General features: G+C 68.2%; 63 protein-coding genes, 3 tRNA genes and 1 pseudogene (1 of these 67 cut by a window edge). 35 read left to right on the forward strand and 32 right to left on the reverse strand.

The genetic code is table 11. The annotated features are described in order from the left end of the window. On the reverse strand, positions 1-660 hold the start of the coding sequence (ptsP, locus tag CDO87_RS16140) for a phosphoenolpyruvate--protein phosphotransferase (RefSeq protein ID WP_100929725.1). Its footprint begins 1,581 nt before the window's first position; the window shows 660 of its 2,241 coding nt (coding positions 1-660); its start codon is at positions 658-660; its stop codon lies off the left edge, out of view. Between the two features lie 534 nt (positions 661-1,194). On the opposite strand from ptsP, the gene CDO87_RS16145 reads away from it, so the two are divergent. From CDO87_RS16145 to CDO87_RS16155, 3 genes are all read left to right on the forward strand, one after another. Beyond that, positions 1,195-2,373, forward strand: coding sequence for a 3-deoxy-D-manno-octulosonic acid transferase (locus CDO87_RS16145; protein WP_100929726.1), 1,179 nt, complete (start codon positions 1,195-1,197; stop codon positions 2,371-2,373). A 51-nt stretch (positions 2,374-2,424) separates the two neighbouring features. Beyond that, the gene (locus tag CDO87_RS16150) at positions 2,425-2,850 is read left to right on the forward strand and encodes a DUF1178 family protein (RefSeq protein ID WP_100929727.1); all 426 of its coding nucleotides are present in this window, start codon (positions 2,425-2,427) and stop codon (positions 2,848-2,850) included. Positions 2,851-2,950: 100 nt separating this feature from the next. Beyond that, positions 2,951-4,189, forward strand: coding sequence for an aspartate kinase (locus tag CDO87_RS16155; RefSeq protein ID WP_100929728.1), 1,239 nt, complete (start codon positions 2,951-2,953; stop codon positions 4,187-4,189). Between the two features lie 73 nt (positions 4,190-4,262). On the opposite strand, the gene CDO87_RS16160 is transcribed toward CDO87_RS16155, so the two are convergent. Both CDO87_RS16160 and CDO87_RS16165 read right to left on the reverse strand, forming a co-directional pair. Beyond that, a complete protein-coding gene (locus tag CDO87_RS16160; RefSeq protein WP_157815018.1) occupies positions 4,263-6,986 on the reverse strand; it encodes a M10 family metallopeptidase in 2,724 nt (907 codons plus the stop codon). A 528-nt stretch (positions 6,987-7,514) separates the two neighbouring features. Beyond that, positions 7,515-7,589 (reverse strand) — tRNA-Thr (locus CDO87_RS16165). A 117-nt stretch (positions 7,590-7,706) separates the two neighbouring features. On the opposite strand from CDO87_RS16165, the gene CDO87_RS26820 reads away from it, so the two are divergent. The 17 genes from CDO87_RS26820 (at position 7,707) to CDO87_RS16245 (ending at position 20,357) form a co-directional block, all read left to right on the forward strand. Further along, entirely contained in the window at positions 7,707-7,874 is a 168-nt protein-coding gene (locus tag CDO87_RS26820) for a hypothetical protein (protein ID WP_157815019.1), read from the forward strand. A gap of 13 nt (positions 7,875-7,887) precedes the next feature. After that, positions 7,888-9,159: a UDP-N-acetylglucosamine 1-carboxyvinyltransferase gene (murA, locus tag CDO87_RS16170; protein WP_100929730.1), complete on the forward strand. Its 1,272-nt coding sequence runs from the start codon at positions 7,888-7,890 to the stop codon at positions 9,157-9,159. Further along, positions 9,156-9,614, forward strand: a complete 459-nt coding sequence (locus CDO87_RS16175; RefSeq protein ID WP_100929731.1) for a DUF2948 family protein — start codon at positions 9,156-9,158, stop codon at positions 9,612-9,614. The genes murA and CDO87_RS16175 overlap by 4 nt, the downstream gene beginning before the upstream one ends. An 87-nt stretch (positions 9,615-9,701) precedes the next feature. Next, on the forward strand, positions 9,702-11,003 hold the full coding sequence (gene hisD, locus CDO87_RS16180; protein ID WP_100929732.1) for a histidinol dehydrogenase: 1,302 nt from the start codon (positions 9,702-9,704) through the stop codon (positions 11,001-11,003). A gap of 120 nt (positions 11,004-11,123) precedes the next feature. Then, positions 11,124-11,603 (forward strand): UPF0262 family protein, encoded by a 480-nt coding sequence (locus CDO87_RS16185; protein WP_100929733.1) that lies wholly within the window; start codon positions 11,124-11,126, stop codon positions 11,601-11,603. A gap of 1 nt (position 11,604) precedes the next feature. After that, positions 11,605-12,048 carry a low molecular weight phosphatase family protein gene (locus CDO87_RS16190; RefSeq protein WP_005856653.1) on the forward strand — a complete coding sequence of 148 codons (444 nt, stop codon included), beginning with the start codon at positions 11,605-11,607 and terminating at the stop codon, positions 12,046-12,048. Positions 12,049-12,127: 79 nt separating this feature from the next. Next, a complete protein-coding gene (locus CDO87_RS16195) occupies positions 12,128-12,523 on the forward strand; it encodes a ketosteroid isomerase-related protein (RefSeq protein ID WP_100929734.1) in 396 nt (131 codons plus the stop codon). After that, complete coding sequence (locus CDO87_RS16200; RefSeq protein WP_100929735.1) at positions 12,520-13,095, forward strand: GNAT family N-acetyltransferase; 576 nt, start codon at positions 12,520-12,522, stop codon at positions 13,093-13,095. The genes CDO87_RS16195 and CDO87_RS16200 overlap by 4 nt, the downstream gene beginning before the upstream one ends. Before the next feature lie 69 nt (positions 13,096-13,164). After that, a complete protein-coding gene (locus CDO87_RS16205; protein WP_100929736.1) occupies positions 13,165-14,043 on the forward strand; it encodes a carbon-nitrogen hydrolase family protein in 879 nt (292 codons plus the stop codon). A 98-nt stretch (positions 14,044-14,141) separates the two neighbouring features. Beyond that, positions 14,142-14,360 carry a translation initiation factor IF-1 gene (infA, locus tag CDO87_RS16210; RefSeq protein ID WP_005620785.1) on the forward strand — a complete coding sequence of 73 codons (219 nt, stop codon included), beginning with the start codon at positions 14,142-14,144 and terminating at the stop codon, positions 14,358-14,360. Positions 14,361-14,513: 153 nt separating this feature from the next. Then, entirely contained in the window at positions 14,514-15,101 is a 588-nt protein-coding gene (locus tag CDO87_RS16215) for a nucleoside triphosphate pyrophosphatase (RefSeq protein WP_100929737.1), read from the forward strand. Next, the gene (locus CDO87_RS16220) at positions 15,098-16,129 is read left to right on the forward strand and encodes a ribonuclease E/G (protein ID WP_100929738.1); all 1,032 of its coding nucleotides are present in this window, start codon (positions 15,098-15,100) and stop codon (positions 16,127-16,129) included. Before CDO87_RS16215 ends, CDO87_RS16220 begins: the two co-directional genes overlap by 4 nt. Continuing rightward, the gene (locus CDO87_RS16225) at positions 16,126-16,308 is read left to right on the forward strand and encodes a DNA gyrase inhibitor YacG (RefSeq protein WP_100929739.1); all 183 of its coding nucleotides are present in this window, start codon (positions 16,126-16,128) and stop codon (positions 16,306-16,308) included. Before CDO87_RS16220 ends, CDO87_RS16225 begins: the two co-directional genes overlap by 4 nt. A gap of 189 nt (positions 16,309-16,497) precedes the next feature. Next, on the forward strand, positions 16,498-17,742 hold the full coding sequence (locus tag CDO87_RS16230; protein ID WP_100929740.1) for an aminotransferase class V-fold PLP-dependent enzyme: 1,245 nt from the start codon (positions 16,498-16,500) through the stop codon (positions 17,740-17,742). A gap of 100 nt (positions 17,743-17,842) precedes the next feature. Continuing rightward, positions 17,843-18,580 carry an allophanate hydrolase subunit 1 gene (locus CDO87_RS16235; RefSeq protein WP_100929741.1) on the forward strand — a complete coding sequence of 246 codons (738 nt, stop codon included), beginning with the start codon at positions 17,843-17,845 and terminating at the stop codon, positions 18,578-18,580. Next, positions 18,577-19,584, forward strand: coding sequence for a biotin-dependent carboxyltransferase family protein (locus tag CDO87_RS16240; RefSeq protein ID WP_100929742.1), 1,008 nt, complete (start codon positions 18,577-18,579; stop codon positions 19,582-19,584). Before CDO87_RS16235 ends, CDO87_RS16240 begins: the two co-directional genes overlap by 4 nt. After that, entirely contained in the window at positions 19,581-20,357 is a 777-nt protein-coding gene (locus CDO87_RS16245) for a LamB/YcsF family protein (RefSeq protein WP_100929743.1), read from the forward strand. The genes CDO87_RS16240 and CDO87_RS16245 overlap by 4 nt, the downstream gene beginning before the upstream one ends. Before the next feature lie 157 nt (positions 20,358-20,514). On the opposite strand, the gene CDO87_RS16250 is transcribed toward CDO87_RS16245, so the two are convergent. Then, positions 20,515-21,531, reverse strand: coding sequence for a zinc ABC transporter substrate-binding protein (locus CDO87_RS16250; protein ID WP_100929744.1), 1,017 nt, complete (start codon positions 21,529-21,531; stop codon positions 20,515-20,517). Positions 21,532-21,632: 101 nt separating this feature from the next. On the opposite strand from CDO87_RS16250, the gene CDO87_RS16255 reads away from it, so the two are divergent. From CDO87_RS16255 to CDO87_RS16265, 3 genes are read left to right on the forward strand one after another with little or no spacing between them, the layout of a single operon-like run. Beyond that, complete coding sequence (locus CDO87_RS16255; RefSeq protein WP_100929745.1) at positions 21,633-22,139, forward strand: Fur family transcriptional regulator; 507 nt, start codon at positions 21,633-21,635, stop codon at positions 22,137-22,139. After that, positions 22,136-22,912: a metal ABC transporter ATP-binding protein gene (locus CDO87_RS16260; RefSeq protein ID WP_100929746.1), complete on the forward strand. Its 777-nt coding sequence runs from the start codon at positions 22,136-22,138 to the stop codon at positions 22,910-22,912. The genes CDO87_RS16255 and CDO87_RS16260 overlap by 4 nt, the downstream gene beginning before the upstream one ends. Further along, positions 22,912-23,697 (forward strand): metal ABC transporter permease, encoded by a 786-nt coding sequence (locus CDO87_RS16265; RefSeq protein ID WP_100929747.1) that lies wholly within the window; start codon positions 22,912-22,914, stop codon positions 23,695-23,697. Before CDO87_RS16260 ends, CDO87_RS16265 begins: the two co-directional genes overlap by 1 nt. Before the next feature lie 20 nt (positions 23,698-23,717). Here CDO87_RS16265 and CDO87_RS26825 read toward each other — a convergent pair whose 3' ends face one another. Both CDO87_RS26825 and CDO87_RS26830 read right to left on the reverse strand, forming a co-directional pair. Further along, positions 23,718-24,671: an MBL fold metallo-hydrolase gene (locus CDO87_RS26825; RefSeq protein WP_157815020.1), complete on the reverse strand. Its 954-nt coding sequence runs from the start codon at positions 24,669-24,671 to the stop codon at positions 23,718-23,720. A gap of 173 nt (positions 24,672-24,844) precedes the next feature. Beyond that, positions 24,845-24,928, reverse strand: a tRNA-Tyr gene (locus tag CDO87_RS26830). A gap of 107 nt (positions 24,929-25,035) precedes the next feature. Here CDO87_RS26830 and rlmB point away from each other — a divergent pair. The 6 genes from rlmB (at position 25,036) to CDO87_RS16300 (ending at position 29,203) form a co-directional block, all read left to right on the forward strand. Further along, positions 25,036-25,860, forward strand: coding sequence for a 23S rRNA (guanosine(2251)-2'-O)-methyltransferase RlmB (gene rlmB / locus CDO87_RS16275; RefSeq protein ID WP_254698166.1), 825 nt, complete (start codon positions 25,036-25,038; stop codon positions 25,858-25,860). Positions 25,861-25,914: 54 nt separating this feature from the next. Further along, positions 25,915-26,226: a hypothetical protein gene (locus CDO87_RS16280; protein ID WP_100929749.1), complete on the forward strand. Its 312-nt coding sequence runs from the start codon at positions 25,915-25,917 to the stop codon at positions 26,224-26,226. Positions 26,227-26,357: 131 nt separating this feature from the next. After that, complete coding sequence (gene ribB, locus CDO87_RS16285) at positions 26,358-27,485, forward strand: 3,4-dihydroxy-2-butanone-4-phosphate synthase (protein ID WP_100929750.1); 1,128 nt, start codon at positions 26,358-26,360, stop codon at positions 27,483-27,485. Continuing rightward, positions 27,485-28,033, forward strand: coding sequence for a 6,7-dimethyl-8-ribityllumazine synthase (locus tag CDO87_RS16290; protein WP_100929751.1), 549 nt, complete (start codon positions 27,485-27,487; stop codon positions 28,031-28,033). Before ribB ends, CDO87_RS16290 begins: the two co-directional genes overlap by 1 nt. Continuing rightward, complete coding sequence (gene nusB, locus CDO87_RS16295; protein ID WP_100929752.1) at positions 28,030-28,536, forward strand: transcription antitermination factor NusB; 507 nt, start codon at positions 28,030-28,032, stop codon at positions 28,534-28,536. The genes CDO87_RS16290 and nusB overlap by 4 nt, the downstream gene beginning before the upstream one ends. Positions 28,537-28,870: 334 nt before the next feature. Next, entirely contained in the window at positions 28,871-29,203 is a 333-nt protein-coding gene (locus CDO87_RS16300) for a hypothetical protein (protein ID WP_100931001.1), read from the forward strand. Between the two features lie 317 nt (positions 29,204-29,520). Here CDO87_RS16300 and CDO87_RS16305 read toward each other — a convergent pair whose 3' ends face one another. The 4 genes from CDO87_RS16305 to CDO87_RS16320 form a co-directional block, all read right to left on the reverse strand. Further along, entirely contained in the window at positions 29,521-29,961 is a 441-nt protein-coding gene (locus tag CDO87_RS16305) for an SRPBCC domain-containing protein (RefSeq protein WP_100929753.1), read from the reverse strand. Beyond that, the gene (locus CDO87_RS16310) at positions 29,958-30,281 is read right to left on the reverse strand and encodes a helix-turn-helix transcriptional regulator (RefSeq protein WP_100929754.1); all 324 of its coding nucleotides are present in this window, start codon (positions 30,279-30,281) and stop codon (positions 29,958-29,960) included. Before CDO87_RS16310 ends, CDO87_RS16305 begins: the two co-directional genes overlap by 4 nt. A 92-nt stretch (positions 30,282-30,373) precedes the next feature. Further along, the gene (locus CDO87_RS16315; RefSeq protein ID WP_100929755.1) at positions 30,374-31,126 is read right to left on the reverse strand and encodes a hypothetical protein; all 753 of its coding nucleotides are present in this window, start codon (positions 31,124-31,126) and stop codon (positions 30,374-30,376) included. A gap of 142 nt (positions 31,127-31,268) precedes the next feature. Next, positions 31,269-32,597 (reverse strand): hypothetical protein, encoded by a 1,329-nt coding sequence (locus CDO87_RS16320; RefSeq protein ID WP_100929756.1) that lies wholly within the window; start codon positions 32,595-32,597, stop codon positions 31,269-31,271. A 123-nt stretch (positions 32,598-32,720) separates the two neighbouring features. On the opposite strand from CDO87_RS16320, the gene CDO87_RS16325 reads away from it, so the two are divergent. Beyond that, the gene (locus CDO87_RS16325; RefSeq protein ID WP_254698168.1) at positions 32,721-33,191 is read left to right on the forward strand and encodes an MmcB family DNA repair protein; all 471 of its coding nucleotides are present in this window, start codon (positions 32,721-32,723) and stop codon (positions 33,189-33,191) included. A gap of 44 nt (positions 33,192-33,235) precedes the next feature. Here the strand turns inward: CDO87_RS16325 and CDO87_RS16330 are convergent, their stop codons facing one another. After that, positions 33,236-33,439, reverse strand: a complete 204-nt coding sequence (locus CDO87_RS16330) for a DUF6324 family protein (protein WP_100929757.1) — start codon at positions 33,437-33,439, stop codon at positions 33,236-33,238. Between the two features lie 71 nt (positions 33,440-33,510). Here CDO87_RS16330 and CDO87_RS16335 point away from each other — a divergent pair, with 71 nt between their 5' ends. Together CDO87_RS16335 and CDO87_RS16340 are read left to right on the forward strand one after the other, a co-directional pair. Then, a complete protein-coding gene (locus tag CDO87_RS16335; RefSeq protein ID WP_254698171.1) occupies positions 33,511-34,023 on the forward strand; it encodes a GNAT family N-acetyltransferase in 513 nt (170 codons plus the stop codon). A 42-nt stretch (positions 34,024-34,065) separates the two neighbouring features. After that, a tRNA-His gene (locus CDO87_RS16340) sits at positions 34,066-34,142 on the forward strand. A 166-nt stretch (positions 34,143-34,308) separates the two neighbouring features. On the opposite strand, the gene CDO87_RS16345 is transcribed toward CDO87_RS16340, so the two are convergent. The 6 genes and pseudogenes from CDO87_RS16345 to nifB form a co-directional block, all read right to left on the reverse strand. Continuing rightward, positions 34,309-35,136: an SIR2 family protein gene (locus tag CDO87_RS16345; protein WP_100929759.1), complete on the reverse strand. Its 828-nt coding sequence runs from the start codon at positions 35,134-35,136 to the stop codon at positions 34,309-34,311. 3 nt (positions 35,137-35,139) lie between these two features. Continuing rightward, on the reverse strand, positions 35,140-35,355 hold the full coding sequence (gene nifT, locus CDO87_RS16350; protein WP_100929760.1) for a putative nitrogen fixation protein NifT: 216 nt from the start codon (positions 35,353-35,355) through the stop codon (positions 35,140-35,142). Beyond that, positions 35,352-35,705 carry a nitrogen fixation protein NifZ gene (locus tag CDO87_RS16355; protein WP_100929761.1) on the reverse strand — a complete coding sequence of 118 codons (354 nt, stop codon included), beginning with the start codon at positions 35,703-35,705 and terminating at the stop codon, positions 35,352-35,354. Before CDO87_RS16355 ends, nifT begins: the two co-directional genes overlap by 4 nt. Next, positions 35,705-36,427, reverse strand: coding sequence for a 4Fe4S-binding leucine-rich repeat protein (locus CDO87_RS16360; protein WP_254698173.1), 723 nt, complete (start codon positions 36,425-36,427; stop codon positions 35,705-35,707). Before CDO87_RS16360 ends, CDO87_RS16355 begins: the two co-directional genes overlap by 1 nt. A gap of 30 nt (positions 36,428-36,457) precedes the next feature. Continuing rightward, positions 36,458-36,646, reverse strand: a pseudogene (locus tag CDO87_RS16365) (4Fe-4S binding protein); the annotation flags it as partial. A gap of 91 nt (positions 36,647-36,737) precedes the next feature. Continuing rightward, positions 36,738-38,225 (reverse strand): nitrogenase cofactor biosynthesis protein NifB, encoded by a 1,488-nt coding sequence (nifB, locus tag CDO87_RS16370; protein ID WP_100929764.1) that lies wholly within the window; start codon positions 38,223-38,225, stop codon positions 36,738-36,740. Positions 38,226-38,393: 168 nt separating this feature from the next. Here nifB and CDO87_RS16375 point away from each other — a divergent pair, with 168 nt between their 5' ends. From CDO87_RS16375 to CDO87_RS16385, 3 genes are all read left to right on the forward strand, one after another. Further along, complete coding sequence (locus CDO87_RS16375) at positions 38,394-38,726, forward strand: helix-turn-helix transcriptional regulator (RefSeq protein WP_100929765.1); 333 nt, start codon at positions 38,394-38,396, stop codon at positions 38,724-38,726. 139 nt (positions 38,727-38,865) lie between these two features. After that, complete coding sequence (locus tag CDO87_RS16380) at positions 38,866-39,159, forward strand: hypothetical protein (protein WP_157815021.1); 294 nt, start codon at positions 38,866-38,868, stop codon at positions 39,157-39,159. After that, positions 39,156-39,821, forward strand: coding sequence for a glutathione S-transferase family protein (locus CDO87_RS16385; RefSeq protein ID WP_100929767.1), 666 nt, complete (start codon positions 39,156-39,158; stop codon positions 39,819-39,821). Before CDO87_RS16380 ends, CDO87_RS16385 begins: the two co-directional genes overlap by 4 nt. A gap of 197 nt (positions 39,822-40,018) precedes the next feature. Here the strand turns inward: CDO87_RS16385 and nifA are convergent, their stop codons facing one another. From nifA to CDO87_RS16460, 15 genes are all read right to left on the reverse strand, one after another. Further along, positions 40,019-41,803 carry a nif-specific transcriptional activator NifA gene (gene nifA, locus CDO87_RS16390; protein WP_254698175.1) on the reverse strand — a complete coding sequence of 595 codons (1,785 nt, stop codon included), beginning with the start codon at positions 41,801-41,803 and terminating at the stop codon, positions 40,019-40,021. Between the two features lie 279 nt (positions 41,804-42,082). Next, the gene (gene rpoN / locus CDO87_RS16395; protein WP_254698176.1) at positions 42,083-43,369 is read right to left on the reverse strand and encodes an RNA polymerase factor sigma-54; all 1,287 of its coding nucleotides are present in this window, start codon (positions 43,367-43,369) and stop codon (positions 42,083-42,085) included. 105 nt (positions 43,370-43,474) lie between these two features. Continuing rightward, positions 43,475-44,173, reverse strand: coding sequence for an ATP-binding cassette domain-containing protein (locus CDO87_RS16400; protein ID WP_100929769.1), 699 nt, complete (start codon positions 44,171-44,173; stop codon positions 43,475-43,477). Next, positions 44,170-44,862 (reverse strand): molybdate ABC transporter permease subunit, encoded by a 693-nt coding sequence (gene modB / locus CDO87_RS16405; protein ID WP_100929770.1) that lies wholly within the window; start codon positions 44,860-44,862, stop codon positions 44,170-44,172. The genes CDO87_RS16400 and modB overlap by 4 nt, the downstream gene beginning before the upstream one ends. Further along, complete coding sequence (gene modA, locus CDO87_RS16410; protein ID WP_100929771.1) at positions 44,859-45,599, reverse strand: molybdate ABC transporter substrate-binding protein; 741 nt, start codon at positions 45,597-45,599, stop codon at positions 44,859-44,861. Before modA ends, modB begins: the two co-directional genes overlap by 4 nt. Continuing rightward, a complete protein-coding gene (nifW, locus tag CDO87_RS16415) occupies positions 45,596-45,928 on the reverse strand; it encodes a nitrogenase stabilizing/protective protein NifW (protein ID WP_100929772.1) in 333 nt (110 codons plus the stop codon). The genes modA and nifW overlap by 4 nt, the downstream gene beginning before the upstream one ends. Before the next feature lie 27 nt (positions 45,929-45,955). After that, positions 45,956-46,663, reverse strand: coding sequence for a serine O-acetyltransferase (gene cysE / locus CDO87_RS16420; RefSeq protein WP_100929773.1), 708 nt, complete (start codon positions 46,661-46,663; stop codon positions 45,956-45,958). Next, positions 46,660-47,832, reverse strand: a complete 1,173-nt coding sequence (gene nifV, locus CDO87_RS16425) for a homocitrate synthase (protein ID WP_100929774.1) — start codon at positions 47,830-47,832, stop codon at positions 46,660-46,662. The genes cysE and nifV overlap by 4 nt, the downstream gene beginning before the upstream one ends. Before the next feature lie 45 nt (positions 47,833-47,877). Continuing rightward, on the reverse strand, positions 47,878-49,080 hold the full coding sequence (nifS, locus tag CDO87_RS16430) for a cysteine desulfurase NifS (RefSeq protein ID WP_100929775.1): 1,203 nt from the start codon (positions 49,078-49,080) through the stop codon (positions 47,878-47,880). A gap of 12 nt (positions 49,081-49,092) precedes the next feature. Further along, on the reverse strand, positions 49,093-50,121 hold the full coding sequence (gene nifU, locus CDO87_RS16435) for a Fe-S cluster assembly protein NifU (RefSeq protein WP_100929776.1): 1,029 nt from the start codon (positions 50,119-50,121) through the stop codon (positions 49,093-49,095). A 12-nt stretch (positions 50,122-50,133) separates the two neighbouring features. Then, a complete protein-coding gene (locus CDO87_RS16440; RefSeq protein ID WP_100929777.1) occupies positions 50,134-50,454 on the reverse strand; it encodes an iron-sulfur cluster assembly accessory protein in 321 nt (106 codons plus the stop codon). 224 nt (positions 50,455-50,678) lie between these two features. Continuing rightward, complete coding sequence (locus CDO87_RS16445; protein ID WP_100929778.1) at positions 50,679-51,125, reverse strand: hypothetical protein; 447 nt, start codon at positions 51,123-51,125, stop codon at positions 50,679-50,681. Next, complete coding sequence (locus CDO87_RS16450; protein WP_100929779.1) at positions 51,115-51,675, reverse strand: nitrogen fixation protein NifQ; 561 nt, start codon at positions 51,673-51,675, stop codon at positions 51,115-51,117. The genes CDO87_RS16445 and CDO87_RS16450 overlap by 11 nt, the downstream gene beginning before the upstream one ends. After that, on the reverse strand, positions 51,659-51,964 hold the full coding sequence (gene fdxB / locus CDO87_RS16455) for a ferredoxin III, nif-specific (protein ID WP_100929780.1): 306 nt from the start codon (positions 51,962-51,964) through the stop codon (positions 51,659-51,661). The genes CDO87_RS16450 and fdxB overlap by 17 nt, the downstream gene beginning before the upstream one ends. Next, positions 51,961-52,170: a CCE_0567 family metalloprotein gene (locus CDO87_RS16460; protein ID WP_100929781.1), complete on the reverse strand. Its 210-nt coding sequence runs from the start codon at positions 52,168-52,170 to the stop codon at positions 51,961-51,963. Before CDO87_RS16460 ends, fdxB begins: the two co-directional genes overlap by 4 nt. Between the last annotated feature and the right edge of the window lie 149 nt (positions 52,171-52,319).

A 52,319-nucleotide genomic window follows, 5' to 3' on the forward strand; every position in this document is an offset into this window, starting at 1 on the left:
GCGGCTGGCCTCGCGCTCGGGGTCGTCGGTCACGAGGTTGGTGACGACGACGCGGGGTTCGTGCAGCCAGACCTGGCCCATGGCCGTGCCTTCCTGCCCGGTGGCGCCCCGGAACAGCACGGCCTGCGTATGGCGTGCCTTGAGCGCGGCGCCCTCTCCGGTGAACGCGCCCAGCTCGGTCATCTCCGCCAGCACCATGGCGACGACTTCGAGCGCGTAGATCTCGTCGTCGGAGAACTCCCGCGCCTGCTTTGACTGGACGACCAGCACGCCCAGTTTCTCGCCCAGCCGCTGGATCGGAACGCCGAGGAAACTGGAATAGATCTCTTCGCCGGTCTCCGGCATGTAGCGGAAACCGGGCGCGGCGGGGGCGTCGGCGGTGTTGATCAGCTTGCCAGAGCGGGCGACGCGGCCCACCAGACCCTCGCCCAGCTTCATGCGGGTCTCGTGCACGGATTCCGGCTTCAGGCCCTGCGTGGCACACAGTTCAAGCGTATTGGCATCACGGAAGAGGTAGATGGAGCAGACCTCCGTCCCCATGCTGTCGGCGGTGAGGTGGGTGATCTTGTCCAGACGCGCCTGACCGGCGGAGTCCTCGGCCATCGTGTCGCGCAGCCGCCCAAGGAGCTTGCGGCTTTCCGATTCTGATTTGGGCACCATTGACTTGCATTCCTCGGACCGTGCGGCTTGCAGGGATAGAGCATTGAGGCCGCGTTGGGAAATGGCTTTTCAAAACGCGCGCGGCATTTCTCCCGTTAAGGGCGAAAACTCCGGGGCCGAACGATGTGGATTTCAGCGTGATGCGGTACGGATGGCCCAGGACGAAGGTTCGCTCACAGCCGATTGAATCCCAGCGGTTTTGCGAGTTATCCCCAGACGTGTCGCGTTGGGCGGCGCACGGCTGGGGATAACTCTGTGGACTCACCGTGTATATGGGAACCTGAGGACTTTCAGATTTGGCTCCCTGCGATTTCTGGTCGTATAAGGTCAAGAATTCGGCGCAGCAGATCAGGCCGCTGAAGCCTTGCGCGTGACGACGGCGGCCCGAAAATATCCACCCCGCATATCATGAAACTGTCATGCCATTCGGCAGGTAGCGATGCAAATTGCAGCCTGTGCACAGCGGTGCCTGGCTTGCAAAACTGGCGGCCGGCGTCATATGCGCGGGGGCGGTTCCGGGCAAGGGAGACGGGCATGCTGCTTTACCGACTGCTGATCAGCCTCTTCGCCGCCGCAGTCCTCCTGCGCCACGGCCCGTCCCGGCTGAGCGTGCCTGACCCTCAAAAAGGACCGCACGTCTGGCTGCACGGCGCCTCGAACGGAGAACTCGCCTCTGTCCGGCCGGTTCTGGAGCGGTTGGTCGAGACCCGTCCGGACCGAAGGTGGCTCGTGACCGCAAACACCGAAACCGGGCGCGACATGGTGGCGGGCTGGAACCTGCCCGGCGTCAGCGCGCGGCTCGCGCCGGTGGACCTGCAGCGCGTCACCCGAAGGGTTCTCCGCGAGTGGTCCGTCACCGCGCATATCTCGCTCGAAGCGGAGATCTGGGCACATCGCTTCCTCCAGTGTCCCGGCCCCGTGATCCTCTTGGGCGCGCGCATGAGCGAGGGCACGGCGCGTGGCTGGGGCCGCGTGCCCGGTCTGGCGCGGCGGGTATTGGGCCGTGTTAGGTTCGCCTCGGCACAGGATGCGGCGTCGATGTCTCGCCTCGAAGCGCTAGGACTGCCGGAGACGGCGCGCGGCCCGGTCGTCGATCTGAAGGCGTTCTACGCGCCCCCGACGGTCTCGCCCCCCGCGGAGTTCCCGCGAGAGAGCACTTGGCTGGCCGCCTCGACCCATGAAGGGGAGGAGGGCATCGTTCTGGCCGCGCATCTCGCCGCGCGGGCATCCGAGCCCGACTTGCGGCTCATTCTCGCCCCGCGGCACCCGCGCCGCGCGGCAGAGGTGCGCGCCATGGCCGAGGATCTGGGGCTGACAGTGGCGCAACGCAGCCTCGGGGAACCCGACGGTACGGTCTATCTTGCCGACACGATGGGCGAAATGGCCTTGTGGTACGCGGCGGCGGGGCGAGTCTTCGTCGGCGGTACGATGACCGACAGGGGCGGCCACACGCCTTACGAACCTGCCGCCTTCGGCGCCGCCCTGATCCACGGCCCGGACGTGCGCAACTTTCGCGCGGCCTATGCCCGTCTGGCTGGGGCCGGTGCAGCGATCGCCGTGACGGGGACGGATGACCTCGTGCAGGCGCTGGCCACGCTTGCGGACCCTGCCGAACAGGCGCGGATGGGCGATCTGGCCCGCGAAACGCTGCGTCCGGAGGCAGGGCTCGAAACGATTTGCGATAAGATCGCGGGAACCCTTGAGCCGGGATAAACGCTTACTTTAATATAGTGCAGTCAAGATGTTTACGGGATCGAGGACGGAATGATCCGTTATGCCCTGAAATGCGCGGAAGGTCACAGCTTTGAAAGCTGGTTCCAGTCCGCGTCTGCCTTTGACCGGCTCGATGCCGCCGGACACGTCACCTGCGCCGTCTGCGGCTCTACCGAGGTGGACAAGGCGATGATGGCCCCGCGCGTCCGCAACGGAGAGGCGGAACAGGTTAAACCCCTGACCGGCGCCCCGCAGCATCCGGCGGAACAGGCGCTGGCCGCGCTGCGCGATCACGTGGAGAAACACTCGGACTACGTCGGGCGTGACTTTGTGCGCGAGGCGCGGGCCATGCATGTAGGCGAAGTTCCGGAACGCCCGATCTGGGGCGAGGCGCGCTCTGACGAGGCCAAGGCGCTGGCCGAGGACGGCATCCGTATTGCGCCGCTGCCCTTCCGGCCCACCCGCAAATCCAACTGACCCGACAGCAAGCCACGTTGCTAGGCTGCTGGCGCACGCCGCTCTTGCGCAGCGTCATGCACAGGCGTAAAGGCCCTTCCGACCTGAAGGAAGAAAGATCATGCCTGTTCTCGTGATGAAATTCGGCGGCACGTCCGTCGCCACGCTGGACCGCATCCGGCGCGCTGCAAAGCGCGTCGGCGTCGAAGTTGCCAAGGGCTATGACGTCATCGTCATCGTCAGCGCCATGTCGGGCGAAACCAACAAGCTGGTCGGCTATGTCGAGGAAACCTCTCCGCTGTTCGACGCGCGCGAATACGACGCCGTTGTCTCGAGCGGCGAGAACGTGACTGCCGGCCTCATGGCGCTGACCCTTCAGGAAATGGATGTGCCGGCGCGCAGCTGGCAGGGCTGGCAGGTGCCGGTGCGCACGACCTCGGCGCACGCCTCCGCCCGGATCGAGGAAATCCCGACCGACAACATCATGGCGAAGTTCGGCGAAGGCATGCGCGTCGCCGTTGTCGCGGGCTTCCAGGGCATCTCGCCCGAAGGCCGGATCACCACGCTGGGCCGCGGCGGCAGCGACACCACCGCCGTGGCCTTTGCCGCCGCCTTCGACGCAGAGCGCTGCGACATCTACACGGACGTGGACGGTGTCTACACCACCGATCCGCGCATCTGCGACAAGGCGCGGAAACTGGACAGGATCGCGTTCGAGGAAATGCTGGAACTGGCCAGCCTTGGCGCGAAGGTTCTGCAGACCCGCTCGGTCGAGCTGGCGATGCGCTACAAGGTGAAGCTGCGCGTTCTGAGCAGCTTCGAGGAAATGGACGATGCGGCCGGCACCCTGGTCTGCGACGAGGAGGACATCATGGAAAGCAAGGTCGTGGCCGGTGTGGCCCATTCCCGTGACGAGGCCAAGATGACCCTCGTCTCTGTCGCCGACCGCCCCGGCATCGCTGCGGCGATCTTCTCGCCGCTGGCGGATGCGGGCGTGAACGTCGACATGATCGTTCAGAACATCTCGGAAGACGGGCGGACGGACATGACGTTCTCCTGCCCGACGAACCAGGTGGCGCGCGCGCAGAAGGCGATGAACGACGCCAAGGCGTCCGGCCACATCAACTTCCACGAGATCCTTGCCGACACGGGTGTCTGCAAGATCTCGGTCGTGGGCATCGGCATGCGGTCCCACGCCGGTGTCGCCGCTAAGATGTTCAAGGTGCTGGCACAGGAAGGCATCAACATCCAGGTCATCACCACGTCGGAAATCAAGATCTCCGTTCTGGTGGAGCGCAAGTACATGGAACTGGCGGTGCAGGCGCTGCACGACGCGTTCGAGCTCGATAAGGCCGACTGATCGGCTTCGGCGGTTTCGCATTGCTTGACGGCGGTCCCGGGGCAGGGGCCGCCGTTTTCGTTTGACGGTCGTGTCAGGCGATCTCTACCGCCGGATCCATGAAGTTCGTGGTGATCTCATACCCGTTGTCCAGATACAGGACACGCTGCACGGCATTGCCGCTGGCATCGAATGTCGTGGTGTAGCTGGCCCAGTTCCAGTCGTCCTGCACATCGGTGACCGTTTCAGCCGTCCGGACGCCGTTGACGAAGGTGGTGTCGATCTCGACCCCGTCGTCGCGGCACAGCACCTGCCGGATACGCGCCCCGTCCATGTCGAAGTGGTCGGCGGTGCTTTCCCAGGTAAAGTTGTTGGCCGTGTCATGCACCGTCTTTGTCAGCACGCGGCCACTGCTGAAACTGGTTTCGACCGTGCGCCCGTCGTCGAAGGTCATCACCTGCGACACGCGGTTGCCGTTCTGGTCGTAGGTGTCGACGTAGCTGCTCCACGGCCGGTCGTTGTTGGCGTCCGTCACGGTCACGGTGCTTCTCTGGCCGCCAAGGTACGCGGTCTGCACCTGCAACCCGTTGTCGAGCTGGAGGTTCTGCATCGTCCGGGCGCCCGACGCATCGTAATGGTCGGTGTAGCTGCTCCAGATCCTCGAATTGTCGGTGTCGGTCACCGTGACCGTCGCGCGGTTGCCATTGACGAAGACGGTGTCCAGTTGCAGCCCGTTGTCCAGCAACATGCTTCGCGTGGCGTGGGCACCGGAGGCGTTGAACGTATCGGTGTAGCTGCTCCACGACCGGATATCGGTCGTGTCCGTGACGGTGACCGAAGTGCGCACGCCGCCGTCGAAGCTGGTGTCCACACGCAAGCCGCTGTCGTGCAGCATGCTGCGCATGGCGAGGCTGCCCGACGCATCGAAGGTGTCGGTGTAGCTGCTCCACCACGTCGTGTCCGCGCCGTCCGTGACGGTCTGGCTGGTCCGGGTCGCGCCGGAATACGTCGTCTCGATCTGCCGCCCGTTGTCCATCGTGATGCTGTGCGCGGTCCGGTTCCCGGCCGCATCGTAGCTGTCGGTGTAGCTGGTCCAGTTCCGGCCGTTCTGCGCATCGTTGACGGTGACGGAGGACCGGCGCCCGCCGGAAAAGGCGGTCTCGACCTCCAGCCCGTTGTCCAGCGTCATGTTCTGCGACAGGCGCGCCCCGTTGGCGCCGTAGGTGTCGGTGTAGCTGTGCCAGTCGTAGACATCCGACTGATCCGTCGCCGTCATGCGCGTCGCGGCGCCATTCGCGTAGTCGGCGACCCGAAGCACGCCGTTGTCCATGACCGTGGTGGTCCGCAGCAGGGCGTCGTCGGCATCGTAGTCGTAGGTGATCGACGCCCAGTCGAACTGGTTGGTATCGTCGGTCACCGTGGTGGAATAGGCGGTGCCGACGAAACTCTCGGTGCGGGTCGTGCCGTCGTCGTTCAGCGTCGTGCGTGTCAGCAGCGTGCCGGAGCTGTCGAAGGTGTCGGTATAGGCGCTCCAGTTCGCGGAATTGGTCGTGTCGACCGTCACGCGGCAGGCGGCATAATTGGCGCCGGTCGCGGTAAAGGTGATGGTCTGCCCGTCCGCCGAGGAGCCGACGACCGCCGTGCCGTCGGCGAAGGTCAGCGTCTCGATCCCGGTGAAGCGCGTGGTGTTGCCGTTCATCGTCAGCGTGGCCGCGCCGCTGCAGCCGAAGGTGTAGTCAGTAAAGGCGCCGCCCATCACCAAAAGGTCGCTGCCCGCGCCGCCGTTGATCGTGTCGTTCCCGGCCGAGCCGAAGATGGTGTCGTTCCCGGAACCGGAATGGATGCTGTTGTTGGCCGCATTGGTGGTGATCGTGTCGCGCCCGCTTCCGGTGGTCGCGTTCTCGATCAACGCGCCCCGGGCGATGGCGAAGTTGCCGACCTCTCCGTTCAGGTCCGAAAAGGTGCCGTCCCGCAGGTCGAGCCGCTGGTTCGCGGACCGCGACCCGAGGTTGATCGTGTCCGTCCCGGCGCTGTCGAAGATCGCCACCGCCCATTGCGTCGTCAGCCCCATGCCCTTCTGCGTCAGGTTGGTGTTGTCGCCGTAGACCGTGTTGCCGGTGTTGGCATTGGTGGGCGTGCCGTAGAGGGTCTGGATGGCAAGGATGTCGGCCATCTGCGTGGTCGCGAGGTAGTTCGAAGAGGCGTTGGTGTGCGGGTTCTCCCACTGGCCGAAGTAGGACATGATAGAATACTGCCAGCTGTCCTGCTGGTAGTGCGCATCGGTGCCGAAGTCGGCAGAACCGTTGTAGTTGCCCGCGTGTCCCAGCCCCAGCGCGTGGCCGATCTCGTGGATGTAGGTCTGCAGGTAGTAGTCGCCGTAGGCCTGCCAGCCGGTGTTCACGTTGACGTAGGACTGGCTGATCGTCTGCCCGGCGACGTAGGAATAGGAGTACGCGCCCGAGGAATCGTCGGTAAAGACGAAGTCGGCGCTGTTCGACGTGGTGATCTGGAAGTTCAGGCCGGAGACCGCCGACCATGCCTGGAACGCCTCGATGGCGGTGGCGCGGCCCGTCGAATCCAGCTGGGAGACGTTGAACGTCAGCGTGTCGCCGGCCTCCGCCTCGAACGACCGGCGCGCCCGGCCGGTGGAATTCCAGTACCCGTCCGTCAGTTGTGCGGCGACCTGGTCCAGCGTGTAGCTGGGCAGGGTGGCCGAAAGGCTGGCACCGGTCGTGCCGCCGCTGGAATCGAGAGAGGTTGCGCCGTGGGTGTCGTAGACGGATTTCGACGGGTCGCGGGCTTGGCAAAGGAAACACATGGATTGGACGCTCTCTTCGGTGGCGGGCCGTCCGCCGGGCGCGGACGTCAGGACGGGGGGAAGAGCGATCCTTCTGATCGGCATGGGGCGCGGTCGCCATTCAGGCACCGGCTGCGAGGGGCGTTTCGAACCCGCGGCCAGAGTCGCCAGAGAATCCGGGTGCGATTGGGCGCAAAGGCGAAGGTTTTGCGTCATTGGTCACGCAGCGCGAACGCTGAAGGGCGCAGCCGCCGGGTTGTTTCCCTAACGGCGAGCCGTAATTCGTCAATTTTATTCAACGATTTACGTGTTTGGTAGCACCGCGCGACTTTCCGGTCCAACAGCAGGCGGCCGGATGGGCTGACCGGGGCAGGGACCTCCGGCGCGCCGGGCACCGCACGAACGCGCGCCCGGTACACGCCGGCTGGCTAACCGCCCTGTCGGCGATGTCTGAACCGAACGAACTGACCGTACACCTCACCGGCAGCAGCCGATGAAACCACACACATCCGTCGCGCGACAAACGCCGTATTGCAAAGGAAGGGAGGATGGTGCTGCTGGAGAGAATTGAACTCTCGACCTCTCCCTTACCAAGGGAGTGCTCTACCTCTGAGCTACAGCAGCGCCGTGAGGGGGCGTTTAGACTCTCTCTTTGAAGCGCGCAAGAGGGGTTTGGCGAAAAAACGTAGCGCCGTTTTCCGAAGGCTGGACCCGTTATCGCGGCTGAGATACATCCGGCCCATGGATCGGGGCAACCGCAAGACCAGGGCGTCGAAGGACAGTGACCGCGAGGACCGCCTGAAGGCGGCCCTCAAGGCGAATCTGGCCCGCCGCAAGGCGCAGGCGCGGGCCCGGTCCGAGAACGAGCCCGGGGACGCCGGGCAGACAACGGACAACGACTCGGATTGAGAGGCAGGCAGGCATGGATTCCATTCTGGTGACGGGCAACGGCCCGCTGAACGGCGAGATTCCCATCGCGGGCGCCAAGAACGCCTGCCTTACGCTGATGCCCGCGACGCTTCTGTCGGAAGAGCCGCTGACGCTGACCAACGCGCCGCGTCTGTCGGACATCCGCACGATGACGCTGCTTCTGCAGTCGCTGGGGGCAGAGGTCACGGCGATGAACGCGGGCAAGGTGCTGGCCATGTCGTCGCATGCGCTGACCTCGCAACGTGCGGAATACGACATTGTGCGCAAGATGCGGGCGTCGATCCTCGTGCTAGGGCCGCTTCTGGCGCGCTTCGGCTATGCCGAGGTCTCGCTGCCCGGCGGCTGCGCCATCGGCGCCCGCCCAGTGGACCTGCACCTCAAGGCGATGGAAGCCCTGGGCGCGGAGATGGACCTGCGCGACGGCTACGTGCACGCCAAGGCCCCTGCTGGCGGACTGAAGGGCGGCGTGGTGGAGTTTCCACTCGTCTCGGTGGGCGCGACGGAAAATGCGCTGATGGCGGCGACGCTCGCCAAGGGCACGACCGTCCTCAAGAACGCCGCACGGGAGCCGGAGATCGTCGACCTTGCGCATTGCCTGCGGAAGATGGGCGCGCAGATCTCGGGCGAGGGGACCTCGACCATCGAGGTGCAGGGCGTCGAGCGGCTGGGCGGGGCGACCCACAGCGTGGTCACCGACCGGATCGAGCTGGGCACCTACATGCTGGCCCCGGCGATCTGCGGTGGCGAGGTCACCTGCCTTGGCGGCCGCATCGACCTGCTGCAGGCCTTCTGCGAACGCCTCGATGCTGCCGGTGTCTCCGTTGAGGAGACCGACAAGGGCCTGAAGGTCGCGCGCAAGAACGGGCGGGTCAAGGCAGTGGACGTGGTGACGGAGCCGTTCCCCGGCTTCCCCACCGACCTGCAGGCGCAGATGATGGCGCTGATGTGCACCGCCGACGGCAAGGCTGTGCTGGAAGAGAAAATCTTCGAGAACCGTTTCATGCACGCCCCGGAACTGATCCGCATGGGCGCGCGCATCGACGTGCACGGCGGGACGGCGACGGTCAGCGGCGTCGAACGCCTGAAGGGCGCGCCCGTGATGGCGACCGACCTGCGTGCCTCCGTCTCGCTGATCCTTGCCGGGCTCGCTGCGGAGGGTGAGACCATCGTGAACCGCGTCTACCACCTCGACCGCGGCTACGAGAACGTCGAGGAGAAGCTGTCGGCGCTTGGCGCACGGATCGAACGGGTGGCCGGCCAATGACCGAGGATGCCCGTTTCGAAGACGGCGGCGAACGCCCCCTGAACCTCGGCGCACTGGATGCGGAGGACCTGCAGGTGATCTCTGCCCTCGCGCAGGATGCGGTCCTGCCGGTGACGGAGATTCGCTGGCAGAAGGCGAAACGGCGGCTGGGCCTTCTGGTCAACCGCCTGCGCCGCGAGGTCGGCACGCCGGACGTGGAACGGGTGCAGTCGCTGCTGGTGATCGACAACGTGCTGGGCGTGTCCAGCCAGGGCGTGGACCGGGCGGACAAGGACCTCGTGCTGCAGATCCTGTCCATCGACTGGGAAGCGGGCGAGGACGCGGATGGCCATGTCGTCCTGACGCTGGCCGGTGACGGCGCGCTTCGGGCGCAGGTCGAGGCGCTCGAGGTCGGGCTGCGCGACGTGACGCGGCCCTACGTGGCCCCCTCGCGCAAGATGCCCGACCACGGCTGATCCGCCCGGCCGCCATGCGCGGCGACCGGGTGTTGAGGCTTCGCGCCCGGCAAGCTATGTCAGCCAGCGTCAACGGAGGTTTGCCCCATGCCCGTGTTCCTGGACAGCACGTCCGCCGATTTCGAGACCCGCTTCACCGCCCTCCTGTCGGCCAAGCGCGAAGACAGCCCGGACGTGGACGATGTCGTCGCCGGGATTATCGCCGACGTACGCAAGAAGGGTGACGCCGCGGTCCTTGCCCTGACGGCAAAGTTCGACCGGCTGGCCCTGACCTCCGACACCATGCGTTTCTCCGCGGCAGAGATCGAGGCAGAGTGCGCCCGCGTGCCGGAGGCCGAGGCCCGTGCGCTCGAACTCGCCGCCGAGCGCATCCGCGCCTACCACGTGCGCCAGATGCCGGAGGACGCCGCCTGGACCGATCCGGAAGGGGCCAGGCTGGGCTGGCGCTGGACGCCTGTCTCGGCTGCGGGACTCTACGTGCCCGGCGGTCTGGCGAGCTATCCGTCCTCTGTCCTGATGAACGCCGTGCCCGCCAAGGTGGCGGGGGTGGAGCGGCTTGCGATCTGCGTGCCCACGCCGGACGGGGTCGTGAACCCGGCGGTGCTGCTGGCGGCAAAGATCGCGGGCGTCGACGAGATCTACCGCATCGGCGGGGCGCAGGCGATTGCGGCGCTGGCCTACGGCACCGAGAGCATTGCGCCCGTCGACAAGATCACCGGCCCCGGCAACGCCTTCGTCGCCGCCGCCAAGCGCCGGGTGTTCGGCAAGGTGGGCATCGACATGATCGCCGGTCCCTCCGAGATCCTCGTCATCGCCGATGCCGACAACGATCCCGACTGGCTGGCGCTGGACCTCATGAGCCAAGCCGAGCACGACGAATCGGCGCAGGCCCTTCTGATCTGCACCGACGCCGCCTTTGGCCAGAAGGTCGCGGAGGCGGTGGAGAAGCGGCTGGAAACGCTGGAGCGCCGCGAGATCGCGGGCGCCTCCTGGCGCGACTTCGGCGCGATCATCACCGTGTCCGACCTCGATGAGGCCGCGCGGCTGTCGAACCGCATCGCGCCGGAGCACCTCGAGCTCTGCGTCGCCGACCCGGAGGCGCTGGCCGAGAAATGCGTGCACGCCGGTGCAATCTTCCTCGGCGCATGGACGCCGGAAGCCATCGGCGACTATGTGGGCGGCCCGAACCACGTCCTGCCGACGGCGCGGTCTGCGCGCTTCTCCTCGGGGCTGTCGGTGATGGATTTCCTCAAGCGCACGACCATGGCCCGCATGTCGCCGGAGGCGCTGGGTGCCATCGGTCCCGCGGCAGAGGTGCTGGCACGCTCCGAAAGCCTCGAGGCACACGGGCTGAGTGTCACCGCGCGGCTGCAGAAACTGAACGGCTGACGCGCGGGGCCCGGGCCTACGGGATGGTCCGAAGGTCGGTTGACCAAAGGCGCCGCGCGCCCTTGCCAAAAATGTTAACCGGCTGGTAACGTTTTTGCTGCAGATGCGAAAGACGTCCCAATGACCCATATCGCCCACATCCAGCTTGACGATGCCAACCTGCCCCCTCCGACCCCGGAGATCGAGCAGGAGCGGCGCGTTGCCATGTTCGACCTGATGGAGGAAAACTCCTTCGTCCTGCCACAGCGCGACGACCGCGTGGTTCCCCCGGGGCCCTACAACGTCGCCCTGTCGATCCGCGACAAGCGGCTGGTCTTCCTGGTGATGACCGAGGCCGGAGAGACGGCGGCGGAGTTCCATCTCTCGCTCAGCCCTTTCCGGCAGGTGGTCAAGGACTACTTCGCCATCTGCAAAAGCTACTTCGACGCGGTGAAGACCGCGGCCCCCAGCCAGATCGAAACCATCGACATGGCGCGGCGGGGCATCCATAACGAAGGGGCACGCGTGCTGCAGGAACGCCTGGAGGGCAAGGTGGAGGTGGACGATGCCACCGCCCGGCGGCTCTTCACGCTGGTCTGCGTGCTGCACTTCGGGGGGTGATTTGAAGGACTATCCGCAGTCGGTTCTGTTTTCCTGCGACCACAATGCGGTCCGCTCGCCGATGGCGGAGGGGATCATGAAGAAATTCGTGGGCACCCGGACCTACGTGCAATCCGTCGGCGTGGTCAACGACCTCGAGATCGACGGCTTCGCCATCGCCGTCTGCAAAGAGATCGGCGTCGCGCTGGAACGGCACCGCTCGCGCTCCTTCGAGGAGATGGAACAGATGGGCGAGATGCTGTCGGGCTTCGACATGATCGTCACCATGTCCCCCGCCTCGCAGCGCAAAGCGCTTGAACTGACACGCTATTATCACCTGACCGTGGACTACTGGCCGGTGATGGACCCGACCGGCATCGGCGAGTCGCGCGAACAGAAGCTGAATGCCTACCGCCAGACCCGCGACCAGATCGTGAAGCGTGTGCAGGAGCTCTGGGGCGTCTGACCCTACCGACCGACGGAGGTGTTTTCCACGGCTCCGAAACCGGCTAAGGCGGCCTTCGGAGCGACAGAAGGAGACAGCCATGGGGCGTGAGGTCATCGAGCGGTATTTCGCAGCATTCAACGCGGGCGACACGGAGGGCATGCTGGCCTGCCTCGCCACGGACGTCGAGCATCACGTCAACGAGGGCCAGATCCGCGTCGGCAAGGTGAAGTTCGCGGAATTCTGTGCGCACATGAGCCATTGCTACGAAGAAAACCTGACCGACATGGTGATCTTTGCCAACGACGAGGGCACGCGCGGCGCGGCCGAATACATCGTCAACGGCACCTACAAGGCCACCGATTCCGGCCTGCCGGAGGCCGGGGGACAGACCTACCGTCTGCCCGCCGGGTCGTTCTTCTCGATGAAGGACGGGCATATCACCCGCGTCGTGACCTATTACAACCTCGCCGACTGGGTGCGCCAGGTCTCATGAAGGTCGAGCGGCTGACAGGCGATGCGCTGCAGGCGGCGCTTGGCGATCTGGCACAGCTGAGGATCGCGGTGTTCCGGGCCTTTCCCTATCTCTACGACGGGGATCTCGACTACGAACGCCACTACCTGCGGTCCTACACCGACAACACGCGCGCGGTGCTGGTCGCGGCGCGCGACGGCGACAGGATCGTGGGGGCTGCGACGGGCATGCCGCTGGCCGACCACGCCGACGCCTCGCAGATCTCCGGTCCGCTGCCGCCGGTCGAACGGATCTTCTACTGCGCCGAAAGCGTGCTGCTGCCGGACTACCGCGGGCACGGGCTGGGGCACGCGTTCTTTGACCTGCGGGAGGCGGAGGCGCGGAAACAGGGTTTCGATTTCACCCTGTTCTGCGGCGTCGTTCGGCCCGAAGATCACCCCATGCGCCCGGAAGGCTACCGCCCGCTCGACGGCTTCTGGCGCAAGCGCGGCTACGAGAAGGCAGAGGGTGTGACCGCCACCTTCCACTGGACGGATCTGGGCGACACCGAAGAAAGCCCGCACACGCTTCAGGCCTGGATACGCCGGCTTTGACCCTTGCGGCGCCGTACCGCCCGGGGCAGGGACAGGACCGCACACGTTGCACGAAATGAGGACCACGGAATGAAGATCGCCACCGCCGCCTACAACATGGATTTCCTCGACGACTGGGCCGCTTACGAGGCCAAGCTCGAACGCTGGGTGAGCGATGCGGCGGGCGAGGGCGCGGACCTGCTGGTCTTCCCGGAATACGGCGCGATGGAACTGGCGACGCTGGCCGGGCGCGACGTGGCGATGGACCTTCAGGGGTCGATCCGGGCGGTGTCCGAACGTGTACCGGAGGCGGACGCGCTCCACGCCAAGCTGGCGGAGCGCTACGGCGTGCACATCCTCGCCGCCTCCGCGCCGGTGCAGACGGGCGAGGGGCTGCCGGTCAACCGCGCGCGCTTCTTCGCGCCGGGCGGGGCTATGGCGGCGATCGACAAGCAGATCATGACCCGTTTCGAACGCGAGGAATGGGGGGTGCGCGGCGGCGACCCTCTGGCGGTCTTCGACACGGCGCTGGGGCGGATCGGTGTCCTGATCTGCTACGATTCGGAATTCCCGCTGCTCGCGCGTGCCCTGTCGGAGGCGGAGCTGCTGCTCGTGCCGTCCTGCACCGAGGCGCTGGCCGGCTACTGGCGCGTGCGAATCGGCTCGATGGCGCGGGCGCTGGAACAGCAGTGCATCGTGGCCATGTCCTCCACCGTCGGCACCAGCGACTGGTCCTATGCGGTCGACACCAATTGCGGCGCGGGCGGGGTCTTTGGTCCCCCGGACCGGGGTTTTCCCTCGACAGGCGTGATCGCGGAGGGCAAGCTGAACGCGCCGGGCTGGACCTTTGCGGAGGTGGATCTTTCGGCGGTCGCGGAGGTCCGCCGAGATGGCGTCGTCCTGAACCGCACCCATTGGGCAGAGCAGTCCGGCCGTGACGGCAGGGCGCCTGTAACGCTGTTGAAATGACGCACTGTCAAGATGTGACTTGAAAACCGGGTGGGATCGGACCATATCGTGGTGCGCCTTGCCCTTGCGCAGCAGGGGCGGACCACGAAGGAGAGACCATGGCCAAGGAAGATACGCTCGAATTTCCCGGTGTCGTGAAGGAACTCCTGCCCAATGCGACGTTCCGGGTCGAGCTTGAAAACGGCCATGAGATCATCGCACATACGGCAGGCAAGATGCGCAAGAACCGCATCCGTGTTCTGGCCGGCGACCGGGTCCAGGTGGAAATGACGCCCTACGATCTTACGAAGGGCCGCATCAACTACCGCTTCAAATAAGAAGACGACGAAGATGGACCGCGCTTTCGGCGCGGTCTTTCCTTGTCTGACGCACGGTTTGCGCCGGCGCATCGTGCGGCGCACCCTTTATCATCCTGCCCGCGTGGCGTAGGTCACGGCTGATCTTTGCAGCGACGGTCCCGAAGGCATCACATGACGAAACCCCGCCTCATCCTCGGGTCAGGCTCTCCGCGTCGCCGCGAACTGCTGGCGCAACTCGGCATCGTGGCCGACGACATCCGTCCGCCCGACATCGACGAGGACCCCGCGAAGGGCGAACTGCCGCGCCCCTACTGTGTGCGGCTCGCGCGCGAGAAGGCGCTGGCGATCCCGGCGGAGGACGACGAGATCGTGTTGTCCGCCGACACGACCGTGGCGCTTGGCCGCCGCATCCTCGGCAAGCCGGAGGACGAGAAGGAGGCCGCGGCCTTCCTTGCGCTGCTTTCGGGGCGCCGTCACCGCGTGGTCACCGCCGTGGCCGTCCGCCGCGGCGCCCGTGTGTGGGAGCGTGACGTCGTCACCCAGGTGAAGATGAAGATGCTCTCGAACGAGGAAATGAATGCCTACCTTGCCTCCGGCGACTGGCGTGGCAAGGCGGGCGGTTACGGGATACAAGGACCCGCGGGCGCGCTGATCCCCTGGATCTCCGGCTCTTTCACCGCTGTCGTCGGCCTGCCGCTGGCCGAGACGGCGCATCTGCTGCAAGCTGCGGGCTACCCGCTATACAAGGACGCGCCATGAAGGGACGCACGATCGCTCTGGACACGTGGAACGGCCGGGAGGCCGCCGCGCTGATGGTGGATGGCCGGCTGGAGGACCTCTTCATCGACGGTGACCTGCCGCGTCCCGGGAACCTCTACCGCGCCATCGCGCAACGCCCGATGAAGGGGCAGGGGGGCATGTTCCTCGAAACGCCGGACGGCAATGCCTTCCTGCGTCAGGTGAAGGGCCTGTCGCAGGGCGGACCGATCCTCGTGCAGGTCACGGGTTTCGCAGAGCCGGGCAAGGCGCTGCCGGTCACCTCGAAACTGCTGTTCAAGTCGCGCCATGCCATCGTCACGGCGGACGCGCCCGGCATCAACGTCTCGCGCCAGATTCGCGACGACGACGCGCGCGAGGCGGTGCTGGAACTGGCGCATGACGTGCTGTCGGAGACACCTCTGCCGGAGGGTGCGGGCCTGATCCTGCGCTCGTCCTGCGAGGGGGCGGCCGACGACGCGGTGGCCGAGGACATCCTTGCCATGGCGCAGCTCGCCACGGCGGTGCTGGCGGACGCGACCGGCGGCGCCGAACTGCTGGTCGAGGGCGACGGCCCCCACGCGCTGGCCTGGCGCGAATGGGCGGACCCCGCCGAAGTCGACGATGCCCCTGGAAGTTTCGAACGGCACGGCGTGGACGAGGCGCTCGAGGCGCTGAAGTCGCCGCGCGTGGCGCTGGGGGCCAATGCCTCCATGGTGATCGAACCGACCACCGCGCTGATCGCGGTCGATGTGAACACCGGCGGCGACACCTCTCCGGCGGCGGGGCTGAAGGCGACGATCGCCGCCTTCCGCGACCTGCCGCGCCAGCTGCGGCTCAGGGGCCTCGGCGGACAGGTGGTCGTCGACCCGGCGCCGATGCCGAAGAAGGACCGCCGCCAGGTCGAGAGCGCGCTGAAGGCGGCGCTGAAGAAGGACGCGGTGGAGACCATCGTCGTCGGCTGGACCAACCTCGGGCTGCTGGAACTGCAGCGCAAACGGGACCGGGTGCCGGTCGGGGGGCTGCTGTGAGCTGTCCGATCTGCGGAAGGCCGACGGAGCCCAAAGTCCGGCCCTTCTGTTCGAAGCGCTGCGCCGACGTGGACCTCGCGAAGTGGCTGGGGGGCGGCTACGCCATCCCCTCGGACGATCCGGAGGACCTTGAGGAGGCCGCGCAGGCCGCGGAAGAGGCGCTGCGCAAGCCGCACTGAAAGACGTTTCGCCGCGCTGACGCGCGCCGATCCGCGCCGCCTGCGGCGGCGCCTCGTCCCTGATCCGGCTGGGTGCGCGGGACGGCGGGTGAGGCACAGGTATTTCTGCCAAGATGAAGGGGCGGGTTGCGCCTTTTTCGCCTGACGATGACGCTTCCCTTCGCCGCGCGGCGGGCGTAGTCATCTGGCATGTTCGACGATACGCTCCTTTCCGCCATCCGCGCGCGCTTTGCCCATGTGGACGACTGTCCCTTCACCGGGCCGCGCATTTTCTTCGAGAACGCCGGGGGCGCACTGACGCTGCGCTCCGTGGTGGAAACATCGTCGCGGTTCGCGGCGATTCCCGACAACCAGGGCCGGGACAACCCGGCGTCTAAGGCGTTGGTCGCGGTGATCGACCGGGCGCGGGCCGACGTGCGGCGGTTCTTCAACGCCGAAGGCGGCGCGGTTTTGTTCGGCGAGAGCGGGACGGAACTGCTGTTCCGGGTGATCCGCGACGCCTGCCTCGGTGCCGGGCCCGGGGATGTGCTGGGCTCGACCGTGGAGCATCCGGCGTCGCGCAGCGCGGCGGCGCGATGGGCTGAGGTGGCGGGGCGTCGCCACGTGCTGATCGCCCATGACGATGCCACCGGACAGGTGACGGCAGAGGCCTATGCGGCGGCGGTGACGCCGGAGACCGCGGTGGTGACGATCCTGCACACCTCGCCTGTCACCGGCATGGGCATGGACCTGCCCGCCATCGTGAGCGCGGTGCGGGCCGTGGCGCCGGAGGCGATCGTCATCGTGGACGGCATCCAGCACGCCTGCCACGGGCGGATCGACGTGGCGGCGGCGGGTGTCGATGCCTACGTGATCTCGCCCTACAAGGTCTTCTCGCGCCACGGCTACGGCCTTGCCTGGGCCTCCGACCGGTTGACGGCCATGGCGCATGACAGCCTTGTCGGCGGGCCCGCCGGGAACTGGGAACTGGGCACGCGGGACACCGGCGCTTACGCGACCTTCTCCGACGTGGTGGCCTATTTCGACTGGCTGGGCGGGCAGGTCTCCGACGCCACCGATCCTCGCGGCCGGATCGAGGCGGCGGGGCAGGCGATCCACGACCACGAGGCGGCGCTGACCCGGATGATGATCGAGGGCACCGACAACCTGCGCGGACTGGCGGCCATCGAGGGCGTGCACATCGTGGGCGGGGCGGAGAATCCGGCGCGTGAGGGGCTGGTGAGTTTCTGGAGCGACAGCAAGCCCGCGGCAGAGATCGTCGCGGCGCTGAACGCCGAGGGTATCCGGACCCACACGCGCAAGGCCGACCACTATTCGGGCAACATCCTGACACCGCTTGGGCAGGACAGCTGCGTGCGCGTGTCGCTGGCGCATTACAACAGTCCCGACGAGGTGCGTCGCTTCCTGTCGGTGATCCACGGGATGGGGCTGTAACCCGCTCCGGTGTACCCAAGCCGTCCCAGCGCATGCGTCCGGGATCGTGCCCGGTTCGCGCCCTCTGGACAGCCTGCGCCGGGCATGGTCCCCTTGCGCCATGACTGCTGAGACGACCTTTCCCCGGATCGACCCCGTGGGCCTCGACGGCCTGCTGGTGCGCTTTGCCGACAGCCTGTCGGAGCGGGCCAACCGTGCGGCGCTGGCGTTCCGCGCCGTGCTGGAGCGGGAGACGCCGGATGGTGTCGAGGAATGCGCCACCTCGCTGGTCTCCGCCTTCGTGCGATTCGACCCTCTGGCGCTGGCGCCCGACGTGCTGGAACGCCGTCTGTCGGACCTGCTGGCCACCCGCGACTGGTATGCGGAGGACCTGCCGGAAGGCCGGCGCCTTGTGACCATTCCCACGCTCTACGGCACCGACCTTGCGCCGCAACTGGCGGAGGCCGCGGCCGCCGCGGGCCTGTCGGAGGAGGAGGCGATCCGGTCGCTGTCGGAGGCGGAGGTGCGGGTGACCACCATCGGCTTTGCGCCCGGCCAGCCCTACCTCGGCACCCTGCCAGAGTGCTGGGACATCCCGCGCCAGACCGCGCTGACACCGAAGGTGCCGGTGGGCGCGCTGGTGGTGGCGATCCGGCAGCTTGTGCTGTTCTCCGTCACGACGCCCACCGGCTGGCGGCACGTGGGCCAGACCCATGCGCGGCTGTTCCGGCCCGAGGCCGAGGCGCCCTTCCTGCTGCGTCCCGGCGACGCGGTGCGCTTTCCTGCCGTCGACCGCGCCGCCTTCGAGGCGATGCGCGAGGCGGGCGAGGATGGCATCGCGGTGGAGCCCCTGGCATGAGCGGCGCGCTGGAGGTGGTGCAGGCGGGGCCGGGGCTCAGCCTGCAGGATGCGGGACGGCCCGGCTGGCTGGCGCAGGGTCTGTCGCGCGGCGGGGCCGCCGACCTCGTGGCGCTGTCGGAAGGAGCGGCGCTGCTGGGGCAGGCGCCCGGCGTCGCGCTGGAGATGGCGGGCATGGGCGGGCGTTTCCGCGCCACCTGCGACCTGCGCATCGCGCTGACCGGGGCGCGCATGGCGGCCTCGGTCGATGGCCGAGCGCTGCGCTGGAACGCCTGCTGGCTGCTGCCGGCGGGCGAGACGCTTGAGATCGGGGCGGCGCAGGACGGGGTCTACGGCTATCTGAGCGTTGGCGGCGGTTTCGACCAGCCGGAGGTCCTGGGGTCGCAGGGGGCGCATCTTGCCGCCGGCATCGGACGGGCGCTGGAAGCGGGCGACCGGCTGGCGCTGGGGGACGACGCGGGCGGCGCGACTGGCCTCGGGCTGGAGCCCGTAGCGCGGCTTGGCGGCGGTGTCCTGCGGGTGCTGCCGTCCCTGCAGACGGAGGTCTTCCCGGAGGAGATGCGCACCCGGTTCTGTGCCGAGGCCTTCAAGCGGGACGCGCGCGGCAACCGTATGGGCGTGCGGCTGGTGCCGGAGGGCGAGGGCTATGGCCTCGACGCCGGGGGGCGGATCCTCTCCGAGGTGATCGTCCCTGGCGACATCCAGATCCCCGGCGACGGCGCGCCCTACGTGCTGCTGAGCGAATGCCAGACCACCGGCGGCTATCCGAGGATCGGGACGGTGATCCCGGCGGACCTGCCGCGCATCGCGCAGGCAGCACCGGGGGCGGAGATCCGTTTTCGCTTCGTCACGCGGGACGAGGCGCTGGCGGCAGAGCGGGCGATGCGCGAGGCGCTGAAGGGCCTGCCGAAGAAGATCGCGCCGCTGGTGCGCGACCCGAAAGACATCAACCTGCTGGACCACAACCTGGTCAGCGGCGTGACGGATGGAGAGGTGACACGATGACGTCGGTGGATCTGAACGCGGACATGGGTGAGAGCTTTGGCCCCTGGGTGATGGGGCAGGATGCGGCGCTCTTGGAGGTGGTGACTTCGGCCAACGTGGCCTGCGGAATGCATGCGGGGGACCCGGACGTGATGGCGCGCACAATGGAGGTCGCGCGGGCGCAGGGCGTGGGCATCGGCGCGCATCCGGGGTTTGCCGACCTGCAGGGCTTCGGCCGGCGCCGGATGCACCTGCCGGAGGCGACGCTCCGGCACCTCGTGCAGTACCAGCTTGGGGCGGCGCTGGGGATCGCTCGGGCGGTGGGCGCGGAGGTGCGGCACCTGAAGCTGCACGGCGCGCTGGCCAACATGGCGTCGGAGGACGAGGCCCTGGCCGAGGTCTGCTATGGCGCGGCGCTGGAAGTGGCACCTGAGATCATCGTGATGGTTCTGGCCGCGACGGCGCAGCAGCGCGCGGTCGAGCGGCTGGGGTGCCTCTGGGCCGGAGAGATCTTTGCCGACCGCGCTTACAACGCGGATGCGACGCTGGTCGACCGGTCGCTGCCGGGGGCGGTGATCCACGACCCGGAGCACGCAGCGGAGCGGATCGTGCGCATGGTGCAGGCGGGCGCCATCCTGCCCGAGGAGGGCGAGGCGATCCCGGCGGCGGTGGACACGATCTGCCTGCATGGCGACGGCGCCACGGCCTTGGAGATCGCCCGGGCAGTGCGGGCGGCGTTGGTGGAGGCCGGGATCGAGGTCAGGACCTTCGAGGGGCGGCGCGGGTCGATCTGACGGTTTCGGGACCGGCGCGGGCAGAGGGGGCTCCGCCCCCGCGCGTTCCGCGCCCCCGAGGTATTTTTCGCCAAGATGAAGGGGACTGGCGGGGGGCGGCCCCTGTCATGGGCCCCGGGGCGCCAGTGGGGCGGCCCGGGGTTGGGATGCGTATGCGTTACTGGCTGGCGCAGGCGGCGATGCGGTTCGCGATGTCCTCTACCAATGCGGGGTAAAGGGGCGCGCCTTGCGGCAGGGCGCTGCCCAGCGGGTCGATTTCGGCCTGCGGGATCGTGTCGAGGCCCACGGCGTGCATCAGCCGGGGCGAGGTGCCCGGGTCCGCGAGCGCACAGACCGGCGCGGTTTCGGCGTAGAGCGCCCGCAGTGCGTCGAGCCGCTGTGCGCCCGGTGCGGTGTCGTCGCCGTCTGTGAGCGCGCCGACCACCCGCAGCCCGAAGGCGGCCTCGTAGTATTGCAGGGCGTCGTGGGTCACGGCGAGCGGGCGGTCGCGCACCGGGTCGAGGGCGCTTTGCGCCGTTTCCGTGGCTTCCGCGATGCGCGCCACGCCTGCCTTTGCGTTGGCGTCGTAGGCCTGCGCGTTCTCCGGGTCCTGCGCGGAGAGCGCGGCGGCGATGGCCGAGAGCCAGACGGTGGCGTTTTCCGGGTCGAGCCAGAGGTGCGGGTCGAGGTGGATGTCCTCTTCGTGCATCGCGCCTGCGTGGTCGTCGTCGGCGTGATCGTCACCCGCGTGATCGTCTTCGGTGTGGTCGTCGTGTTCCTCGTCCGCGTGGCCGTGATCGTCGTCTTCGCCGTGGTCATGCGGCTCCAGCCCGCCGTCGCGGAACGGCAGCACGCGGGTTTCCGGGAGGTCGGCGAGGGTCAGGCGCTGCGCGCCCTCTGCCAGCGCCTCGATCTGGCGGGCGATGCCCGGTGTCAGCTCCGGCCCGATCCAGACCACTACGTCCGCCGCTTCGAGCGCGCGGGCCTGGCTCGGTTTCAGCGAGGCGCCATGGGCGGAGGCGCCCGGCGCCACCAGAACTTCCGGCGTGCCGAGATCGCCCAGAACCATCGCGGCAAGGCTGGCGACGGGCGGGATGTCGGTGACGACGCGCGGCACCTCGGCCAGGGCCGGTCCGGCCGCGAGGGTCAGGCACAGGGCGGTTGCGTTGCAGGCGGGAAACAGCGGCAGGCGCATGGCGGCGGTCCTTCTTGTCTTTTGGTTCTCGTGTTGGTATGAGTTATATCATAACACTTCAAGCCAAAAAGAAACCCCCGACGGCACGCAGGAGAACAGGCATGGAAACCAAGGGCTTCGAGCCGCATGACCACACCCAGTGCATTGCCAGCGCGATGGGCGCGGCGGAACATTTGTGCGACGAGCAGGGGCTGCAACTGACCAAGGTGCGCCGCCGCGTGCTGGAGATCCTGCTGGAGAAGCACCGGGCCATGGGCGCCTACGAGGTCCTGGATCACCTGCGCGAGGAGGGGCTCGGCTCGCAGCCGCCGGTGGCCTACCGGGCGCTCGATTTCCTCGTCTCGAACGGGCTGGCGCACCGGATCGAACGGCTGAACGCCTTCATCGCCTGCGTCGCCCCCGGCGAAAGCCACGCCCCCACCTTCCTGATCTGCCGCGGCTGTTCGTCGGTCGCCGAGACACCGGCCTGGCGGGCTGGGCGGGCGCTGCGCAACGTGGCGAGCGAGGTGGGTTTCGAGGTCGAGCGTGTCGCCATCGAGGCCGAGGGTCTCTGCCCGAGTTGCCAAGAGCGGCCCGAGGCGCTGCCCGAGACCGAGGCACAGGCTTGACCGCAGCGCTCATCTGGACGGAGGCTCTGGACGTCGCGCAGGGTGGCCGCGTGGTGCTGGAGCGGGTCTGGTTCAGCATCCACCCCGGCGAGATCGTGACCGTGGTCGGCCCGAACGGGTCCGGCAAGTCGACGCTCCTGCGTGCCCTGATCGGGGCACTGCCTCCGGCGAAGGGACGGATCACCCGGAAACCGGGGCTGCGGGTCGGCTACGTGCCGCAGGGGCTGCGGCTGGATGCGTCGATGCCGATGACCGTGGGCCGCTTCCTGAACCTGCCCCGCAAGGTCCCGGCAGAGGCGCGGCGGCAGGCGCTGGACGAGGCCGGCGCGGGGGACCTGGAGGAGCGCGCGCTGACGGAGCTGTCCGGCGGGCAGTTCCAGCGGGTGCTGCTGGCGCGGGCGCTGCTCGACCGGCCCGAACTGCTGATCCTCGACGAGCCGACCACCGGGCTCGACCAGCCGGGGCAGGCGGCCTTTTATCGCAGGCTGGAAGAGGTGCGGGACAAGCTGGGCTGCGCCGTCCTGATGGTCAGCCACGAGCTGCACGTCGTGATGAGCGCGTCCGACCGGGTGATCTGCGTGAACGGCCACATCTGCTGCGAGGGCCACCCGGAGACGGTGGCGCAGGCCGAGGAATACCGCGCGCTTTTCGGCACCGGCACGCAGGGGGCGCTGGCGCTTTACCGGCATGAGCATTCGCACCGGCACGACGGCTGCGACCACGACCATACGCACGACCACGACCATGCGCACACGCACGAGGGTGCCCACTGATGCTTGACGATTTCCTTGTGCGCGCGGTGCTGGCGGCGGTCGGGGCAGCGCTTGCGGCGGCCCCTCTGGGCGTCTTCGTCGTCTGGCGGCGCATGGCCTATTTCGGCGACGCCACGGCCCATGCGGCCGTTTTGGGCGTCGCGCTCGCACTGGCCATGTCCGCGCCGGTCTTTGCCGGGACGCTGGTGGTGGCGCTGGCCATGGCCCTGACTGTGGCGCGGCTGGCGGGGCGCGGCTATGGCGCCGACATGGTACTGGGCGTGGCCGCCCATGGCGCGCTGGCATTTGGCCTTGTCGCCGTGTCCTTCCTGCAGGGGCCGCGCCTCGACCTCGAAGCCTACCTGTTCGGTGACATCCTCGCGGTGGGCAAGGCCGACCTCGCGGTGATCTGGGGCGGCGGCGCGGTGGTCGCCGTGCTGATCGGCTGGCGCTGGCAGGCGCTGGTGACCTCGACCGTCTCGGAGGATCTGGCCTTTGCCGCCGGCATCGATCCGAAGCGGGAGCGGCTGATCCTCATGCTGGCGCTGGCGCTTGTCGTCGCCGTGGCGCTGAAGGTGGTGGGCGCGCTGCTGATCGGCGCGCTGCTCATCATCCCGGCGGCGGCGGCGCGGCCCTGGTCGCGCACGCCCGAGGTGATGCTGGCCGGAACGGCGGCGCTTGGCGTGCTCTCGGCGCTTGGCGGGCTGTGGGGCGCATGGGTGCTGGACCTGCCCGCGGGGCCTGCGGTGGTCTGCGCGGCGGCCGTGCTGTTCGCGATCAGCGCGGTGGCCGGGGGGCGCCGCTGACGCCACCCCGGCCTGTGCTCTCAGCCATAGGGGAAGGCGCGCGGCACGAAGCGATAGCCTTCCTGCGCCGCCTCGACGTAACCGATCCCGGGGAAGGCGATGTGCATCCCGGCGATCTGAATCCGGTCGGCCGCCGCGCGGGCGAGGATGTCGGCCCGTGTCTGCGCGGCCATGTCGGCGGCGGTGTCGAAGACGATGGTGACCTCGGGGCGGGCGAACTGCACCGGCCCGACATGCACGATGTCGCCCCAGATCAGAAGCTGGCTGCCCTCGCTCTCGAGCATCACGCCGGTATGGCCCAGCGTATGGCCCGGCAGCGGCACCAGCGTGATCCCGTTGCCCAGATCGGCATCCTCGGCGACGACCTCCAGCCGGTCGCCGAAGGCGTCGACGGCGGCCCGCGCCTGGTCGAAGAACGGGTGGAACTGCTCTGGCGCGCCGTTCCGGATCTCGTCGCTGCGCCAGAAGTCGATCTCCGGCTGGCTGACGGTCAGGCCCGCACCTGTGTAGGGGTTGCCGTCCGGCGCGAGGATGCCGCCGATGTGGTCGGGGTGCAGGTGGGTGGCGATGATCCGCCCGATGCTGGCGGGGTCCACGCCGAAGGCCGCCATGTTGGCGCCAAGCTGGCCCAGCCCCGGCCCCATGAGCTGCCCTGTGCCGGTGTCGACAAGGATGCGTTCCTCGCCGAGCTCGATCAGGTAGGCGTTGACGCCGGTCGGATGGCCGTCGCCGTCGATGTAGGCGGCCCGAAGCAGGTTCTGGAAATCCTCAGGGGTGATGCCTTGCAGCGCCTCAGCGGTGATCGGCAGGAAGCCGTCGGAAAAGGCGGTGACGGTCGCGCTTCCGACGGGAAAGCTTTGCGCGACGGCGATGCCGGGGGACCCCGACTGCGCCGCGACCGGCGCGATTCGCAGGCCGGTCAGGGCGCCGGCGGCGGCCAGCAACGAGGTTGTCATGAAAGAGCGGCGGTCCATGGGCGTCCTCCCGTTGGATGCAGGGTGACGCAACGGTGCCCGATCCGCCCCGAGTCGGACAACCGTGAAGTGTGAATGGCCGCGGTTCAGGAATGAATGGCCCGCCCGACTGCGCCGACGCATGCCCGCCCCGGAAAGGGCCTGCAAGAGCGTCGTCATTGTCAGAGTGGAGATGGTGGGCGACCTTGGAATCGAACCAAGCGTGCGTCTCCGCGAGGGAGTTACAGTCCCCTGCCACACCTTGCGGCCTGTCGCCCACCGGGCGTCCGTGAAGGCCAGCGGCCCCGGACGTGGAGGGCTGATTACAACCGGCCCAAAGGGGCGTCAACAGGAAAATCCCTTGGAATTCACCCGGCGCCCGTGCATGAGTGAACGCTCTGCGGGACAGGCTGCGAAGGACGGTGCAGACGACATGGCGAAGAAACCGAAATGGGTGGTCGAGAAGGAACAGGCCAAGCGCGCCTCTGCGGCGGAGACTGTCTGGCTGTTCGGCCATCATGCCGTGCGCGACGCCCTTCTTAACCCGAACCGGGTGAAGCTGCGCCTGATCCTGACCCCCAACGCCGCCGAAAAGCTGGGCGAGGCCGTGGCCGAGGCCGGGATCGAGCCGGAGATCAGCGATCCCCGCCGCTTTGCCGCGCCGCTCGACCCGCAGTCCGTCCACCAGGGCGCGGCGCTCGAGGTCAAGCCGCTGGACTGGGGTAAGCTGGAGGACGTGGCGCTCTCGGGCGAGGGCGCGCTGCGTCTGGTGCTGCTCGACCGGGTGACCGATCCGCACAACGTCGGCGCCATCCTGCGCTCGGCTGAGGTGTTCGGCGCGCAGGCGGTGATCGGCACGCGCCATCACGCCGCACCCGAAACCGGCGCGCTGGCCAAGACGGCGAGCGGCGCGCTGGAACGTCAGCCCTACCTGCGGGAAAGGAACCTCGCCGACACGATCACCGCGCTTCAGGGGATCGGTTACATGGTCCTGGGTCTCGACGGGGAGGCAGAAATGACCATCGAGGAAGCCGTGGAAGGCAAGCGCGACCGGCCCATCGCGCTGGTGCTGGGCGCAGAGGGGCCGGGCCTCCGCCCCAAGACGCGCGAGACGGTGGATGCCCTCGTGAAGATCCCCTTCGCCCGCGATTTCGGCTCGCTCAACGTGTCGAACGCGGCCGCCGTGGCGCTTTACGCCGTGCGGGGCTGACCGCGGGTCCTGACGCGACTTGTCCTGACCCTATGCCGTACTTAGGTCAGGGACATGCCGAACACCAAGATCGCCACCTGCTGCTACTGCGGCACCCGCGCAGCGCTTGTCCTGAAGGGCGAGCGGTCGCATGAACTGGCGTGCTCCTCCTGCGGGGCGCCGCTGCACGACCTGAAGAAGCTGCGCTCCGACGCCGTCCGGCCAGAGGCGCATCGCGTGCCGCAGAAGGGCCGGAAAGGCAAACGCCGCGCGGCGCACTCGCCCTTCGACCTGGTGGAGACGGCGATGCGCAGGACCTCGAAGAAACGCAGGAAGAAGGGGTTCCTGCATGAGGCCTTCGACCTGCTCGACGATATCTTCGACTGACCGCCGCCGGGCCATCGTGCATATTTTCGGGAAAGACCCTGCGTGCCCGCGGGGCGGTGAGGCGCCATAGCCTCTGGCCTTTGGGGCCTCGCTGGATTATCCCGCCACAGACCCGAGTGAGGCGAGACGCTATGACCGATTACGAAAACCCCGGCCCGGTGGAGCAGAACTGGCGCGACGCGATTTCCTCTGTCGAGGAGATCATCGAGGACGCCCGCAACGGTCGGATGTTCATCCTTGTCGACCACGAAGACCGCGAGAACGAGGGCGACCTCGTGATCCCCGCGCAATGGGCGACGCCGGATGCGATCAACTTCATGGCGCTCTACGGGCGCGGGCTGATCTGCCTGGCCCTGACCCCGGAACGCATTGAAGACCTTGGCCTTTCGCTGATGTCGACGAACAACTCGTCGCGGCACGAGACCGCCTTCACCACGTCGATCGAGGCGCGCGAAGGCGTGACCACCGGCATCTCTGCCGCCGACCGGGCGCGCACCGTGCAGGTGGCCATCGACTCCTCGAAGGGGCCGGCGGATATCGCGACCCCGGGGCATGTCTTCCCGTTGCGGGCCAAGCGCGGTGGCGTGCTGGTGCGCGCCGGTCATACGGAGGCGGCCGTGGACGTGTCGCGTCTGGCGGGGCTGAACCCCTCCGGCGTGATCTGCGAGGTCATCAACGACGACGGCACCATGGCGCGCCTGCCGGAACTGATCGCCTTCGGCCAGAAGCACGGCATCAAGATCGGCACCATCAGCGATCTCATCAAGTACCGCCGCCGCAACGACAACCTCGTGAAGGTGCGCACCGAAGAGGTGATCCAGACGGAGTTCGGCGGCGAGTGGACCATGCGGATCTACACCGACGAGACCCACGGCGATGAGCATATCGTATTGGTAAAAGGCGATATTTCCGGCGAGGAGCCGGTGCTGGTCCGGATGCACGCGCTCGACCCCATGCTCGACGTGGTGGGCACCGGGCTGAAGGGACGGGCGGACGAATTCCGCAACGCTATGATGGCCGTGGCCGAGGAAGGGCGCGGCGCCGTCGTGCTGCTGCGCGACACCTCGATGAAGCTGGACGTGGGCGAGGAGGTCTCTCCAAGGACGCTGCGCCAGTACGGTCTTGGCGCGCAGATCCTGTCTTCGCTGGGCCTGTCGAAGCTGGTGCTGCTGACCAATTCGCCGAAGCCGAGGGTGGTGGGCCTGGATGCCTACGGCCTTGAAATCGTTGAAACCCGCAGGATCTCGGAGCTGGGCTGATGGCATCGAACGAAACGCACTACACGCTGCCGCGCGCGGAATTCGACAAGCCGGTGAAGATCGCCATCGTCGTGGCGCCATATTACAAGGACATTGCTGACCAGCTCGTTAAGGGCGCGGTCGCAGAGATCGAGGCCTGCGGCGGCTGGCACGAGATCATAGAGGTGCCCGGCGCGCTGGAGGTTCCCACCGCCATCGGCATCGCGGAACGGATGTCCAGCTTCGACGGCTACGTGGCGCTGGGCTGCGTTATCCGTGGGGAAACAACGCATTACGACACGGTCTGCAACGACTCGTCGCGCGCCCTGACGCTGCTCGGCCTTCAGGGCCTGTGCATCGGCAACGGTATCCTCACGGTCGAGAACTACGATCAGGCGGCGGTCCGGGCCGATTCGGACGGCCAGAACAAGGGCGGCGGCGCAGCGGCGGCAGCCCTTCATCTTATTGCAATCGCACGGAAATTCGGCGGGGCCCGCAAGGGCGTCGGGTTCCGTCCGTCCGGCGGCGAATACGAGATCGCCACGTCCGGGAAAGGTCCAGTCGCATGAGCGAGGCGAACGCGCCCAAACCGCAGCCGGGCAAGCCGTCCGGCAACCAGAAGCGCAAGATGCGCTCCGCCTCGCGGCTCTATGCCGTGCAGGCGCTCTACCAAATGGAACAGTCCGGCACGCCGGTCGACAAGGTCCGCCGCGAGTTCCTCGAATTCCGCTTTGGCGCAGTTGTCGACGAGGACGGGACAGAGATGCTCGACGGGGATGTTTCCCTGTTTTCCCAAGTGCTTGAAGAGGCGCTGCGCTGGCAGGCCAAGGTCGACCAGATGACCGACCGGGCACTTGTGGCGAAGTGGCCCATCGCCCGTATCGACCCGGTGCTGCGCGCGCTTTTCCGCGCGGCGGGGGCGGAACTGGTGGCCACGGACACGCCGCCGAAGGTGGTGATCGTCGAATACGTGGATGTTGCGGTGGCCTTCTACCCGGACGGCAAGGAGGCGAAGTTCGTCAACGCCGTGCTCGACCACATGGCCCGCGAGGCGAAGCCCGAGGCGTTCTGAACGGGGGCGGTCGTTAACACGGCGCGCGCCGGGCTTAACGCGCCGCCGGAGTTCTCCTGCCGCGCAGGATGTGGGGGCGCGTCACGGGCCGGCCACAATCCCGCTACCGGATCTTTACGGATGTGAACGCGCCGGAAGGGGTGAACCGGCCGGTTCGACCCCCTGGTCCGGCCGGTTGTTAACCTTTGGCCGTGACGTTGCGTCGCAAAGGGTTAACGCTGCCTCGGCCCGGCTCCGCGCGGCCCCGTGCCACTCCGGGCGGCTGCGGCGCTGTGCGCTCTTGTTTCGGCCCGCGCATGATGTATCTTGTATCTCGAATGTGATGGAGGGCGCCATGCCGAAACTGATCCGACTCTACATCCTGCAGGTGCTGGCGGGCTTCGGGCTGTCGGCGGTCTTCGTGGGGCTCCTGCTCTGGGCCAACGTGGCGAACCTCTGGCATCTGGTCAGCACCTCGCCGGTGGGCTGGATCGCGGTCGCCATGCTGTTCTTCGCCAACGGCATCGTCTTCGCGGGCGTGCAGTTCGCGATCTCGGTCATGCGCATGGGCGAGGACGACACGCCGGCCGGCGGCAAGCGCCAGCCACGGCTTGTGCGGGAGCCTGCGGTGCTGCGGGTGCCCGCCGGGGAGGCGCGCGCGCAGGGCGGGACCTTCCGTCGCCGCTGAGGTGCCGCGCGCGGGGCAGGGCGCAAAATTTTCGCCGAAAATTTTGAGGGCGCGGGCGGAGAGGCCTGCGCCTTTGTCGTTCTGGCTGTACGGGAAGCACCGGGTGCCGCCGCAAATTCTTCGCCGAAGAATTTGCGGCCGGCCCGATGAGCGGCGGGAACCACCACGACCGTGTGGGTGACGCATTCCCGAGGACCTGTATATACAGGTGGGCGCCAGGTAACGAAGCCACGGCTACGTCAGAGCCAGCTCCCTCGGATTTGCTTAAGGCCACCGGAATGTACCCGTTCACGAGAGGGGCAGAACCCGCCAGTGCCTCAGGTAAGCTCGTGACAGGGCGTCGGCAAGCCCATCTTGTCGATTTCGTGAAGGCGGCCCATGAACTCGTGCCAGCCCTTGTCGAATCCGAGCACCACGGCGAAGTCTTCGGCGCCTTCGGGCAGGCCCGAGTGCACCAGCGACAGCTGCGTGCCCCCCGGCACGGTTTCAAGGTCCCAGGTGACCGTGGTCATCGTGCCGTTGAGCGGCGAGACGGTGAAGGACCAGCGCATGTGATCCTTGGGCGAGAGCTTCTCCACCGTGCCCCAGCACAGGGTGTTGTCGTTGGCGGCGTTGTAGAGCTCATAGGGCTGGCCTTCGCTCAGGTCGGCGCGGGCGGGGTTGAACCACTTGCCCAGCAGCTCGGCCCGGGTCAGGTGGTCCCAGACGGTGTCCTTGCTGGCGGAGAGCATCACGGATTTGCGGATGGTTAGCGTCATGTGTTGTCCTTTTCGGAAAGGGTTCTGGAGAGGGCGGACAGCTTGTCGTCCCAGAAGGCGTCGAAGTGGGCGAGCCAGTCGGTGACGGGCTTCAGGCCCGGTGCGTTGAGGCTGGACAGGGTTTCGCGCCCCTGACGGCGCATGGTGATGAGGTTGCCTTCCTCCAGCACCACGAGGTGCTTCTTCACGGCCGCGCGGGTCATGTCGCAGTGTTCGGTGATTTCGGCGATGGTCATTTCCCGGGTGCCGAGGCGGTGCAGGATGTCGCGTCGGGTCGGGTCCGCGAGGGCGCGGAAGGCGGGTTGGAGCAAAGCGGTCATGGCGCCTCCTTTGGACGGTGCGTGTCCAAAGGAATACCATTTGGTTTCGCAAAATGAAATACCTTTTGGTATCGCGAATTGCGTGCGCCAGATCAGCTGTCAGGCGTGATGAAGCCGTAGCGTTCCAGTTCCTCGGGCAGCAGGATGTAGATCTCGTCCGCGGGGGTGGCCAGCGCGTGGCTCATGACCCGCACGTCGAGGCCCATGTCGTCGAGGTAGGTCATGACCTCGGCCTGGCCGCGCTGGATGTCCTCGACCGCGACGAAGGCAGGCAGGATGGTGCTTTCGCCGAAGTAATGCTGGTGCACGCCGATGGAGGCGGAGGGTTCCGCCGTGCGGGTCGCGCCGCCCGCGAAGAGGTAGGGGCAGGCGGAATAGCAGATCTCGCCCGAGAGCACGCTTGTGGCGATCCCGGCGGCGCGCAGGTGGCGCCCGAGGTCGAGGGCGTCGCGCACCGATCCTCCGGGCGATTGCAGGACGAGGGTCTCGATCTTCGGGTCGGCCTCGGTGATCTGCGGCATGAGGCGCTGTGCGTCGCCGTCCTCGATCGTGCCTTCGAGCCGCCAGGTGGCGTCCTCGTAGGTCAGCGTCAGCCGGTCGGGCAGTTCGCCGGCGTCGCGGCTGGGCTGCACGGTGGGGCGGTCGCGCGCCGGATCGTAGGTGCGGCGCTGGTCGCCGGGGCGCACGGGTTCGGACAGGCGCGGCGCCTGGGGCGAGGAGAAGGGCAGCGAGAAGGGCGCGCTGCGGATGTCGCCCAGCACCAGCAGGATGCCGATGCCGACCTGGAAGATCAGAACGGCGGCCAGGGTGCGGGCGACGGGCCGGGCGGTGCGGCCGGTGCTCATGTCTGCAGGCCCCGCGGATCGGGCATAGGGATGGCGCACTGCAAGCGCAGGTGTCCCGGGACCGGCGCCTTCACGCGGCGTTGCACCGCGCGGCCCGCCGTGCGTGCGCGTGACGTCTGCCCGCCCATCGTCTCACCGGCGTTCATTCGGCGGCCTCGCGCGGCGGCTCCTGCGGTTTCTGGGCGGGGTCCGGCGTCAGGACGGTGGGGGCGGCGGTCGTGGCCGGGGGCGGGGCCGAGAGCTGCTCCACGTCGCGCAGGGCGGTGACGGCGGCGCGCAGCTCGGCCAGCGTCAGCGTGTCCTCGATCCCCGTGCCGTCGCGCCCGTGGCGGATCGCGCCTTGGGTGATGGCGAGGATGAAGACCAGCACCATGGGCAGGAGGTCGATGGCGATGGCCCCGGCCCAGGACGGCACGAAGTTGCGGGCGTAGAGGATCACCGCGTCGGCGGCGGAGATCGGCGTGTAGGTCACGTCGGTCGGACTTTCCAGCGCCTGCACGTTCTGTGCCGCCCGTTCCAGCGTCGCGGCGCGGCTGCCCAGCACCTCCAGTACCGAGGAGATTGTGGCCGACTGGTCGGCCCGCCCGGCGGCGGTGGAGCTGTCGAGCTCCGGCAGCACCACGGAGGCGGCGAGGTCCTGCGCCGCCCGTTCCACGAGCTGCGCGACCGACAGTTGCCGCAACTGGGTGATCAGGCCCTGAAGGCGCACTGCGGCCTCCGAGAACTCGATGGAGCGGGCCTCCACGCTGCCCGGCTCCACCGTCAGGGCGCGCATCCGCGACAGGATGGTGTTGCCCTCGGTAAAGGCGCTTTCGACCAGCGGGGTCTGTTCGGCGATCTGGGTTTCCAGCGCCGAGAGCTCTGCCGACTTCTGGCGAAGTACGCGGAAGACCGCGCCGCGGCCTGCGAGGCCGGAGAGCGAGCCCTGCGCCTCCTGCTCCGAGAGGTCCTCGAACGACTGCCGCACGCGGGCGACGTCGCGTTCCAGCGCCTGCCCTGTGAGGGCGATCTCGTGGGCGCGCTCCAACGCCGTCTGGTAGTCCTGCACGGTCTTGGCGAGGTGCTGCTCCACCGCCGCCGACCCGGCCAGCGCGGCGGCGTTCAGCCAGGACGACATGGCGACGATGGCGAGGCTGCCCATGCCCATCGCGGCCAGAAGGCCGGTGCGGGCGCGCGTCGTGGTGACGGCCGGGAAAAGCCGCAGCATGTAGGACCAGAAGACGAAGATGCCGACCGAGACGGCGGTCGAATAGGCGATGGCGGCAAAGACCGACATGGCGCCGTTCTCGTCCAGCAGGGAACTCACCCCGAGGTAGGTGTAGATGCCCGAGGCCACCGACAGCACGCCGAGCGCCGTGCCGGAGAAGGTGTCGAGCCACGTGATGTGACCTTCGAGGTCGCGGGCGTTGCGCACACCGCGCGCGGCCTCCCGGCTGAGGGGGACGGTGTCCTGTCGTGGGCTCTGGCTCATGCGGTCTCCGTGCGCGTCGGCCAAAACCGGCCGGCCCGTAAAACATGACCCCTGGGCGGCAATTTGCAACGCCTCTCGCCGTGGGGGTTGCATTTGTTCACGTATTGTTCATATGTTTTCAGCATGGAATTGCGTGACACCCTGTTGGATTCCGGCCTGATGCCGGGGCAGCTTCTGGCCCGGGGCGTGTGCCGCCACCTCGCGACACACGGCTTTGCCACGGTGGAGGAATTCGTGCCCGAGCGCGGCCTGCGGGTCGACGTGATGGCGCTTGGCCCGAAGGGAGAGCTTTGGGTGGTCGAATGCAAGTCCTCGCGCGCTGACTTCATGTGCGACGCCAAGTGGCAGGGCTACCTCGACTGGTGCGATCGCTATTTCTGGGCCGTGGACCAGGATTTTCCCACCGACCTGCTGCCCGAGGGCACCGGCCTGATCGTCGCCGACGGCTACGATGCGGAGATCCTGCGCATGTCCCCGGAATCGAAGCTGCCGGGCGCGCGGCGCAAGGTGCTGATGCAGAAGTTCGCCTTCCATGCCGCCCGGCGCCTGCAGGGCCTGCGCGACCCGGGTGCGGTGCTGGACGGCTGGGGCTGAGGGCGCGGCGCGTTCCGTTGCGACGGCGGTCGGCGCCGCCGCGTTCAGCGCTTCTTTTTCTTCGGTTTCATGCCGCGCGCGGTCGCCGCGGCGGCGCGCAGTTCCTCGGCGATGTCCTCGGCCTCTTCGGGGTCGAAGTCCATCGGGATCTCCAGGTCCCCGGCAAAGATGTACATCCGGACCATGCCCAGGTCGGTCGGGCCGATCTGCAGGTTGGCCTCGATTTCGCTTTCGTCGTTGATGCTCATGGCTGTCCCTCGCGGTGATCTTGTCAGTTAGCCACCGCCGCGCTTTGATGCAAGCGCAGGAGGATGGGACGATGACGGTGGAATTGCGCGATCTGGGCGAGGGCGACGCGGACTGGCTGGTGACCCAGCACGGGCGTCTCTATAAGCGGGACGAGGGGTTCGACGACAGCTTCCCGGTGCTGGTGCGGCAGGTGCTTGACGATTTCATCGCACATCGTGATCCGGCGCGGGAACGGGCCTTCATCGCTTGGGAGGATGGCGCCCGGCTGGGCAGCATCTTCTGCGCCCGCTCCGACGATCCCGATGCGGCAAAGCTGCGGCTGTTCCTCCTGATGCCGGAGGCGCGCGGCAAGGGGCTGGGGCGGCGGCTGCTGGCCGAGAACCTCGCCTTTGCGCGGCAGGCGGGGTATGCTAGAATGGTGCTCTGGACGCATGAAAGCCACCGCGCGGCTTGCGCGCTTTATGCAGCAACCGGGTGGCGGCTGCTCCGGTCGGAGCCGAAAATCAGCTTCGGCGTGCCCGTGGTGGAACAGGCCTGGGAGATAGACCTGAGCACGCCGCGGGGAAAAAATTTCCGGGATTAGCGCTTGCATTCCAAGGGCGCAGTTTGTAAATCGCCTGCCAGTGCCGCCTTAGCTCAGTTGGTTAGAGCGCCTGATTGTGGATCAGGAGGTCCCCCGTTCGAGCCGGGGAGGTGGTACCATCTCCTTCAGGACGCAAAGCGAAAAGGCCCTTCGCCGGTGATGGCAGAGGGCCTTTCGCGTCTGTTGGGCCGAGGCATCGGGGCGATGCGCGTTGCAGGCAGCCGCGCGGGAACCGCCCCCCGGGGACGCGGTGCCGGCACCGGCCGCCCGGGGAGGTCTGCGCGTCTAGCCTTCGGGAACGGTCAGCGCCTCTGCCACGGCTTCCAATGGCAGGTCGATGTGCAGCGCGTTCATTTCCTTCACGAATTTCTCCTCCATCCGGGTGAGCGGCCCGTGGATGACCATGACATGCCCGGGGGCGGACCGCTTGGCGATCTGCCGGGCGAAGGTGCGGAGCATCTGGTCGTCGAACCGGCAGCCGAGGAAGAGGAAGGGCCGGCCGGTGCGGCGGCGGGTGACGTCCTCGGGAATCGGGCGCTGGATGTCGATCTCCGTCAGCACCTCCACGTAGTCGCTGTCCGACATCAGGAAGGACAATCCCTTCCGCGCCATGCCGTGCGGTTTGTAGATCAGCGTCTCCCACTCCGGGCTGGCCTCAGGCACCTGGTTGCCATCCGCATCGTAGGCGCGGGTGAAGATGTCGATCCATTCGCCGTTGCGGCTGACGCCCTGCACCAGTCCGTGCGGCTTGCCCGCGAAGGCGCGCAGCAAACCGTCGTCGTACCAGGTGTCGACGATCATCGGCGGGCCGACGCGGGCCAGCCAGTCGTGCACCGGGTTGGACCCGGCGGCGGGCGTGTCGAAGGCATCCTCCACCAGCTTGTTGAGCGTGGCGCGGAACTTGCGGCTTTCGATGTACTGCGCCACGGCCCAGAGATTGCCGGCGGCGCGGCGGGGCGCCCGCACCTGCCTTTCCAGCAGCGCCGAGAGCGCCTGCGGCGTCGTCGGTGCGGCGGTGTCGGACAGTGCGGCGACCTCGGGACCGAGGTAGGCGATGCGCCGGCCCGAGGCGACTTCGTTCATCGCCTGTTCGAGTTGGTCGTGCGGGGTCATGGCTCAGTCCTCTCCGGCGGTCAGGCGGCGGGCGTCGACGGTGATCGGCAGGGCGGGGGGCTCGTCGAAGGCGGGCATGGCGAAAACCCAGCCGTTCGCGAGCCGCGCCCAGCCGCCCCAGAGGCCGGGGACCTCTGTCTCGACGATCATTTCCTCGAGGTCCTTCTTGGGGACGTAGGCTTCCATCCCCTTGGGGGTTTCGCGGATCATGACTTTCATTCGGCGGGCTCCTCGCGCGTTCGGGCCGATGGGCGGGTGACGATGTGGGACTGCAGCGCCGACGGGTCTTCGGTGCGGCGGATTTGCTGGCCGTCGGGGGTCAGCTCGCGCTCGCGCATGCCGACGATGCTGGCGCGGTCGACGAAATCGACGGCGTAGATGTAGAATTGCTGGAGGAAGACGCCGATGTCGCGGACATAGCCCACGTCGCCCTTCTTCACGACGGTTTCGCCGATCTCCTTGCCGGCCATGGTGCCGTCGTTCCGGACGTTCTTCTTCGAGATGACCCGGTCGCCGGGCATGAAGGCCGGATCGCGGTAGACCTCGATCTCGCGGTCGTCGGTGGACATCAGGCTTCCTCCTGGAGCTGGGCGAGACGGGCGCGGGCGGTCTCACGGATGAAATCGTCGGGGTCGCCGGTGAGGAACTCCGCCTCTGCCCGGCCGCCGTTCTCGGCCACCACGTGACGCACGCGCAGGTCCTCGTCGGCAATGAAGAGCGCGGGACGGCGCAGGGCGGCCTCGCGCCGGACAAGTGGGTCGGGATCGGTGCGGAAGCGGTCGAGCATCGGGTCGATCACGCGCCGGGCGACGATCCGGCGAATTTCCGGGTCGGGATCGGCGATCATCATCGGCAGCAGCCCCGGTTCGGCCCGGCGCGCGACGATGGTGCGCACGTAGCTGTCGGCGTCATGTGTCATCGCGGAGAGCCGTTCCTGCGGCAGCCGGTGGGCCACGGCGATGCGCACCCGGCGGTCGCCATCGCCAAGCGCGCGCTCCGCGTGGGAGGGGGGCAGGCGCAGGATGGCGATGCCGCGCACGCCCGCATCCTCGTCGTCCAGCAGCCGCGGCAGGCGAAAGACGGAAGCCGCCCGCGCGGCATTGGCCCGCGTCTCGAAATAGGGGTGGGTCAGGCATTCGTCCGCGAGATCGCGGTTCAGAAGGAAGAAGCGCTCGATCCGCTTGGCGTAGCGGTCGTGCGCACAGGACCAGCCCAGGCCGCAGCGCCCCGGGTCGAGGCGCGCGTTGAAACGGCAGGACGCACAGTCGAGCGGCGCGCCCTGCCAGTCCACGGGGGCAGGTCCTTCGGGCACCGGTCAGGCCGGGATGCAGGTTTCGGGCACCGGGCAGATTTCGGCGCACTGCGGGGTGTCGAAACTGCCCTTGCACTCGGTACAGAGCGCGGGGTCGATCACGTAGGTGTCGTCGCTGAAGGAGATCGCGGCGTTCGGACATTCGAACTCGCAGGCGCCGCAGACGGTGCAGTTGGATTGGACGATGGTCAGGGCCATGGGGGTTCCTCGTGGCTGTCGGGGCGGAGGGTGGTGCAAAGCCCCACCCTGCATGCCGGCGCGCGGGCGCGACGCGGCGGTCCTCGTGACGTCAGGCGGTCTCGGCCTCCAGCGCAGGCAGGCCGCATCTGGCGCGGTAGACCGCCGACACCGCGGTTTCGATGTACTCGTAGGCGAAATCCTGGATCGCCACGATTCCGGCCGCGGCGAGGTCCTCGCGCGGGCAGTCGCCGATCTTGGCGCAGAGGATCGTGTCGATGCCCTCCAGCGTCTTGATGACCAGTTCCAGCTTCTCCTCCTCGCCGTAGCCGCCGACGCAGTAGTTGTCGCAACGGCGGTGGGTGACGAAACGGACGCCGTCCGCATCGACCTCGAAGATCTGGAACTCGGTGGCATGGCCGAAATGCTGGTTGATGCGCCCGCCGCCCTTGGTGGCCACGGCGATCAGCATGGCCCCCGCGTCCGCGGCGACGGCGGCCTGCGTTTCGGCCTTCGCCTCCTCTGCGGCGACCCGGCGTTCGCCGCGCTCCTCCGCCACCCAGGCACGGTAGGCCTCGCGCTTCGTCGGGTCGTAGGTGACCGCGTCCGGCACGAGGTCCATGGTGAATTCCTGCCCCCGATCCTCGCCCAGAAGGCCCACCGCATCGGCGCGGCACTGGCGGCAATGCTTCATCAGGTTGGCACCACCGGCACAGGCGTCCTGAAGCTTCTTCAGCTCCTGCGCGGTGGGCCCGCGCTGACCGTTCAACCCGAAGGCCGTGCCGTGTTCCGGCGCCGAGATCAGCGGCATGATGTTGTGCAGGAAGGCGCCGCGCTTCTTCACCTCCCGGTTGACCTCGAGCAGGTGCGCGTCGTTGATGCCGGGGATCATCACCGAGTTCACCTTCACCAGAATGCCGCGTTCGTGCAGCATGTCGAGCGACTGCATCTGGCGCTCGTGCAGGATCTGGCTGGCCTCCAGGCCGGTGCGGCGCTTGTGCTGCCAGAAGATCCACGGATAGATCTTCGTCCCCACCTCCGGGTCGATCATGTTGATGGTCAGCGTGACGTGGTCGATGTTCATGTCCAGGAGGTCGTCGACGTGGTCGGGCAGGGCGAGGCCGTTGGTCGACAGGCAGAGCTTGATGTCGGGAAGCTGCGCGTGGACACGCTGGAAGGTCTCTCGCGTCTTTCGCCAGTCGTAGGCGGAATCGCCCGGCCCGGCGATGCCCAGCACCGAAAGCTGCGGGATCTCGTTCGCGACCGCGATGACCTTGCGGGCGGCGGCCTCCGGCGTCAGCCGTTCCGAGACCACGCCGGGGCGGCTTTCGTTGGCACAGTCGTACTTGCGGTTGCAGTAGTTGCACTGGATGTTGCAGGCGGGGGCGACGGCGACGTGCATCCGGGCGAAGTAATGGTGCGCCTCTTCCGAGTAGCAGGGGTGGTCCTTCACCTTTTCCCAGGTGGCCGGGTCCATGTCCTCGGGCGCGTCGGAAGACCCGCAGGAGGAGGACGAACAGCCGTCCGACTCCATGGCCTTCGTCAGGGCATCCTTCGAGCCGATGGCAAGCCCGTCGAGGGAAATCACGTTCGCGTTCATGGCGCTTCCTTCCTGATGGTTCGGTCCGTCGGAGAGGGTTCAGCAAGATCGATGCCAAGCGGTGCCGCGCAGGGGATTGTCGTATAGGGGACAACCGGGGCTTCTGCTGAAAGCCGATACTCAAGCGATGACTTGACTATTGTCGGCTTTGGTCCGAAACTTCAGCGCATGGTTGAGTATTCGAAGGATCTGGACCGCGCCTTTCACGCGCTGTCCGACGGAACGCGGCGGGCGATCCTCGACCGCCTTGCGCGGGGGCCGCAGTCGGTCAGCGCCCTGGCGCACCCCTTCGACGCGACGCTGTCGGCGATCCACCAGCACATCCAGGTGCTGGAGGCGTCGGGACTGGTGGAGACGGAGAAGGTCGGCCGGGTGCGCCAGTGCCGGATCTCGCGCAAGGCCGTGGCGCAGGTCGAAGGCTGGCTGCGGGCGCGACGGATGCTCTGGGAGGAGCGGTTCGATGCGCTGGGCGCGATGCTTGAGGAGGATGGCAATGCGTAAGGCGCCCGACCACGGGACGTTCCCGATCCGGCGGCGATGGAAGGCACCGGCAGCCCGGGTATTTGCCGCATGGCCGGGCCCTGACCGGAAGGCGCGCCGGTTCACCGGACCCGCGGGCAGGGGGCTGGCGGACGGCCGCATGGACTTGCGCCCCGGCGGCGAGGAGGCGCCGGAAGGGCGCTTCCCCTTGGGCAGGCAGTCGCGCCCTGCCGCGTGCCATTGCGTGCTCGAACCCGGCAGGCGGCCGGTCTGCGCCTACGACATGCGGGTCGAAGGGGCGCAGCATTCGGTGACACCCGGGGCGACGCACGTCGCCTGCACCGGACAGGTTGTCTGCCCTGACGGGGAGGGCAGAGCCGCGGACCGCAAGCACAGGGCCAGCTTGCAGGACGGTGCCATCGAGAGCACCTTCGGCCGGGAGCGCCTGTCATGATCGCGATCTACGGCCACCCGTTCTCGTCTCATTGCTGGAAGGTCTACATCGCTCTGCGCGAAAGAGGGCTGGACTGGGAGGCGCGCACCGTCGATCCCACGCTGCCGGAGCACCAGGCCTTCTGCCGGACCGCCGCGCCCACCGGCCAGTTCCCTGTGCTGGATCACGACGGCCATGTGGTGATCGAAAGCGCCGCGATCGTCGAATATCTCGACGGGCTTGGCAAGGCCGCCCCCATGGTGCCAAAGGACTGGGACGCGGCCATCGAAGCGCGGCAGATGGATGCCGTCTTCGACGACTACCTGAACGCACCGGTGGGGCGCATCGTGCTGAACGAACTGCGCCCCGAAACCTGTCGAGATGCGTTTGGCGTGGCGGAGGTACGGGAGAAGATGACCCAGGCCTATCGCTGGCTGGACGGATGGATGACGGGCCGGGACTGGGCCGCAGGTGCCTTCGGCATCGCCGATTGCGCCGCGGCCCCGGCGCTGTTCTATGCGCATTGGGTGCACCCGATCCCGATGGATCTGCGGGCTTTGCACAGCTACCGCAAGCGGCTGCTCACCAGGCCTTCCGTTGCGGCGACGGTCGACGACGCCCGTTTCTTCCGCCCTTACTTCCCGTTCAAGACGGACACCGATCCGGACTGGTTGCCGTCCTGAACGCAGCGCCCGACCCGGTGTCGTGCAGGCGAGGGGCCAGCCCCTCGCGCTCCCCGGAGTATTTCGGAAGCAAAGAAGCAGGGCACGGTCCGAGGCTTCTTTGCTTTGCAAATACTCCCGCCGGAGGCGGCGGCGCGCGCAGCGCGCTAATACCGGGTGCGCAGCACACCTTTTGATCGCGTCCAGAGGGGGAGCAGTCAGATCCTGCGTACTTCGATGCCGTGTTTCTGAAGTGCGTAGGCGATCTGGCGCGGTGTCAGGCCGAGGAGGCGGGCGGCCTTGGCCTTGACCCAGCCGGCTTCTTCCATGGCGGCGATCAGCTCTTCACGGGCGGTGTTGGCGGTCTTCCTGGGTCCGAAGGGCGCCGGGTCCTCGGGGAAACTTGCGGGTTCAGGTTCGGTCGCGGGCGGGGGCGCGGGGCGGCGAATGGCGGGGGTGACGACCTGGCCCGAGGCGAGGCCGCCGATGGGCGATCCGCCGTCCTGAAGACGCCACAGATCGGCCGAGAGGCAGGTGCCCTGCCGGCATGCAAGTTCCTGCCCCAGCACGATTTCGCCGTCCGACAGGGCGGCGGCACGGTTCACGCAATTCTCCAGTTCGCGGACATTGCCGGGAAACTTGCACTTGCAGATCGTGTCGAAGGCGTCGGCGGCGAAACGCACCTTCGTGCCGTTCGACTTGTTGAACTGATCGAGGAACAGCTGCGCGAGCGGCCGGATGTCGCTGGGCCGGTCGCGCAGCGGGGGCAGCACGATCGGTACGACGCAGATGCGGAAGTAGAGGTCGGCGCGGAAGTCGCCCTTGGCCACCGCCGCTTCGAGATCGCGGTTGGTGGCGGCGACGATGCGGACGTCGACCTTCATGGTCTTCGTGCCGCCGACGCGTTCGAACTCGCCTTCCTGGAGCACCCGCAGCAGTTTCGTCTGGAAGGTCGGGCTGATCTCGCCGATCTCGTCGAGGAACAGCGTCCCGCCGTCGGCCAGCTCGAACCGGCCCTTCTTGAGCTGGGCCGCGCCGGTGAAGGCGCCTTTCTCGTGGCCGAAGAGTTCCGATTCCAGCAGGGTTTCCGACAGGGCCGCGCAGTTGACGCGGACGAAGGGGCCTTTCTGCCGTTTCGACTGGCTGTGCACGGCGCGGGCGAACAGTTCCTTGCCGGTGCCGGATTCGCCGCGCAGCAGGACCGGCGTCCGCTTGGGGGCGACGCGCTTGACCTGCTGGATCACGTCGGAGATCGCCGGGCTGTCGCCGATGATGCCGTCGAAGCTGACCGGCCCCGGCGTCTCGCCCGACTGTTCGCGCAGCGACTGGATCAGGCGGCGGGTGTCCGAGAGCGCCCGGTCGCGGTCCTTGGCGATCCGGCGGCGGAAGCGCAGCGCCTGTTCCAGCAGCGAGGCGACCATGGTCAGCACCCGCACGTCGATGTCCGACAGACCGGCGCGCGCATCCGCGTGGCTGCGGAAGGCGCAGAGCAGGCCCAGCACGAAGTGGCTTTGTTCCGGGTCGCGCAGGGGCACGGCGATCAGCGTCTGGCCTTCTCCGCGCAGGCGGGTCGGCACGGCGTCCTCGCCGAACTCCGCGGCGAGGTCGAAGGACACCAGCGGCACGCCGGAGCTGAACACCACCCGTGCCACCCTGTCCGGCAGCACCTCGGAGGCGGGTGCGGTCGCATCCCGCGAGAACGCGGTGGCGGCGATGGAATAGGGGTTCCGCTGGCCCGGCACGTCGGTCTCCGGGTCCGTCAGCAGCGCCAGGACGCCGTGCCGCAGGTCGAGAAAGGACGAGAGCACGTTCAGGATATCGGGCACGACCTGGATCGGGTCGGGCGCCGCAGTGAAGGTCTTGGCGATCTCGTAGATCGCGTCGAGCGCCAGCCGGTCCATGCCCCCGGTTTCGTGGCCTGTGCCGGCGGTGGTCCTCCCGGTGCGCCGTTCCCCGGCGCCGTTTGTCTTGGCCGTCTTGTCGTCTTGGATGATGCAGCCCATCTGGGACCCCTCTGTCAGGACGTCTCGGCTCCTCCCGTCGGCAGTCTTTGTCGTCTCACCGGCCCGCTCTTGCGGTCCGGCGCTTTCCTCCGTTGACTGTTCTACCATGCCGAGAGGTCCTGGCGGGAGCGGGCGGTGGCGTTTCGCCGGGAGAGCCCCCGGATGGCCCGGAATTTGCGCCAGGACTGCGCAATTTCCGGGCGGATCGCCAGCGGGGGACGGGCACGGCCTACGGGTGCCGGCCCCTTCCGAACCTGAGTGATTCCGTGGGTCGTTCGGTCATCGCTTGCGGGCAAGCGCCTGCCTCCGGCGGTCGTAGGAAGAGCCGAGCCCGAGAGACAGGCGGTACTTCGTCACCGTGCGGCGGGCGATGCGCAGGCCGGACCGTTCGGCAAGGTCGACGATGGCCCCGTCCGACAGCGGGTTTTCCGGGTCTTCCCGTTCCACCGCGCGCCGGACGAACTGCAGCGCGCTGTCGCGCGAGACGCCGTCGTTGTCGTGGCTGCTGCCCACCGCGCGGGCAAAGAAGGCGCGCAGCGGCAGGGCGCGTGTTGGGGTCTGGATCATCCGGCCCGACACGGCGCGGCTGATGGTGGAGGCGTGCAGGCCAAGCTCTGCCGCCACATCCTCCAGCGTCAGGGGCGCGAGATACGCCGGGCCGCGGTCGAGGAAGTGCGCCTGCCGCGCCACCAGCACGGCCGCGGTGCGCAGGAGCGTGTCGCCGCGGCGTTCCAGCGCCTGCGCCAGAGAGCGTGCCTCGGCCAGCGCGCGGCGGCGGGCGGCGCGGGCCTCCGTGCTGGCGGTGCCGTCGGCAAGGCGGTCCTCCTGCACGGTGATCGTGGCAGACGTGGCGCGGTTCAGTTCCACCGTCCAGCCGTCCGGCCCCTTCGTGGCGATGAGGTCCGGCGGAAGGACCGGCGCGGGCGTGTGGTCGAAGGCCAGCCCCGGCTTGGGGTTCAGCCCCTTGAGCTGCGCCATGATGTCGGGGATGTCCGATGTCTCGCAGTCGCAGAGGTCGGCCAGTTCCTTCAGCCGGTTCTTCGCCACGAGGTCGAGGTTGGCCAGCAGCGTCTCGACCTCCCATGTCAGCAGGTCGGCCTCGCGCGCCTGAAGCGTCAGGCATTCCGCGAGGTTCCGGGCAAAGAGGCCGGCAGGCTCGAATGACTGCAGCCGGTCGAGGATGCGCAGGGCGCGCGCCTCCGGCACGTTGGCCAGCATGGCGATGGTGTCGACGGGCTGTCCCAGCCAGCCGGTGGGTTCCAGCGCCTCGGCAAAGCGCAGGGCGATCAGCCGGTCGGCGGTCTGCGGGAAGGCCAGTTCGATCTGCTCTGCGACATGCGCCAGAAGGCTGGGCCGGTCGGAAGCGATGGCCGCCACGGCGTCGAAGTCTTCCGAGCGCGCGCGGGTGAAGGCGGCCGGCGGGCGATAGGCGACGCAGGGGTTGGCCTGCGCGCGTTCCGCGAGGTAGTCGGAGAGTTCCTCGGACGACATGCCGAGGATGGTCAGCGAATGCAGCATCTGCCCGCTCATGGTCTGCGTCTGGCGCTGGCTGAGTCCCTGAAGCATTTCCATCTTCGTCACCTTACATCCGGGGCGGTTGAACGGGGGGCCGCGCAGGACCGGGCGGCAGAGAAAGCGGCGTTGCTGCGCGTTTCGTGGGCGATCGGGTCGTCATGTGGCACACCTGATGGCACCGGCGGGGGCGAGGGCCGGAAAAACCGGTGTCGCGTTGCGCGTGGCGACCGACTGGATGCGCCCGCCGTTCAGCGTCACCGTGCGGTCGCAGAGGCGGCCGACCTCTTCCGGTGCGTGGGAGATAAGGATCATCGGGATCTGGGTGCGCTCCTGCACGCGTGCGATCAGGTCGAGCGTGCGGGCCTTCAGCCCCGGGTCGAGGGCCGAGACGGGTTCGTCCAGAAGCAGCAGCTCCGGTTCGGCCATCAGTGCGCGGGCGATGGCGGCGCGCTGGCGTTCTCCACCGGACAGGCGGGCGGGGCGGGCGGCCATCAGGTGCCCGAGGTCCAGCGCCCCGATCACCTCGTGCCAGAAGTCGGTGCCCCTGTTGCGCGCGCCGAAGGCGAGGTTGCGGGCGACGCTCATGTGCGGGAACAGCAACCCGTCCTGAAAAACGAGGCCGATCCGGCGCTGCGCGGCAGGGACATTCACCCCGCGGTCCGAGGCATAGAGCGCGCGACCCTTCAGCGCGATGCAGCCGCGGGTCGGGCGGACGTGTCCGGCCAGGCAGTTGAACAGCGTCGACTTGCCTGAGCCGGAGCGCCCGATCAGCCCGATGATGCCGGAGGCCTCCAGCGCAAGGTCGAGGGTGAGGCGGAAATCGCCTTGCCGGTGGTCGAGGCGGATCTCGATCATGCGGGCTCTCCCTGCGGTGACAGGCGGCGCGACACGGCCTCCGATGCCATCAGCGCGGCGCCCGCAAGGGCCAGCGACAGCAGGCACAGGCGCAAGGCCGCGTCTTCGCCGCCGGGGCTTTGCGTGACGGAGAACAGGGCGAGCGGCAGGGTCTGCGTGCGGCCGGGAATGTTGCCCGCCAGCGTGATCGTCGCGCCGAATTCGCCCACCGCGCGGGCGAAGGCCAGCGTCAGACCGGCCAGTATGCCCGGCGCCATCAGCGGCAGCGTGACGGTGGCGAAGATCCGGATCTCGGACGCGCCGAGGGAGCGGGCGGCGCGGCCCAGCCGCGGATCTATGCCCTCGGCGGACTGCCGGATGGCGCGGACCATCAGGGGAAAGCCCACCACCGCGCAGGCGATCACCACCGCCGATTCCGAAAAGGCGATGCGCAGGCCGAACTGCGTCCAAAGGAAACCGCCGAGCGGACCGTTCCGGCCCAGGAGCACCAGCAGCATGTAGCCCAGCACCACCGGCGGCAGGACGAGCGGCAGGTGGACCACGGCATTCACAAGGCCATGGCCGGGGAAGCGCCGCGTGCCCAGCAGCCACCCCAGCGCGATGGCCGGAGGCAGCGACCACAGGACGGCGAGCGCCGAGGCGTTCAGCGACAAGGTCAGCGCGTCGATTTCCACCTGCGTCAGGGTCATGAGCCCTCCGCCGGAAGGGTTGCGGGCAGGGTGACAAAGCCCTGCGCGGCCAGCACGGCCTGCCCGGCAGGCGACACGAGGAAGGCCATCAGCGCCGAGGCGCCTTCCGGATCGTCGCCCTGCGCGACCGGGGCCACGAGGTAACGGATCGGCGGATGGCTGTCCTCGGGGATCTGCCAGACCACGGCGATGCCGGGTTGTCCGGCGGCGTCCGAGGCATAGACCAGCCCAAGCGCCGCCTCGCCCTGCGCCACGGCAGCGACGGTGGCCAGCGTGTTGCGCATCGGCACGAAGGCGGGCGCGACCTCGTCCCAGAGGCCGAGGCTTTCAAGTGCCGCCTTGCCGTAGGCGCCCACGGGGGCGGTTTCCGGATCGGCCATGGCGAAGACCTCGCCTTCGAGGGCTGTGGCCAGGGTGTCGGGGGTGACCCGCGAACCGGACGGGGCGATCAGCACCAGCCGGTTGGACATCAGCACACGCACGGCGTCGCCCTCGACAAGGCCCGCCTCAACGAGGTGGCCCATCCATTTCGGATTGGCCGACACGAAGAGGTCCGCCGGTGCGCCCTGTTCGATCTGCCGCGCCAGCAGGCCGGAGGCGCCGTAGCTGGTCAGCGCGGCGATGCCGCTCTGTTCGATGGCTGCGTCCAGTGCCGCGCCTGTGGAGGCGGCGGCCAGCAGCATCGGGTCGGCCTGCGCGGCCCCCGCCAGCAGACAGAGCGCCGCCGCGCGGATCATTGCGCCACCTTCAGGCTGTCGATGACCACGAACTTCGCCTTCAGCTTGGCTTCCTCGTCGCGGAACACCTTGAAGACCTTTTCCTTCAGCGGCGTGCTCTCGACGAAGTCGCCGTAGGCGCGCTTCAGTTCCGCCCGCGCGGCGAGGAAGATCGCATCCTCGTCCTGCCCGGCAAGGTCCAGGTCCCGCAGGTAGCTGCCGAAACGGCGCATGATGTGCAGGCGGGAGACGTTCAGCACCTCCTGATCGAACGGCAGCAGCAGGTAGGTGAAGATGTCCTCGGCGGAGGAAAGGGTGTCGATGGTCTCCAGGACGGTTGTCTCGGTCATGTGTGTCTCCTTCGCGGTCAGGTTGGATCAGTGGGGGAGGTGGTCCTGCGGCGGTGGCGTGCAGCCGCTTTCCGCGGCGCGTAGGGCGGCGTCGCGGGCGGCGAGGCGCGCTTCGAGGAAGGCCACGCGGTCGGCCAGCCGCGCGAGGCTGCGCCCGACCGGGTCGGGCATCAGGTGATGGTTCAGGTCGATGCGGTAGGGATCGCGCGAGGCCTGGCGGGTCTGCACGATCCGCGCGGGGATGCCGACGACCGTCGCCTCCGGCGGGACGTCCTCGACAACGACGGAATTCGCGCCGACCCGGGCGCCTGCACCTATGGTGACCGGCCCGAGGATCTTGGCACCCGCCCCGACCATGACCTCGTCGCCAAGGGTCGGATGGCGCTTGCCGGGCGACCATGACACGCCCCCCAGCGTCACCCCGTGGTAGAGCGTCACGTCGCGGCCCACTTCGGCGGTCTCTCCGATGACGACACCTGCGCCGTGGTCGATGAAGAAGCCGGGACCGATCCGCGCACCGGGGTGGATGTCGATGCCCGTGACCATCCGGGCGAGGTAGGACATGATCCGCGCGGGCGTCTTCAGCCGTTTCGTCCAGAGGGCATGCGCGGCGCGGTGGGCCAGCATGGCGTGCAGGCCGGGATAGGTCAGCGCCGTCTCCAGCCGCCCGCGGGCCGCGGGGTCGCGCTGGCGGATCGCGGCAAAGTCGTCGCGGATGAAGGCGAAGCGCGTCATGACTGTCCCCCGGCCATCATCGCGGAGCGGCTGGCCCGGGTGGCGAGCCGCGCGAGTTCCTCGGGCGCGAGCGGGCGCTTGGTGCGCGTCGCGTGGGCACGGAGCAGGGGTTTCAGGCGGCTGAGCAGTTCGTCGCCCGAGGGCAGGCCCGCCGCCTCCAGTGCGGCGCGCAACCCGGCAAGGCCCGAGTGCTTGCCCAGAACGATCTGCCGCTCGCGCCCGAAACGGCCCGGTGCGCAGCGTTCGTCCTCGTAGGTGTCGGCCTGCTTCAGCAGCGCGTCGACGTGGATGCCTGCCTCGTGGGCGAAGGCCAGCGGCCCGGTGATCGGCTTCGATGCCGGCAGAGGACGCCCCGAGGCGCGGGCGACGGTTTGCGACAGGGCGGCCAGGGCGCGCAGCTCGATCCCGGTGTGAATGTCGTTGGCGGCCAGCGCGGCGGCGACCTCCTCCAGCGCGGCGTTTCCCGCCCGCTCGCCCAGCCCGTTGACCGTGACCGAGAGGTGCGTGGCACCGGCGTGGGCTGCCATCATCGTGTTGGCCGTCGCCATGCCGAAGTCGTTGTGCGCGTGGATTTCCAGCGGCAGGGAAATGCGCGTGCTCAGTTCCGCCACCAGCCGGTAGGCGCCCATGGGATCGAGGATGCCCAGCGTATCGGCGATGCGGAAGCGGATCGCGCCCGCGGCCTTTGCCACCGCCGCCAGTTTGGCGAGGAAGGTCGGGTCGGCGCGGCTGGCGTCCTCTGCCCCGACAGAGACCGACAGCCCGGCCTGCGTGGCGCAGAACACCAGCGCCGCGGTTTCGCGGAGCGCCCAGTCGCGGTCCTGCCGCAGTTTGCCGGAGAGCTGGCGGTCAGAACTGGGAACGGCGAAATGCACCCGCCGTACGCCGGTCTTCAGCGCCATGTCGAGGTCGGTCATCCGCAGCCGGCACCAGGCGACCGGCACCGCGCAGGTCAGGTCCTGCGCCAGCGCCCGGATCTCTGCGACCTCGTCGTAGCCCATGGCGGGAATGCCCAGTTCGACCTCTGCCACGCCCGCCACGTCCAGCGCCCGGGCGATGGCACGCTTCTCATGGAAGGAGAAGGCAACGCCGGCGGTCTGTTCGCCGTCGCGCAGCGTGGTGTCGCACAGGGCGACGGCATTCGGCGTACAGAGCGGAGCGTGGTACATGGCGGGTTCCCCTTGACGGTGTTTGCTGCACGAAATCGGGCGGTTTCAGGCGTATTCCGGCTGGAAGCCGTCCGGTTGCGCACCGTCCCCGGACCAGAACGGAGACATGGCGCGCAGGCCGGCGATGATGCCGGGCATGACCTCCAGCACGTAGTCGATCTCTTTTTTGGTCGTTTCTCTCGATAGGGAGAAACGGATCGCGCCGTGGGCCGCGGTGAAGGGGATGTTCATGGCGCGCAGGACGTGGCTCGGTTCCAGCGATCCGGAGGTGCAGGCCGACCCCGAAGATGCCGCGATCCCGGCGGCGTTCAGCTTCAGCAGGATCGCCTCGCCCTCGATGTACTCGAAGGCCACGGTGGCGGTGTTGGGCAGGCGGTCATGCGGGTCGCCGGTCAGGAAACAATGGCCGATGCTGCCGATCAGGCCGTTGGCCAGCCTGTCGCGCAGCGTTGTCATGCGGGCCATGTCCTCTGCCATGGTCGACATGACCATCCCGGCGGCGCGACCGAGGCCGATGATCGCCGGGGCGTTCTCCGTTCCGGCACGGCGCCCGCGCTCCTGGTGGCCGCCGCGCAGCAGCGGGCGAAAGCGGGTGCCCTTGCGCAGGTAGAGCGCGCCCAGCCCCTTCGGCCCGTGCAGCTTGTGCGAGGACAGGGAGAGCATGTCGATCTCGGTGTTCCTGAGGTCCATCGGAACCTTGCCCACCGCCTGCACCGCGTCGGTGTGGAAGAGCGCGCCGTGTTCGTGCGCCATCTCCGCGAGACCGTCGACCGGAAAGATGGTACCCGTCTCGTTGTTGGCCCACATGAAGGACACCAGCGCTACCTTGTCGGAAAGCGCGGCGCGGTAGGCGTCGAGGTCGAGCCGCCCCAGACCGTCGACCGGAATGCGGTGCACCACCACGCCCTCGTGTTTCTCCAGCCAGTCGCACAGCGACAGGATGGCGGGGTGTTCGACGGCAGAGGTGACGATCTCGTTCCGGCCCGGCATCACCTGAAGGGCAGACCGGATCGCGGTGTTGTTCGATTCAGTGCCGCCGGAGGTAAAGATGATCTCGTGGTCGAACTCGGCCCCGATCAGGGCCTGCAGCGACCGCCGGGCCTGCCGGAGCGCGCCGCCGACTTCCGCCCCGAAGGCATGGATCGAGGATGCATTGCCGAACTGCTCCGAGAAGTAGGGCAGCATGGCCTCGACCACCTCGGGAAAGACGCGGGTGGTGGCATTGTTGTCGAGATAGATGGGGGGCATCCTTGCGTCTCCTTACGTCTTCGCCACGGGCATGACGCGCACGGGGCGGCCAAGCGCGTCGCTGATCTTTTTCTGGATTCCGCCGAGCGTCTGGGCGGCCAGCTGGCAGCCGGAACAGGCGCCGGTCAGATGGACGAGCACGAGGTTGCCTTCCATGTCGACAAGCTCCACGTCGCCGCCGTCGCGGCGGAAGACCGGGCGCAGCTCTTCGATGATGCGGGCGGCAGCGATCGCCTCTTTCGCCGGGCTCAGGGCGGCAGGCGCCGGGGCGGCGGGAGCGGCGGGTTTCTCTGCCACGGCCAGGCCACCCTCCGGCATCGCGATCTGCACCGGGGCCGAGGGCTTGGCCGGGGGCATGGGCGCGGGCGCCATGTCGGGGATGACAAAGCCCTGCGCCTTCTTCTTCATGGGTTTCGGGGCCGAGCCGAAGACATGGGCCTCGTCCGCACGAAGGGCGCCTTCGGCGACCATTGCGGCGTTCACGTCGGCCAGCAGCTCCTCGAGCGGTTCGCGGCAGGAGTTACAACCGCCGCCGGCCTTGGTGTAGAAGGTCACCATTTCCAGCGTCGTCAGTTTGTTGCCGCGAATGGCGCGTTCGATCATCCCGGCGTCGACGCCGAAGCACTTGCAGATCAGCGCGCCTTCCTCGTGGTCGTCCCCGTCCACCTCTTCGCCGGTGTAGGCGGCGACGGCGGCCTGCAACGCTTCCTGCCCCATGACGGAACAGTGCATCTTCTCCGGCGGCAGCCCGTCGAGGAAATCGGCGATATCCTGGTTGGTCAGGGTCTTCGCCTCGGCGATGGTCTTGCCGATGATGAGCTCGGTCAGGGCCGAGGACGAGGCGATGGCCGACCCGCAACCAAAGGTCTGGAAGCGGGCGTCCTCGATCACGTCGGTCTCCGGGTTGACCTTCAGCATCAGCTTCAGGGCGTCACCGCAGGACAGGCTGCCCACTTCGCCGACCGCATTGGCATCGGCCAGCGCGCCCGCGTTCCTCGGGTTGAAGAAATAGTCCTTCACCTTATCGGAGTAATCCCACATTGGCCGCGCTCCTCAGCAGAAGGACTTGCCGCAGCCGCAGGAGCTGGAGGCGTTGGGGTTGTCGAAGACGAAGCCGGAGCCTTCCAGCCCGGCCACGAAGTCGATGGTGGTGCCGCTCAGGTGCGGCTGGCTTTCGGGGTCGATCAGCACGGTGACTTCGCCCGCGGTGACGATGGCGTCGTCCGGCTGGGCGGTCAGCTCCAGTGCCATGCCGTATTTCATGCCGGCGCAGCCGCCGCCCTGCACCATGACGCGCAGCCCGGCGACGGGCTGGCCAGCGCCGTCGATGGCCGTCTTGATGGCGCTGCGGGCGGGTTCGGTGATCTCGATCATTGTGCCTTCTCCTGTCCGGTCTGTCGGTTGGTCCTGCGGTTGTTAAAGCAAGGACCGTGCCATCCGGTCTTTCGCCGGGTTTTCAGCGGCTTGCCCGCCATTGTCGGGAACGGACAAAACCGATTGGACGGAAGCCGACAGTCGGTTGGCATGTTCTTCGCACTGTCCGCTTCGGGGGAGAGCGGGGGACCGAAGGCGCCGTGCCTGTGACCCGGCAGGGCGCGTCAGTCCCCGCCCGCGGCCTCCAGATGGTGCAGCAGCCACGCCCCGCCGAAACGGTCCGTCGGGTCGAGCCGTGCGGTGTGCGCCAGCACCGCGCGCGCCTCGTCCAGCGCGCCCAGCCGGGCAGCGCAATAGCCCTGAGCGATCAGCGCCTGCATGTAGAGGCCGGGGGCGAACTCCATCGCGCTGAACGCGGCGTCGCCGGGCCGCACCGCCCGCCAGTCGGTGGCGATGTTGAGTTGCCGGGCGGCGTGGGCGACCAGCACCCCGGCATGGTCGCGGGCCTGCGCGTAGTCGTGGGCGTAGAAGGCAAAGCGGTAGGCCGCCAGCCGCACCTCCGGATCGTGCGGCGCGGCCTTCAGCGCCCGGTCGATGGCGGCGGCGCTCTCCACCGGCCTTGTCCGGGCCGCCTCCGCCCCGGCCAGCAGGTCCGCGGCATCAATCGGCAAAGCAGTCCGCCCGTTCGTCGCAGTCGTCGCAGGTGGGCGAGAGGCACAGCGCGAACCCGGTGTCGGAACAGATCTGCCGGTAGAAGAATTTCTTCCAGCGCATGTTCTGCGCGTTGGCGGCCTTCAGCCCCGGCAGGTGCCGCGCGATCAGCTCCGAAAGCGCGTCACGCGAGACGAGGCCGAGGTCTTCCCAGAGATGCCGTCCTTCCATCGCGCGCCGCGCGAGGATCTGCGCCAGCCAGCGGACCTCCGGCGACGTGGTCCGTGCGCGCCACAGGATCAGCGTCGCGATGGCCTGCTGGTCGGCAGGGCGGTCGGGGGCAGGCAGGTCGAGGTCGGGCAGGGCTGTGCCGGGCGCCCAGGTGTCGCGCAGCGCGGCGAGGTCGGCCCCCGACAGCCCCAGCCGCTCGGTCAGGGGACCGAGACCGGCCTCCCGCTCTGCCAGCGCCCGGTCGAGGATGCAGGCCATGTCGGAAATGGTCGGCATCGCCGCGGCGAGGTGGCCCGCCGGGGCCCTGCCCGTGGTGGAGGGTTCAGTCCAGTGCCGCATGGGTCTGGCAGTCGGAAGGGCAGACGCGTGCACAGGCGCCGCAGCCGATGCAGTTGTCCGGCCCGATCATGTGCATCACCGACTTCACGATCTCGTCCTCGACGTCGTCGTATTCGTCGGTGCCGGGTCGGACGAGGGTGCCGTCCTCCGTCAGGCCGTGCAGGGTCATCACGTCCCGGCCGCAGACCTTGAAACATCGCCCGCAGCCGATGCACTTGGCCGGGTCGATGGACATCAGGAACTCCGGCACGTAGGCCGCGCCGCCCCGGGTATAGGCCACGACGCTCATGCCCCGGCCTCCGCCTGCTTCGCTGCCTTGAGATCCCTGCGGGCGGCGGCCAGTTCGCGGAACACCTCGTAGGTTTCCTGTGCCACCCCGGGTATCTTCTCCCAGTCGGTTGGCAGTTCTTCAGAGAGGTCGTGCAGGTTCATCTTGGCGTCGGTGGAGCGCATCGACAGCCTCTTCACCTTCTTTTCAAGCTCTTCGACAGTCATGGCGGGGTCCTTTCGTCAGCATCCGCGCAGGTGGCGCGAGAGGGGCGTGCGTCCCCGCGGCCGCGCCAGCACGACCGGAGGCGCAGGTTTCACGGTGCAGGCGCAGGCGGTCCGGGCGGACTGCAAGGGACAGAGCGGCCTGATCTGCA

Origin of the sequence: Sagittula sp. P11 (genome assembly GCF_002814095.1) — a bacterium.
GTDB lineage: Bacteria > Pseudomonadota > Alphaproteobacteria > Rhodobacterales > Rhodobacteraceae > Sagittula.

Bases quoted from the DNA above. Each gene is read 5' to 3' on its own strand.
- CDO87_RS16460 (WP_100929781.1), bottom strand. From the start codon at position 52,170: ATGACTGTCGAAGAGCTTGAAAAGAAGGTGAAGAGGCTGTCGATGCGC.
- murA (WP_100929730.1), top strand. From the start codon at position 7,888: ATGGATTCCATTCTGGTGACGGGCAACGGCCCGCTGAACGGCGAGATT.
- nifW (WP_100929772.1), bottom strand. From the start codon at position 45,928: ATGACCGAGACAACCGTCCTGGAGACCATCGACACCCTTTCCTCCGCC.
- CDO87_RS16195 (WP_100929734.1), top strand. From the start codon at position 12,128: ATGGGGCGTGAGGTCATCGAGCGGTATTTCGCAGCATTCAACGCGGGC.
- CDO87_RS16305 (WP_100929753.1), bottom strand. From the start codon at position 29,961: ATGACGCTAACCATCCGCAAATCCGTGATGCTCTCCGCCAGCAAGGAC.
- CDO87_RS16230 (WP_100929740.1), top strand. From the start codon at position 16,498: ATGTTCGACGATACGCTCCTTTCCGCCATCCGCGCGCGCTTTGCCCAT.
- CDO87_RS26825 (WP_157815020.1), bottom strand. From the start codon at position 24,671: ATGGACCGCCGCTCTTTCATGACAACCTCGTTGCTGGCCGCCGCCGGC.
- CDO87_RS16310 (WP_100929754.1), bottom strand. From the start codon at position 30,281: ATGACCGCTTTGCTCCAACCCGCCTTCCGCGCCCTCGCGGACCCGACC.
- CDO87_RS16440 (WP_100929777.1), bottom strand. From the start codon at position 50,454: ATGATCGAGATCACCGAACCCGCCCGCAGCGCCATCAAGACGGCCATC.
- CDO87_RS26820 (WP_157815019.1), top strand. From the start codon at position 7,707: ATGGATCGGGGCAACCGCAAGACCAGGGCGTCGAAGGACAGTGACCGC.
- CDO87_RS16345 (WP_100929759.1), bottom strand. From the start codon at position 35,136: ATGACCCCGCACGACCAACTCGAACAGGCGATGAACGAAGTCGCCTCG.
- CDO87_RS16380 (WP_157815021.1), top strand. From the start codon at position 38,866: ATGGACTTGCGCCCCGGCGGCGAGGAGGCGCCGGAAGGGCGCTTCCCC.
- CDO87_RS16290 (WP_100929751.1), top strand. From the start codon at position 27,485: ATGGCATCGAACGAAACGCACTACACGCTGCCGCGCGCGGAATTCGAC.
- CDO87_RS16280 (WP_100929749.1), top strand. From the start codon at position 25,915: ATGCCGAACACCAAGATCGCCACCTGCTGCTACTGCGGCACCCGCGCA.
- CDO87_RS16330 (WP_100929757.1), bottom strand. From the start codon at position 33,439: ATGAGCATCAACGACGAAAGCGAAATCGAGGCCAACCTGCAGATCGGC.
- CDO87_RS16355 (WP_100929761.1), bottom strand. From the start codon at position 35,705: ATGTCCACCGACGACCGCGAGATCGAGGTCTACCGCGATCCGGCCTTC.
- infA (WP_005620785.1), top strand. From the start codon at position 14,142: ATGGCCAAGGAAGATACGCTCGAATTTCCCGGTGTCGTGAAGGAACTC.
- modB (WP_100929770.1), bottom strand. From the start codon at position 44,862: ATGACCCTGACGCAGGTGGAAATCGACGCGCTGACCTTGTCGCTGAAC.
- CDO87_RS16320 (WP_100929756.1), bottom strand. From the start codon at position 32,597: ATGAGCCAGAGCCCACGACAGGACACCGTCCCCCTCAGCCGGGAGGCC.
- nifA (WP_254698175.1), bottom strand. From the start codon at position 41,803: ATGGGCTGCATCATCCAAGACGACAAGACGGCCAAGACAAACGGCGCC.
- nusB (WP_100929752.1), top strand. From the start codon at position 28,030: ATGAGCGAGGCGAACGCGCCCAAACCGCAGCCGGGCAAGCCGTCCGGC.
- CDO87_RS16205 (WP_100929736.1), top strand. From the start codon at position 13,165: ATGAAGATCGCCACCGCCGCCTACAACATGGATTTCCTCGACGACTGG.
- nifV (WP_100929774.1), bottom strand. From the start codon at position 47,832: ATGTACCACGCTCCGCTCTGTACGCCGAATGCCGTCGCCCTGTGCGAC.
- nifU (WP_100929776.1), bottom strand. From the start codon at position 50,121: ATGTGGGATTACTCCGATAAGGTGAAGGACTATTTCTTCAACCCGAGG.
- CDO87_RS16400 (WP_100929769.1), bottom strand. From the start codon at position 44,173: ATGATCGAGATCCGCCTCGACCACCGGCAAGGCGATTTCCGCCTCACC.
- CDO87_RS16220 (WP_100929738.1), top strand. From the start codon at position 15,098: ATGAAGGGACGCACGATCGCTCTGGACACGTGGAACGGCCGGGAGGCC.
- nifB (WP_100929764.1), bottom strand. From the start codon at position 38,225: ATGAACGCGAACGTGATTTCCCTCGACGGGCTTGCCATCGGCTCGAAG.
- CDO87_RS16255 (WP_100929745.1), top strand. From the start codon at position 21,633: ATGGAAACCAAGGGCTTCGAGCCGCATGACCACACCCAGTGCATTGCC.
- cysE (WP_100929773.1), bottom strand. From the start codon at position 46,663: ATGACGCGCTTCGCCTTCATCCGCGACGACTTTGCCGCGATCCGCCAG.
- rpoN (WP_254698176.1), bottom strand. From the start codon at position 43,369: ATGCTTCAGGGACTCAGCCAGCGCCAGACGCAGACCATGAGCGGGCAG.
- CDO87_RS16450 (WP_100929779.1), bottom strand. From the start codon at position 51,675: ATGCGGCACTGGACTGAACCCTCCACCACGGGCAGGGCCCCGGCGGGC.
- CDO87_RS16215 (WP_100929737.1), top strand. From the start codon at position 14,514: ATGACGAAACCCCGCCTCATCCTCGGGTCAGGCTCTCCGCGTCGCCGC.
- CDO87_RS16200 (WP_100929735.1), top strand. From the start codon at position 12,520: ATGAAGGTCGAGCGGCTGACAGGCGATGCGCTGCAGGCGGCGCTTGGC.
- CDO87_RS16385 (WP_100929767.1), top strand. From the start codon at position 39,156: ATGATCGCGATCTACGGCCACCCGTTCTCGTCTCATTGCTGGAAGGTC.
- CDO87_RS16325 (WP_254698168.1), top strand. From the start codon at position 32,721: ATGGAATTGCGTGACACCCTGTTGGATTCCGGCCTGATGCCGGGGCAG.
- CDO87_RS16150 (WP_100929727.1), top strand. From the start codon at position 2,425: ATGATCCGTTATGCCCTGAAATGCGCGGAAGGTCACAGCTTTGAAAGC.
- CDO87_RS16145 (WP_100929726.1), top strand. From the start codon at position 1,195: ATGCTGCTTTACCGACTGCTGATCAGCCTCTTCGCCGCCGCAGTCCTC.
- nifS (WP_100929775.1), bottom strand. From the start codon at position 49,080: ATGCCCCCCATCTATCTCGACAACAATGCCACCACCCGCGTCTTTCCC.
- CDO87_RS16315 (WP_100929755.1), bottom strand. From the start codon at position 31,126: ATGAGCACCGGCCGCACCGCCCGGCCCGTCGCCCGCACCCTGGCCGCC.
- hisD (WP_100929732.1), top strand. From the start codon at position 9,702: ATGCCCGTGTTCCTGGACAGCACGTCCGCCGATTTCGAGACCCGCTTC.
- CDO87_RS16235 (WP_100929741.1), top strand. From the start codon at position 17,843: ATGACTGCTGAGACGACCTTTCCCCGGATCGACCCCGTGGGCCTCGAC.
- rlmB (WP_254698166.1), top strand. From the start codon at position 25,036: ATGAGTGAACGCTCTGCGGGACAGGCTGCGAAGGACGGTGCAGACGAC.
- CDO87_RS16245 (WP_100929743.1), top strand. From the start codon at position 19,581: ATGACGTCGGTGGATCTGAACGCGGACATGGGTGAGAGCTTTGGCCCC.
- CDO87_RS16375 (WP_100929765.1), top strand. From the start codon at position 38,394: ATGGTTGAGTATTCGAAGGATCTGGACCGCGCCTTTCACGCGCTGTCC.
- modA (WP_100929771.1), bottom strand. From the start codon at position 45,599: ATGATCCGCGCGGCGGCGCTCTGTCTGCTGGCGGGGGCCGCGCAGGCC.
- CDO87_RS16175 (WP_100929731.1), top strand. From the start codon at position 9,156: ATGACCGAGGATGCCCGTTTCGAAGACGGCGGCGAACGCCCCCTGAAC.
- CDO87_RS16240 (WP_100929742.1), top strand. From the start codon at position 18,577: ATGAGCGGCGCGCTGGAGGTGGTGCAGGCGGGGCCGGGGCTCAGCCTG.
- CDO87_RS16185 (WP_100929733.1), top strand. From the start codon at position 11,124: ATGACCCATATCGCCCACATCCAGCTTGACGATGCCAACCTGCCCCCT.
- nifT (WP_100929760.1), bottom strand. From the start codon at position 35,355: ATGAAAGTCATGATCCGCGAAACCCCCAAGGGGATGGAAGCCTACGTC.
- CDO87_RS16335 (WP_254698171.1), top strand. From the start codon at position 33,511: ATGACGGTGGAATTGCGCGATCTGGGCGAGGGCGACGCGGACTGGCTG.
- ribB (WP_100929750.1), top strand. From the start codon at position 26,358: ATGACCGATTACGAAAACCCCGGCCCGGTGGAGCAGAACTGGCGCGAC.
- CDO87_RS16250 (WP_100929744.1), bottom strand. From the start codon at position 21,531: ATGCGCCTGCCGCTGTTTCCCGCCTGCAACGCAACCGCCCTGTGCCTG.
- CDO87_RS16155 (WP_100929728.1), top strand. From the start codon at position 2,951: ATGCCTGTTCTCGTGATGAAATTCGGCGGCACGTCCGTCGCCACGCTG.
- CDO87_RS16300 (WP_100931001.1), top strand. From the start codon at position 28,871: ATGCCGAAACTGATCCGACTCTACATCCTGCAGGTGCTGGCGGGCTTC.
- CDO87_RS16265 (WP_100929747.1), top strand. From the start codon at position 22,912: ATGCTTGACGATTTCCTTGTGCGCGCGGTGCTGGCGGCGGTCGGGGCA.
- fdxB (WP_100929780.1), bottom strand. From the start codon at position 51,964: ATGAGCGTCGTGGCCTATACCCGGGGCGGCGCGGCCTACGTGCCGGAG.
- CDO87_RS16160 (WP_157815018.1), bottom strand. From the start codon at position 6,986: ATGTGTTTCCTTTGCCAAGCCCGCGACCCGTCGAAATCCGTCTACGAC.